This window comes from Rothia sp. P6271 (genome assembly GCF_048512995.1).
Taxonomy (GTDB): Bacteria; Actinomycetota; Actinomycetes; order Actinomycetales; family Micrococcaceae; genus Rothia.
The window spans coordinates 229834-287504 of record NZ_JBLXXV010000001.1; the positions used below are offsets into that span (position 1 = coordinate 229834).

Genomic DNA, 57671 nt, shown 5'->3' on the forward strand with positions numbered 1-57671 from the left:
GCTCAAAGATTATTACTTGAGAATCTTGGTAACACGACCGGAACCAACGGTACGTCCACCTTCACGGATAGCGAAGCCGAGGCCTTCTTCCATCGCGATTTCCTGGATGAGCTCAACGGTCATCTCGGTGTTGTCGCCAGGCATAACCATTTCGGTACCCTCAGGAAGAGTGATAACGCCGGTTACGTCAGTGGTACGGAAGTAGAACTGAGGACGGTAGTTGGAGTAGAACGGGTTGTGACGTCCACCCTCATCCTTGGAAAGGATGTAGACGTTTGCCTCGAACTGAGTGTGAGGGGTGATGGAGCCGGGAGCTACAACAACCTGACCACGCTCTACGTCGTCGCGCTTGAGACCGCGAAGAAGTAGACCACAGTTCTCGCCTGCCCATGCTTCGTCGAGCTGCTTGTGGAACATCTCGATACCGGTAACGGTGGTCTTCTGGATGGGGCGGATACCAACGATCTCAACCTCAGAGTTGATGTTGAGGGTACCACGCTCTGCACGGCCGGTTACAACGGTACCGCGACCGGTAATGGTGAAGACGTCCTCAATAGGCATGAGGAAGGGCTTGTCGGTTTCACGAACGGGGTCCGGAATGTAGTTGTCAACTGCATCCATGAGTTCTTCGATCTTCGCAACCCATTCAGCGTCGCCTTCAAGAGCCTTGAGAGCAGAAACGCGGATAACAGGAGCGTCGTCGCCGTCGAATTCCTGGGAAGAAAGCAAATCGCGAACTTCCATTTCGACGAGGTCAAGAAGCTCTTCGTCTTCAACCATGTCGGACTTGTTCAATGCAACAAGAAGGGTAGGTACGCCAACCTGGCGAGCAAGAAGAACGTGCTCGCGGGTCTGAGCCATAGGACCATCGGTAGCAGCAACCACGAGGATTGCGCCGTCCATCTGAGCAGCACCGGTAATCATGTTCTTGACATAGTCAGCGTGGCCGGGAGCGTCAACGTGTGCGTAGTGACGCTTCTCGGTCTGGTACTCGATGTGAGCAATGTTAATGGTAATACCGCGCTGACGCTCTTCAGGAGCGGAGTCGATCATACCGAAGTCGCGCTGCTCGTTAATGTCCGGGTACTTGTCTGCAAGAACCTTGGAGATAGCAGCGGTAAGAGTGGTCTTACCGTGGTCAACGTGACCAATGGTACCAACGTTTACGTGAGGCTTGGAGCGCTCGAACTTAGCCTTAGCCAAGGGTGTTCCTCCTAGAACGATTTTGAAAACATGCACTCGGATATCTCACCGGCGCAATCCGTTAAGAAACGGTCTAGCGTCTACATTAGCGGATTACACCGGTCAGATGAAACCCAGAAGCTGTTTTCAGGGGTATTTTTAGTGAATTTTTCGACTCAATAGTTTAAAGAGCCGGAACTGAGGCAAAAATTATTCGCCGCGGCTCTTCTGAATGATTTCGTCGGCAACAGCCTTCGGAACCTCAGAATAGCTATCGAATGCCATAGAGAATACAGCGCGTCCCTGAGTCTTGGAACGTAGGTCGCCGATGTAACCAAACATTTCGGATAGCGGAACCAATGCATTGACGAGTTTAACGCCAGCTGCATCTTCCATGGACTGAATCTGTCCACGGCGAGAGTTCAAGTCGCCGATAACATCGCCCATGTATTCCTCTGGGGTACGAACTTCAACTGCCATAAGCGGTTCAAGAAGAACAGGGTTAGCGCGCTTAGCGCCTTCCTTGAACACCATAGAACCGGCAATCTTGAAGGCCATTTCAGAGGAGTCAACATCGTGGTATGCACCGTCGATGAGGGTTGCTTTAACACCAACAACAGGGTAACCAGCAAGGATACCAAGCTGCATAGCGTCCTGGATACCAGCGTCAACAGATGGAATGTATTCGCGAGGAACACGACCACCGGTGACGACGTTATCAAACTCGTAAAGCTCTTCAGCGTCAAGAGGAATAGGTTCGAAGGAAACCTGAACCTTAGCGAACTGACCAGAACCACCAGTCTGCTTCTTGTGGGTGTAGTCGACCTTCTCCACAGCTTTCTTGATGGTTTCGCGGTAAGCAACCTGAGGCTTACCGATGTTTGCCTCAACCTTGAATTCACGCTTCATGCGGTCAACCAAGATGTCGAGGTGCAATTCGCCCATACCGCCGATTTCAGTCTGACCGGTTTCATCGTTGAGATTAACGCTGAAGGTGGGGTCTTCTGCTGAAAGCTTCTGAATAGCGGTGGAGAGTTTCTCCTGGTCGCCCTTAGTCTTTGGCTCAATAGCAACAAAGATCACAGGATCAGGGAAGCTCATTGATTCAAGAACGATGGGGTTAGCAGCATCGCAAAGGGTGTCACCAGTGGTGGTGTCCTTCAAACCGATAGCAGCGTAAATGTGTCCTGCCTGAATCTGCTCAACAGGGTTTTCCTTGTTGGAGTGCATCTGGAAGAGCTTACCAATACGCTCTTTACGGCCCTTAGTGGAGTTAAGAACCTGTTCACCCTGAGACGCAGTACCGGAGTACACACGAATATAGGTGAGCTGACCGTAGAACGGGTGTGCTGCAACCTTGAACGCCAATGCAGAGAAAGGCTCAGAAGAAGATGCTTCACGAGTCATTTCAACTTCTTCATCGTTGAGCTTGTGACCGCGAACAGCAGGCACGTCAAGCGGTGAAGGCAAGTAATCAATGACAGCGTCAAGCATAGGCTGAACGCCACGGTTCTTGAATGCAGAACCACAAAGAACAGGGTATGCTTCATTATTCACGGTGAGCTGACGGATACCAGCTTTGAGTTCTTCAAGGGAAAGTTCGCCTTCTTCAAGGTACTTTTCCATCAGTTCTTCGCTGGACTCTGCAACAGCTTCGATGAGCTCTGCACGGTACTGCTCAGCCTTTTCTTGCAAGTCTGCAGGAATTTCCTGAGTTTCGTAAGAAGCGCCCATGGTCACATCGCCCTTAGCGTCACCAGGCCAGACATATGCCTTCATGGTGAGGAGGTCGATAACACCGAGGAAGTCGTTCTCAGCGCCGATAGGTAGCTGAAGAACCAAAGGACGAGCACCCAAACGCTTGATGATGGTATCTACGGTGAAGTAGAAGTCAGCGCCGAGCTTATCCATCTTGTTCACGAAGCAGATACGGGGAACTTCGTATTTGTCAGCCTGACGCCAAACGGTTTCAGACTGAGGCTCAACACCCTCTTTACCGTCGAACACTGCAACTGCGCCGTCGAGGACGCGCAATGAACGCTCAACCTCAACGGTGAAGTCAACGTGGCCGGGGGTATCGATGATGTTTACCTGATTGTTCTTCCAGAAGCAGGTAGTAGCTGCGGAAGTAATGGTAATACCGCGCTCTTGTTCCTGAGCCATCCAGTCCATGGTGGATGCACCATCGTGGGTTTCACCAATTTTGTGGTTAATACCGGTGTAGAACAAGATACGTTCGGTTGTGGTGGTCTTACCGGCGTCAATATGCGCCATAATACCAATGTTGCGGACCTTCTTGAGGTCTGTAAGCACGTCTAGTGCCACTTGAGTCTCCTCTTATGAGATACTCCGAAAGCCTGCCGGAATACACGAAGTATTCTCGACAGGCATTTCAAAGAATTACCAGCGGTAGTGTGCGAAGGCCTTGTTGGATTCGGCCATCTTGTGAGTGTCTTCGCGACGCTTCACAGCGGCACCGAGACCGTTGGATGCGTCCAAGATCTCATTCATTAGACGCTCAGTCATAGTCTTTTCGCGGCGTAGCTTGGAGAAGCCAACCAACCAGCGAAGAGCAAGAGCAGTTGCGCGTCCGGAGCGAACCTCAACAGGAACCTGGTAGGTTGCGCCACCAACACGGCGGGAGCGAACTTCCAAGGAGGGCTTGACGTTGTCCATAGCCTTTTTCAAGGTTGCTACGGGGTCTGCGCCGGTCTTCTGACCTACGCCTTCGAGTGCACCGTAAACGATACGCTCTGCAACAGACTTTTTGCCGTCCTGAAGAACTTTGTTAATAAGCTGGGTAACCAGCGGGGAACCGTAAACAGGATCGTTTACGAGGGGACGCTTTGGAGCGGGACCCTTACGAGGCATTACTTCTTCTCCTTCTTAGCGCCGTAGCGGGAGCGAGCCTGGCCGCGACCCTTAACACCCTGAGTATCCAGAGCACCACGAACGATCTTGTAACGAACACCGGGGAGGTCCTTCACACGACCACCGCGAACAAGCACGATGGAGTGTTCCTGAAGGTTGTGACCTTCACCGGGAATGTAAGCGGTAACTTCAACGCCACCGTTGAGCTTCACACGAGCTACCTTACGGAGTGCAGAGTTAGGCTTCTTCGGGGTGGTGGTGTACACACGAGTGCACACGCCACGCTTCATAGGGTTGCCCTTCAGTGCGGGCGCCTTGGTCTTTACGACCTTGGGAGTCCGGCCCTTACGGACCAGCTGCTGAATTGTAGGCACAATATCTCCTGATTATCGGGTTGGTCTTTCACAACCCTTTCGTCTTTTCACCTCAGTGCAGAGTTCTGCATGATGCATGAGTTATTGAAGCAGATGTATTGGGTATCCTGCGATACGCAATAACGGTAACTTAGTTCAGCGCGTGCAACAAAATTTTATCTGGGCATGCGTAAAAATGGCATTTAGGTATCAGATTAAAAAAACTTAAATCAATACCAAAGGACTGTATCCATACTGCCATTAATTCGAAGCCCACATTAGCTCTGCCGTTCAACGCTGGAATGCGCCGATATAAATGCTTCAAAGGAGCATTAGAGGCACTGAGGCTAAGTACTTCGTATCAAACTATATCGGCTCTAGAGCCCTTAATCTACCTAGATTCAGCTTAATTCCCTATTGTTTATCTCAAACCTCAGAGATTTATCTCACTTAACCCTCGATTAACTTAAAACGAAGAGTGCCACTGCACAAAAGCAGTGGCACTCCCCTGCATCAATCATTTATCGAAAGATTAATACACTCTAAATTCAGAGCTAGTTCCCGTAAAGGGTGAAATCTGCCCCCAACCATTCTTCGAATGACCGTAATACACAATCCGATAGTGTCCAGAAGGAGCCGTTGATGGAACCTCCCAACTAATCGTCACGCGTGACTGAGCAGCCCACTGGCGTTTCCACTCAAAACGAGTGTTCGGATCATTATCGTTTGTAACGTATTCCCAATCATGCCCGTTCCATCGTTGTATCTCAAGATAGCTCCCCTGCTTACGAACACTGTTATTGGGGTGTGCGCCAACAAAATCTGCCGAAACAGTGCCGCCACGCCAAGTATTACGAGGCGCGCGTATTTGCTGACCATAGTATTTTCCAGCACCAGCGGTATCATAAAGAACCTTGCCTTTAGAGCTCTTTGCAGCATAAGGAGTCTGAGGCTTATCCCCCAAGTCTAAGGATACTCCACGCTGCAAAGCAGAACCTACCTCATGCAAACTCTGACGGAAAGCTGGCGCCTCGTAACGACCAAAAATTGTTGCTCCACCCTCATACTGTTGCAGATCATATTCATCGGGAGTTGTCACATAATGGTTATAAGCATTGGTGTAACCTTGCAAAATAATATGAGACTCATCAACGCCAAAGAGTTTTGCCATGTCCTGACGATACTGCACGCCAACAGCACCCGTATATTCACCTGGCAAGCCTAAGATATAGTAGTCGCCAAAACGCATCACCTGGACAGGAAGCTTCTCCTGAACAGCTCCTACCACGCCCACCGCAAGAAGGTGATCTTTAGGATACTGACAAGACTTCAAATCTGGAGAAACAGCATAAACAGCGCGACTCATTGTGTAAAAGAACTTGTTAGCGCCAACGCCTTCACCAAAAATGGGGAGACCTCCGCCACCATCTTCTTCAGAGCCAGAGCCAAAGGACTCCCCCAAAGAAGCACGACACGTACGCTCCGCCTGCCCCGTTCCGGTATATTGAGCGTCCACCGTCATATTACTAAAGTCAAAATACTTCACCGCTGAGCTAAGTCCCTGACCAACAGGTTGCCCTTGACTACGAAGCTGATCACGAACGGCATCGGCCTGTTTTGTTCCTTGAATCTTCATATTCTCAAAAGGAATATCCGTAGGGCCTTTACCTGGCTCAAGCCAAGTATTCGGAGTAACATCACCAGCGTTACTATTAGCAAAAGCAGCGATAAATCCATCGCCTGCACCAGAGTAATGATCTACACCATGATCTTGGTGTTCTAAAAGCCACTCAGCATACCCTTTATTGTCAGAAGAAATCAGTGTATTGGTTGTAGGTAATGAGGTAGCGTGCACAGCAAACCAGTTAATGACCGCACGTGTTTTGCCACCACGTTCTAGACGCAAAGTTACTGTTGTCGGGTCTACTCCATTCACCAACTTGTTCTTAAGCTCTTGAGGGTCACGTTCAAAAGCAACAGCAGAACGATTAGCGCCAACACCGGTCAGCTGCGAATGAGACACAGTAAGCTGCCCCGGCGCTAAATCTCGGTGAGCAGCATCAATAGCATCCATGATGCCCTCGACAGTCGCATTAAAAGTATCTTCGTGCCATCCGCTTGTCGTGACGTTGTACAGACTATATTTGGTGATACCGCCAGGGGTAGAGTGAGTATGGCTAGCGGTAATCATAATATTTGATTCTCCATACGCATTGCCATACTGCTGTTGCACACGACGAATCACCTCATCACGGACACTCTGAAAAGCAGACAACTGATCCAACACAACAATGAGGTTACGTTCTCCAGTATTCCTATCTTGAATTTCAAACGCACGCGCGTAGGAACGGCTCATTACGCCAGACCCAAGCTGTTTCCCATCTCCATACCCCATGAAACCAACCTCAGCTGGTTCACCGGTGACATCTCCGATACCAGCACCCACAAGATACGGGCTAGAAGAAACATTCTGAGAATGCGAAGACGAAGAATACCAATAATTAGGATGAGCCTGAGCAGGCTCTAGAACAGATAAGGATGCACAAGCTAAAGCCGCACCTACAACCAGCGAACCCGTACGACGAAGCCGTGAAACGGCAGGCGAAGATAACACAATAACCCCTAAAAGAAAATTAACGTTAGCGATGTGAGTGATGAATGCTGACCTACACCTAGAGGTAGCAAGCAATAGTTTAGAGCATCCCTTAGAAAAATACCCTGAGCAATCTTCAAAAAATTAATACGTGATACACGAGAACCAGCTATCAGCGCATATCAAACCTATAAACGCCCTACTTATGATTTATCTCTCGAAGAGCATTAAAAACCGGAGGGGTTTCTTCTCTCACTAATGAAAGAAGAAACCCCTCCGGCTGTATCAGGCTAACAAGCCCCCTTTGAAAGGATTATTTACCGAAGTCGTAATCATCCAAAGGAATAGCCTGGAACTCTGCAGAAATAGAACCCTCGTTCTCAGCTGCATAGCTGAAATCGTTGAATCCGCTTGCAGAGACCTGGAAAAGCTGTTCACGTGCTTCGTCAGTAGGCTCAACTTCAATATCGTTGTAGCGAGCCAAACCTGTACCAGCAGGAATGAGCTTACCAATGATGACGTTCTCTTTAAGACCGACCAATGGATCTTCTTTACGTTCCATAGCAGCCTGAGTAAGAACTCGAGTCGTCTCCTGGAAGGACGCAGCAGAAAGCCACGACTCAGTCGCCAAGGACGCCTTCGTAATACCCATCATCTCAGGACGAGCAGAAGCAGGACGCTTACCCTCAGCTACGGCCTTACGGTTCGCAGCTTGGAAGGCAAGGTTCTCTACGAGCTCACCGGGGAGAAGATCAGTTTCACCAGAGTCAATAACGGTCACACGACGAAGCATCTGGCGAACAATCACCTCAACGTGCTTATCGTGAATACCTACACCCTGAGAACGGTATACGTCCTGAACCTCATCGACAAGATGCTTACGAGCATGACGAGGACCACGAATACGTAGTACTTCCTTAGGATCAACGGCACCTGCAACCAGCTGATCACCAATCTCGACGTGTTCACCCTCAGTTACGAGCAGACGGGAACGACGAAGAACGGGATAAGCTACAGGTTCGTCACCGTTATCAGGAGTAATCACAACCTTCAAAGCCTTATCAGTATCTTCCATAGAGACACGACCGCTGACCTCAGAAATAGGTGCAACGCCCTTAGGAGTACGTGCTTCAAAGAGCTCCTGAATACGAGGTAGACCCTGAGTAATATCGTCTGCGGTTGCGACACCACCGGTGTGGAAGGTACGCATGGTGAGCTGAGTACCAGGTTCACCAATAGACTGTGCCGCAATAATACCAACAGCTTCACCGATATCTACCAAGTTACCAGAAGCCATAGAACGGCCGTAGCACAAGGCACAGACACCAACAGCAGAGTGGCAGGTCAATACAGAACGAACCTTAACTTGTTCAACGCCAGCCTTGAAAAGCTTGTTGATGACAATATCAGATACGTCAGTACCAGCAGCAGCAAGAATCTCTCCCGAAGCATCTTTGACATCTACTGCCAAAGAACGTCCGTGGATAGCAGTCTCGACCTGTGGGTGCAATTCGTCCCCTGCAGGGGTAACAAGCGGTAGGTCTAGACCTTGGCGTGTACCACAGTCATCTTCACGAACGATAACGTCCTGAGAAACGTCCACCAAACGACGAGTCAAGTAACCAGAGTTTGCAGTACGCAACGCAGTATCAGCAAGGCCCTTACGAGCACCGTGAGTCGCGATGAAGTATTCCAAAACGGACAGGCCTTCACGATATGAAGACTTAATCGGGCGAGGCATAATCTCACCCTTTGGGTTCGACACGAGACCACGGATACCCGCAATCTGACGAACCTGCATCCAGTTACCACGAGCACCAGAAGTCACCATACGGTTAATGGTAGTGTTCAGGTTTGCAAGGTTCTGTTTCATGACTTTAGCAACTTCATCTGTTGCCTGAGTCCAGATCTTAATCAGCTCGGTACGACGCTCGTTATCGCCGATAAGACCCAGATCGAAGTCCTGCTGAATCTTTTCAGCTTTCTGCTCGTAGCCTTCCATAATGGCAGGTTTATCTTTAGGCGCCGCGATATCAGAGATAGCAACGGTCACGCCAGAGCGAGAAGCATAGTAGAAACCAGTGTTCTTGAGCTGATCAAGAGTCTGAGCTACCACGTTCATCGGGTATTTCTCGGCAAGGTCATTAATCAAAGAACCAAGCTGCTTCTTATCTGCGACTTCCCCATACCAAGGGTAATCAGCAGGAAGAGTCTGGTTGAAGATTACTTGACCGACGGTGCATTCAAGAAGAATGCTTCCACCTTGTTCAAAGCCTTCAGGAGTTTCAAAACCTTCTGGAGCAATGAAAGAGTCAAAGTGGATTTTGACCTTAGCGTTGATAGCAATCTGACCCAAATCCATCGCCATAATAGCTTCTGCCAAGGAAGAGAAGATACGACCTTCGCCAGTTGCGTCTTCTTGAGGTGTGGTCAAATGGAATAGACCAATCACCATATCCTGGTCAGGAACAGCTACTGGACGACCGTCTGAAGGCTTCAAAATGTTATTGGATGAAAGCATCAAAATACGTGCTTCAGCCTGAGCCTCAGGAGATAGTGGCAGGTGAACTGCCATCTGGTCGCCGTCGAAGTCAGCGTTGAACGCGGAGCATACAAGAGGGTGAAGCTGAATAGCTTTACCTTCAACAAGCTGAGGTTCGAACGCCTGAATACCCAAACGGTGCAGGGTAGGTGCACGGTTCAAAAGCACAGGATGCTCAGCAATAACTTCTTCAAGAACGTCCCAGACCTGAGAACGAGAACGCTCAACCATACGCTTAGCAGACTTGATGTTCTGCGCATGGTTGAGGTCTACCAGACGCTTCATCACGAAAGGCTTGAACAGCTCCAACGCCATCTGCTTTGGAAGACCACACTGATGCATTGAAAGCTGGGGGCCACCGACAATAACAGAACGACCAGAGTAATCAACACGCTTACCCAAGAGGTTCTGGCGGAAACGACCCTGCTTACCCTTAAGCATGTCAGAAAGGGACTTCAGAGGACGGTTACCAGGACCAGTAACCGGGCGACCACGACGACCGTTATCGAAGAGCGAATCAACTGCTTCTTGAAGCATGCGCTTTTCGTTATTAACGATAATTTCGGGTGCGCCCAACTCAAGTAGACGCTTGAGACGGTTGTTACGGTTAATCACACGACGGTAGAGGTCGTTGAGGTCAGAGGTTGCAAAACGTCCACCGTCAAGCTGCACCATCGGACGCAATTCTGGAGGAATCACAGGAACAACTTCAAGAACCATACCCAAAGGTGAGTTTGTGGTGCTCAAGAAGGAGTTAACAACCTTCAAACGCTTCAGCGCACGAGTCTTACGCTGACCCTTACCAGTCTGAATAATCTCTTTGAGAGCTTCAGCTTCTGCTTCAAGGTCGAAAGATTCTAGGCGGGAACGAATAGCCTCAGCACCCATGGAACCTTCAAAGTACATGCCGTACTTATCAACCATGGCACGGTAGAGAGCTTCATCGCCTTCAAGGTCAGCAACCTTCAAAGACTTGAAACGATCCCAAACTTTTTGCTCAAACTCGATTTCGCGATCAGCATTTTTACGAACAGATGCCATCTGACGTTCTGCTTGGTCACGGAGTTTACGCTTCTCTGCTGCTTTTCCGCCTTCAGCTTCAATGCGTGCAAGTTCTTCTTCCGTCTCACGAGCAATGAGATTAATATCTGCATCACGTTGAGCTTCCAAAGCTTTCTTGTCACGTTCGAAAGCTGCCTCAAGGTTTGGAAGATCGTCGTGACGGCCTTCCTCATCCACAGAGGTAATCATGTACGCGGCAAAGTAGATAATCTTTTCAAGATCTTTAGGAGCAAGATCAAGCAGGTAACCAAGGCGTGAAGGAACACCCTTGAAGTACCAGATGTGAGTCACAGGAGCAGCAAGCTGAATGTGCCCCATACGTTCACGGCGAACTTTAGCGCGGGTTACCTCAACGCCACAGCGTTCACAGATAATTCCCTTAAAGCGTACGCGCTTGTATTTGCCACAGTAGCATTCCCAGTCCCTGGTAGGACCGAAAATACGCTCGTCGAAAAGACCCTCTTTTTCGGGCTTTAGGGTTCGGTAGTTAATGGTTTCGGGCTTCTTGACCTCACCATAAGACCAGCTGCGGATATCATCAGCGGTGGCCAGGCCAATACGCATCAAACCGAGTGAAGATTCGTTGGACATTTGGTCCTTATCTCTTTTCAGTAGTTGTGAAGACTAATTTTCGTAGAAATGATGAACAGGTATATCTACCTCGTAAAAGGGCTAGACCTCTTCCACAGAGTTAGGCTCTGCGTGAGATAGGTCGATACCTAGATCATCTGCTGCACGGAAGCCTTCGTCTTCAGCATCGCGCATTTCAATGGTCTTACCGTCAGTTGAAAGGACTTCAACGTTCAGGCAGAGGGACTGCATTTCTTTGATGAGCACCTTGAAGGATTCAGGAACACCAGGTTCTGGAATGTTCTCGCCCTTGACGATTGCCTCATAGACCTTCACACGACCGTGAACATCGTCAGACTTGATGGTCAAGATTTCCTGAAGGGTGTATGCGGCGCCGTATGCTTCAAGCGCCCACACTTCCATCTCACCAAAACGCTGACCACCGAACTGTGCTTTACCACCGAGCGGCTGCTGAGTAATCATGGAGTACGGACCAGTCGAACGTGCGTGAATCTTGTCATCCACTAGGTGGTGAAGTTTCAAGATGTACTGGTAACCCACCGAAACGGGTTCGGGGAAGCGTTCACCAGAACGACCATCATAGAGGTTTGCTTTACCACTACGGTTGATTAGACGTTCACCGTCACGGTTCGGGTTGGAGTGATCCAACAAGTCAAAGAGCTCAACTTCGTCTGCACCATCGAATACGGGGGTGGAGACCTTAGTGGGGCCACTTTCCTTCGGGAAGTTCGGAAGGTTCTTCAACCATGATGGGTTGCCTTCAATCTTCCAACCTTGTTTCGCCAACCAACCGGTGTGAACCTCAAGAACCTGACCGATGTTCATACGACCAGGAACACCCAAGGGGTTCAAGATGACGTCGATAGGGGTACCGTCTTCCATGAAGGGCATATCTTCAACGGGAAGAATCTTTGTAATAACACCCTTGTTACCGTGACGACCTGCAAGCTTATCGCCCACAGTAATCTTGCGCTTTTGAGCCACGTAAACGCGTACCAGCTGGTTAACACCTGAAGGTAGTGCGTCGTCGTCATCGGTGTTGCTGTCTCGGTCAAAGGTACGAACAGCGATAACGGTACCTGACTCGCCGTGAGGAACCTTCAAAGAGGTGTCACGAACTTCACGAGATTTCTCGCCGAAGATTGCACGAAGGAGTCGCTCTTCGGGGGTTAGTTCAGTTTCGCCCTTAGGGGTCACTTTACCAACGAGAATATCGCCGGATTCAACTTCAGCACCGATATGGATGATACCGCGCTCGTCGAGAGCAGAGAGAACTTCTTCAGAGACGTTGGGGATGTCTCGAGTAATTTCTTCTGCACCGAGCTTGGTGTCGCGTGCGTCAATTTCGTGTTCTTCGATGTGAATTGACGTCAGCACGTCATCAGAAATCATGCGCTGGGACAGGATGATACCGTCCTCAAAGTTGAAGCCTTCCCAAGACATGTATGCCACGAGGAGGTTCTTACCCAATGCCAATTCGCCGTTGTCGGTTGAAGGACCGTCAGCGATAAGTCCCTGAGCTTCAACGCGGTCTCCGGCACGAACGATAACACGGTGGTTATAGCAGTTACCGGGGTTTGAACGCTTGAACTTAGAAATGGGGTATGAGGAGGTTGTACCATCGTCGTTGCGAACGATGACGAGGTCTGCAGAGACCTCAGATACGACACCGGCTTTACGCGCTAGAACAGAATCTCCAGAGTCGATTGCTGCATAGCGTTCCATACCGGTACCAACGACGGGCGCTTCGGAGACGAGCAACGGAACAGCCTGACGCTGCATGTTTGCACCCATCAACGCACGGTTTGCGTCGTCGTGTTCGAGGTAAGGAATCAATGCGGTTGCAACAGAAACCATCTGGCGTGGTGAAACGTCCATGTATTCAACGTCTGTTGCATCTACCAGCACAGCTTCACCGGAGCCATCGCCAGCACGGCACAGGACGGTAGGTTCAGCAAAGTGTAGGTCTTCGGTCAAAGGCGCATTTGCCTGAGCAATAGTAGTGCCTTTTTCGTCATCTGCAGTGAGGTATTCAACCTCATTGGTGACCTGACCGTTGACGACTCGACGGTAAGGAGTTTCGATGAACCCGAAGGGGTTGATACGTCCATATGTTGCCAAAGAACCAATCAGACCAATGTTGGGGCCTTCAGGGGTTTCGATGGGGCACATACGTCCGTAGTGTGAGGGGTGAACGTCTCGAACTTCCATACCTGCACGGTCACGTGAAAGACCGCCAGGGCCTAGCGCAGAAAGACGACGCTTATGGGTCAAACCGGCTAGAGGGTTGTTCTGGTCCATGAACTGTGACAGCTGAGAAGTACCGAAGAACTCTTTAATGGAAGCTACCACGGGACGGATGTTGATAAGGGTCTGAGGAGTGATTGCTTCAACGTCCTGAGTTGTCATGCGTTCACGCACAACTCGTTCCATACGAGAAAGACCAGTACGAATCTGGTTTTCAATCAATTCTCCAACAGCGCGGATACGACGGTTACCAAAGTGGTCGATGTCGTCGGTATCAACACGGATTTCTACGGGCTTTCCGTCACGTACGCCAGAGATGGTCTTACCGCCAGCATGCAAAGTGACGAGGTAGCGAATCATCGCTGCAATGTCGTCTTGGCTGAGCACCATAGCTGATGGGTCAGTAAGAGGAGTTTCAACACCAAGTTTGCGATTTACCTTGTAACGACCAACCTTTGCAAGGTCATAACGTTTAGGCGTGAAGTACATGTTGTCCAGAAGGTTCTGGGCAGCGTCAACCGTTGGAGGTTCGCCGGGACGAAGTTTACGGTAGATATCGAGTAGAGCTTCGTCGCGAGTCTGTACGGTGTCTTTTTCTAGGGTTGCGCGAATGGCGTCAAATTCACCAAATTCTTCAAGAATTTTTGCTTCGCTCCAGCCTAGAGCTTTAAGGAGCACCGTAACGGACTGTTTACGTTTGCGGTCAAGACGTACGCCAACCTGGTCACGCTTATCAATTTCTAGCTCGAACCATGCACCGCGGGAGGGAATGATTTTTGCTGTGTAGATATCTTTATCAGAAGTACGGTCTACGGACTTCTCAAAGTATGCGCCAGGAGAGCGAACCAGCTGAGATACAACGACACGTTCGGTGCCGTTGATGACGAACGTACCAGAGTCGGTCATGAGCGGGAAATCACCCATGAACACGGTCTGCTGTTTAATCTCACCGGTGTTGTTGTTCATGAATTCTGCTTTAACGTACAACGGCGCAGAGTAGGTCGCATCGCGATCTTTGCACTGCTCCATGGTGTACTTTGGTTCAGCAAATTCAGGTTCGGAGAACGATAGGGACATCGTTCCTTGGAAATCTTCAATCGGAGAAATTTCGTCAAAGATTTCAGCAAGCCCCGAAACGGGTTGTACTGAGGTGTCTCCTGTTTCTGCTGCTTCTGCTACGCGTTGCGCCCAGCGTTCGTTACCGATGAGGGCGTCAAAGCTGTTGGTTTGCAGAGCAAGCAAATCAGGAACCTGCAGCGGCTCAGAAATCTTTGCAAATGAAATTCGGCTTGGTGTACCTAAACGGTTCACTGCGCCGTTAGCGGCTTCGTTATTAGAGGTGCTCGAGGCGACCAAGTTGGATCCTTCCACAGACCTGTCTGTTTCATATTCGCTGTCCCAGAAAACATAGTAAAACCGTGGAAAAGAACCGCAACGCACGAGGCGCATGAGACTTCGGGTGTTGGGAACTTTTAGGAACGAAATACTTGTTTTTGCTCTGTTTCACCCATGCCCACCGCTATATGAAGGCAGAAAGGTTATGGATAGCGTAAGTATTCACAATACAGCAAGAAAAAACTAAAGTCCATACAACCATCACGGAAAATATGCAACTTTTCTTTTTGATGGTGTACCTAACATTCCACAACGTTCACAGCTAGCCCACCCATAGATGTCTCTTTATACCGATGACTCATATCCTCACCAGTTTGACGCATTGTTTCAATGACTTGATCCAAAGACACTCGATGCTCACCATCGCCACGAAGCGCCATACGAGCAGCATTAATCGCTTTAGCAGCAGCCATCGCATTACGCTCAATACACGGTATCTGCACCAAACCACCTACAGGATCACACGTCAGACCAAGATTATGTTCCATGGCAATCTCTGCAGCGTTCTCAATCTGTTCATTACTACCGCCCATCACCTGAGCCAACCCCGCAGCAGCCATTGAAGATGCCGTACCGACTTCTCCCTGGCACCCCACCTCAGCACCAGAAATTGAAGCTCGTTTCTTATATAAAGCGCCGATAGCAGAAGCACATAAGAAAAAGTCAACAATGAGTTGTTCGCGCTTAGCGACACCGCATGTACGAACACCCGGAAGATAGTTCAACGCATAGTGCAAAACAGCAGGAATAATACCCGAAGCTCCATTCGTTGGAGCTGTCACCACCCTGCCACCAAAAGCATTCTCTTCGTTAACAGCCAAAGCCATCAAGTTCACCCAGTCAATAGCAAACTCAGGGCTCTTTTGAGGGTCTTCCGCCAATAAATCACGATGCCAAGCTGCGGCACGGCAACGAACCTTTAACTCTCCTGGCAAATACCCCATACGAGACAGTGAAGAACCAATACATTCTTTCATCACTCGATGAATGGCTAAAATGCCCTGACGAATCTCATCTTCAGAACGAGCCGAAAGCTCATTACACATCTTCAGCTGAGCGATAGATAGCCCTGCCTTATTTGCCAAACGCACCAGCTCTTCACCAGAGCCGAAAGGATAAGGCGCATTCTCGAGCCCAGAAGAATCATCGAGGGTTTCGTTTTCTTCAACGATGAACCCTCCACCAATAGAAAAATAGGTACGTTCAAGGAGAAGACCGGAAGTATCATAAGCTGCAATTTTAACGCCGTTTGTATGCCTCGCTAAAACAGTCAACGGACGTAGCGTCATATCAGATTCACGATATTTCACAACCGGACCATAACATAATGGCTCGTGGGGCTGAGGAGCACCATCGTGATAAGAACGAGAGGGAAAACCCGCTAACGGCAAAATACCATCACGTTGGTTATCTGCCATCATCCGTTCGGCTTGAGCAATGTTAATAGTCTCTGGAACAAAACCTGCACAACCTTTGAGAACGGCACTCATCGTACCGTGACCGGCACCAGTTGCGGCTAACGAACCATAAAGATCCACGTGTATACGCGAAACGCTCTGAAATTTTCCCGTATCAATGAGCTCTGCGATAAAACGGTTTGCTGCTCTCATCGGCCCTACCGTGTGGGAAGAGGAAGGCCCGATACCAATAGAAAATAATTCAAAAACAGAAATATCGTAGTTTAATGATTCAGCTTGTATCTGTTCATCGCTAATGTTCATCCTGTGAGATTTCCTTTTTCTGTGCACTTTTAGCAGCGTTCAACGCGCTAAAACATCAACCTCTTACGGGGGATAATAAGAGGAAACTGTAAAAGCTTGATGAACGTTCCATCACACAGGATGGAGTGGGAATACGCAGATCAAGCTTCTACAGTTCTACAAGATAAGAGTCTCTACCAAGAAACTTTTATCCGGTTATGAAGGTGAACCCACATATTATCGGCGATAAAACGGAACAGCAACCACATCAAATGGTGCTCGTTTACCGCGAATATCAACCTCTACAGTGGTTCCTTCATGTGCGTAGGAGCTCTCCACTAATGCCATCGCAATCGGATCCCCCAATGTTGGTGAGGGAATACCTGAGGTAACATATCCGATGTTCTTCTCGCCATCCATCAGTTGAGAGTCAGCGCGTGCAGGACGTTTTTGCTGCGCTTTAAGCCCCACGAGAGAACGTTGAGGCGGTGTTTGAGATAGCACACTCAACGCCTGACGGCCTACAAAGTCACTGCTCTTTTTCTCTAATGCGATATCGACTAAACGTCCTAGACCAGACTCATAAGGAGTGATGTCTAGGCCTAGTTCATGACCGTATAAAGGCATACCAGCTTCTAGACGCAACGAGTCGCGCGCTGCTAAACCAGCAGGAATCATCTCGAAAGATTTGCCGGCGCTCATAGCAGCCGACCATAATGCGCTAGCTTGGTCTGCTGGCACATAAATTTCAAAGCCGTCTTCTCCGGTATATCCGGTGCGAGCTAACAACACAGAAATTCCGGATAAGCTCAACGGTGTTGCAGCATAATATTTCAGTTCACGTACCGATTGAGGGTCGCTTGGCTCCATGGCCAGAATAATCTCTTCAGCTTGTGGTCCTTGCACCGCAACCAAAGCGGTATCTTCAGATTCGTTGACTAGTTCCACCTCAAACCCTGCAGTACGTTCGAGTAACGTCTGATAATCTACCTCTACGTTCGAGGCATTAGGAACAACAAGGAACTCATCCTCAGCTAGCCGGTAAGTGATGAGGTCATCGATAATGCCGCCGTCTTCGTTGACCAGAATCGAATATTTGGCTTTACCAACTTTGAGAATGCTCATATTCGAGACCAGAGCATAATCTAAAAATGCTGCAGCGTCTGGCCCGCTCACACGGAATTCACCCATATGTGAAAGATCGAATAGGCCTGCATGCTGGCGTACAGCGTGATGTTCTTGGACATCATTAGTGTATTTTACGGGCATATCCCAGCCACCAAAATCGGTAAAGGTAGCGCCTAATGCGAGGTGTTCTTCGTGTAGTGGTGTTTTCTTGGTCATGTTTGATACATCTTTCTTAACAGATATGGTTCAGGGGTGGGGCAAACACCGTTATCTGCCCCACCTCATCGATATTTTTGAGCCGATTCGCCCCGCTAATGTCATTCAGAAGCAGATGATTCCATCTCAAAGGCTTCCATCGGCGGGCACTGGCAAACAAGGTTACGGTCGCCACCGGCACCATCGATACGTCCTACCGAAGGGAAGTATTTTTGATGGTGCAAAGAAGGCACAGGATACGCAGCCTCCGAACGAGAGTAGGCCCTATCCCAGATATCTGCCGTGACAACCTCAACGGTATGTGGAGCATTGCGCAAAAGTGATTCTTCAACACTCACTTTTCCGCTGATGACATGCTGAATCTCATCATAAATACAGCTCATTGCTTCAATGAAACGGTCGAGCTCTTGAAGATCCTCAGATTCTGTTGGCTCAACCATCAAAGTTCCAGGAACAGGGAACGCCAAGGTCGGTGCATGGAATCCGTAATCCATGAGACGTTTACAGATGTCTTCGGCAGTGACGCCGCTAGCCGCGGTTAGCTCACGCACGTCAAGAATACATTCATGTGCCACTAGGCCATGATCGCCGGTATAGAGTACCGGATATTTGTCGCCCAGCTTTTTAGCAATGTAGTTCGCATTAACAATGGCAGTTTCGGAGCTAGAACGAAGCCCTTGAGCACCACTCATAGCAATATACATCCACGAGATGGGCAGTACCCCCGCAGAACCGTACATCGCTTGAGAAATCGGTAAGGGCGAAGACTCTTTATCGTTGTGGTAGGCGTTAGTCGGCAAGTAGGGTGCGAGGTGTTCTCTCACACCGATAGGGCCGACACCAGGGCCTCCTCCGCCGTGAGGAATAGCGAAAGTTTTGTGAAGGTTCAGATGTGATACGTCTCCCCCGAATCGGCCGGGTTGGGATAGGCCCATCTGCGCGTTAAGGTTTGCACCGTCCACGTATACTTGTCCGCCGGCTTCGTGAACAAGCTGGCAGACTTCAACAACTTGTTCTTCAAATACACCATGAGTTGACGGGTAGGTAATCATCATTGCGGCGATAGTGTCACCGTATTTTTCAATTTTGGCGCGGAGGTCCGCCACATCGATAGAGCCATCTTCTGCCGTAGCTACACCAGCAACAGAAAGTCCAGCCAGAGCGGCAGAAGCAGCATTAGTGCCATGAGCAGATAACGGGATCAGGACGACGTTGCGTTGTTCTTCTCCACGCGTTTGGTGGTAAGAACGAATAGCGCGTAGCCCTGCATATTCTCCAGATGCACCAGAGTTTGGTTGCATGGACAGAGCATCGTATCCGGTAATTTCGACGAGCCATGCAGAGAGCTCCTCGATGAGCTCTAACCAGCCTTGAGCTTGTTCGATGGGCACGAGCGGGTGGATACCAGCAAATTCTGGCCAAGAGATAGGCTCCATCTCGGCGGCAGAGTTGAGTTTCATCGTGCAAGAGCCAAGAGGAATCATGGTGCGGTCGAGAGCAAGGTCTTTATCGGAGAGCTTGCGCAGGTAACGCATCATGGCAGTTTCTGAACGGTAACTATGGAACACCGGATGCTGCATGTAGTCTTCATCGCGTAGCAGTTCAGCAGGCATGGGGTATTGTTCTTCTGCGCTCTCTTCTACGAGAGTTCCGCCGAGTGCTTCCACAAGGCTCCGTAGAGTGTCTTCATCATGAGATTCACCGACGGAGATGCTGATACGGTCACTGTTGATTTTACGAATGTTGATGCCGGTTTCAAGCGCAGCAGCAACGAGTTCGTCAGCACGTGATGGTGCGTCAAAGGCGACGGTATCAAAGAAATCTTCGTGAACAAGTGTGAGTCCAGTGGAGCGTAGAGAGTCAGCGATACGTGATGCGTTGCGGTGCAGACGACGAGCAATCTCGCGGAGTCCCTCTGGCCCGTGATAGAGAGCGTAGGCTCCAGCGACAATGGCGAGTAGAGCCTGTGCAGTACAAATGTTGCTGGTTGCTTTTTCACGGCGGATGTGCTGTTCACGAGTTTGTAGCGCAAGACGATAGGCGGGTTTTCCGGCGGTGTCTTGTGATACTCCGACCAGACGCCCCGGTAAAGTTCGTTCCATGCCTTTACGTGTTGCCATGAAGGCTGCGTGAGGTCCACCAAAAAAGAATGGTAGGCCGAAGCGTTGCGTGTTACCGACACAAATATCTGCACCCAGTTCGCCGGGTGATTGTAGCAGTGTCAAGGCAAGTAGGTCTGCGGTGATAGTGACGAGCGCTTGTCGTTGATGGGCTTGGTCGATGAGTTCTTTAACGTTTCGGATTTGTCCATCATGGCTGGGGTATGCGAGAACGATACCGTAAAGGTCGCCTTCTGGAAGTCCTTGAGAGAAGTCGGTTACGACCATGGGGATGTTGAGGGCTTCTACGCGTCCTCGAACGACAGAAAGAGTTTGGGGTAGGCAGCGGGAGTCGATAGCGAAGAAACCGTTTTTGACTTTACGGTTAGCTCGGTGCATCATCACAACTGCTTCTGCTGTAGCAGTTGCTTCGTCCAAGAGTGATGCGTTGGCAATGTCTAGTCCGGTCAGTTCCATGACCGTGTTTTGGAAGTTTAGTAATGCTTCTAGACGCCCTTGCGATATTTCAGGCTGATAAGGGGTGTAGCTGGTGTACCAGCCGGGGTTTTCGAGGATATTTCGACGTAGTACCGCAGGGGTGACACTGTCGTAGTAACCGGCACCAATCATCTGGGTTTTGAGAATGTTATGGGATGCGTATTCTCGGAGTTTTTTGTGGGCTTGTTCTTCGCTGAGAGGTTCAGGGAGGTTGAGGTCCTGTTCCATACGAATATTTGCTGGTACGACGTCTGCGATAAGTGCTGAGAGCGAATCGTAGCCGATGGTATTCAGCATGGTGTGCAGGTCTTCAGATCGTGGCCCGAGGTGACGGTCGATAAATGGCATGGGATATTCTCCTGGTCTGATTGCACCTCAAATGTGAGAGTGCGCTAAGACCTCCCCGCTCTGTTTCTGACCTGAGAGTTTTCGTCTGTGTTGATGTGTCGGTGCATTAACACAGTTTTGCCCCTTCGGTGGAGAATAGTGTTTTCTCCTCTTCAGAGTTGCCTGGCTCAGCGGTACTTTGTGCCTGAGAGTTTCCCGGGGAGGATTTGCTCCTTCGGCGCCACCTCATTTGGTGTTATTGGTGGTCTCTCCCGCTGCGCATAACAGCAATACTTTTATTAAAAGTCTGCCACATCACACCTAAAAAATATATGCTTTTTTGGTCGTGTTTTTGTATTCGACACCTTATGTCGCTATTAGCGGGAGTAGAACTCGTTATCCTCTCACCAAAATTAGTGTGTAGATGGTGCTACGGAAGGAAGATTCTCGTCGATGAGACTCACGGGAGCCGGATGCCACATACCGAGAGCAGGTTTTCCGCCTTTGAAAGCACCGAGTTCTGTAAACCCGTGACGTCGATAGAGAGAAGCGCTACGGTAAGTCGACGCTTCTAGATAAGAGCCGTATTGACCGGTACGTGCTAAGCGATAGTCAAGCAGTGCACTACCTGCCCCGCAAGAGCGGGCAGATTCGTGAACGCCGATGGTGTATAGGTACCAGTGTTCGAAAGCTGGTCGAGCACGTAAAAGCTTTATTTCTGTTACGACGGCGCTAAAGAGTGAACGCCCTAAGAGCTTCGCATATTGAGGTAGGGCACGCAGGTCTGCCAGTAGGTTACCTTTTTGCCCTTCAGGGCTGAGCCAGAGTGCGGCCCCAAGGATTGTGTCATTTTCGTCGACGGCGATGTCTATTTTGCCTTTAGAAGCGTAGGTGTTACGAATTTGGAACTCGAAGAGCTCACGTATTTTATCTGCTTGATGAGTTCCGCCCATGGCGTGGCTCATGACGGGGTCGTGTTCAAAAGCGTTTGTCAGTGCTTCGATAGCGCCTGCGTAGTCGGCTTCTGTTGCTTCACGGACGGTAAAATGACGATTTTTTTCTGACATATCCGATTTTCCCCTCAGGTATCTTTACCGACATTCTATATACCAAAGGGGGTGAGTTGCTTGTAGTGTAGCCGTCTTTAGTTCGTGTTGTGATAGGTATCTTAAAACGCCACTGGGCAGCACCGCCAAAGCGATACTGCCCAGTGTTACAAAGACTCTTGTCAAGAACCGATTACTTAAGGGTAACGGTTGCGCCTGCGCCTTCGAGCTGTTCCTTAGCCTTTTCAGCGTCTTCCTTGGAAGCGCCTTCGAGAACAGCCTTAGGAGCGGAATCAACGAGGTCCTTAGCTTCCTTCAAACCGAGGGAGGTAAGGGCACGAACTTCCTTAATAACTGCGATCTTCTTGTCGCCAGCGGATTCGAGAACTACGTCGAATTCGTCTTTTTCGTCAGCTGCAGCTTCGCCGCCAGCTACACCAGCTACTGCAACAGGAGCTGCTGCGGTAACGTCGAATTCTTCCTCGAATGCCTTAACGAATTCGGAAACCTCTACGAGGGAGAGTTCCTTGAAAGCTTCAATGAGTTCTTCAATGGAAAGCTTAGCCATGATTTTGGCTCCTTCTTATGATCAGGTGTAGAGCTTTTGTCTACATATGAAATCTGTGGGGTTGCTCATCGCTAGATGAGCGAACTAGTTGAACGGATGCTAAAACATAATCGTTGAAGATTATGCTTCTGCTCCTTCTTGCTCTTCTAGCTTGATGCGTAGTGCGTCTACAGTGCGTGCAATCTTTGCGAGAGCACCCTTTGCGCCACCTGCAACCTTTGCAAGGAGAACCTCGCGAGATTCAAGGCTTGCGAATTTGTCAACGCCAGCAGCGTCGAGAGCTTCACCTTCGTAGTAGCCGCTCTTGACCACAAGCTGGGGGTTTTCTTTGGCGAAGTCACGCAGTGCCTTTGCAGCGTCAATGATTTCACCGTCGATGAAAGCAATTGCGCTAGGACCTGCAAGCTGGCCTTCGAATGCGTCGATTCCAGCTTCCTTAGCTGCAATAGCAGCAAGGGTATTCTTCACCACAGCATATTCAGTCTCAGCACCGAGTGCACGACGAAGCTGCTTGAGCTGTGCAACGGTGAGACCGCGGTACTCAGTGAGGATGACTGCGTTTGAGCGTTCGAAGCGTGCCTTCAGCTCGGAAACAGCAGAAACCTTTTCCTGTGTCGCCATGGTATTCCTTCCGATTCTTGGTCACCGGTAAAGCGTCTAAGATGCCTTGAGGCAAAAAAATAACCTCGACGCGTAAGCGACGAGGTATATCTCTAAAGTTTTGACATACTCACTTTCAGTGAGCACATGAAAACTATAGAAAGTATTCGTTCACCTACGCTGGCGGTTCTTAGAGAACTCTTATCATTTCGACGAGCTTTAAGCACGTCAAAAATCAGACCGGCGGTCTTTGGTTCTTCTATCAAACCACATACACCCCATACTTTGCAACCTTTAACACCTCGATGGGATAGGTATCACTTAATGTGGGGTTTTAACGACGTTGGCTCGTACCGATATCGGTACGAGCCAACGAAGAATACTTTCTTTGTTATAGAAAATATTTATGAAGTCCTTAGATAGCGACCACGGAAGGGTCGATCTGTACACCAGGGCCCCATGTAGGAGCAACGGTTACCTTGGAGATGTAACGACCCTTTGCAGAGGAAGGCTTCAAACGGTGAATTTCTTCAAGAGCTGCTTCAAAGTTCTGGGTGAGCTGTTCAGCAGTGAAAGAAGCTTTACCGATAATGAAGTGCAAGTTTGCGTTACGGTCAACACGGAAATCAATCTTTCCGCCCTTGATGTCGTTAACAGCCTTTGCAACGTCCATGGTTACGGTGCCGGTCTTAGGGTTAGGCATGAGGTTGCGAGGGCCAAGAATCTTACCCAAGCGACCAACTTTGCCCATCATGTCGGGGGTAGCAACTGCTGCGTCGAAGTCAGTCCATCCGCCAGCAATCTTTGCGATGAGTTCGTCAGAACCAACGAAGTCCGCTCCTGCTGCTTCTGCAGCTGCTGCTTTATCGCCAGCGGCGATAACAACAACGCGAGCGGTCTTACCGGTGCCGTTTGGCAAGTTGACGGTACCGCGTACCATCTGGTCTGCCTTACGAGGATCTACGGAAAGACGCATTGCAACCTCAACGGTTGAATGTGCTTTTTCAGAAGAGATGTCTTTAACAAGCTCAATCGCCTCAGCGGCGGTGTAAAGCTTGCCCTCTTCAATTTTGGCTACAGCTGCCTGATACGCTTTGCTGCGCTTTGCCATCTGCTTTTCTCCTTATGCAGTTGTGGTCTTTTTGAGTCGCGCTCGACTCTGCCACATACCCTTACGGGTGATAAATACTTTCAAAAACCAAAAATTATTTTGGGTTATTTAGGTGGTGAAGTTATTTAACTTCAATACCCATGGAGCGTGCAGTGCCCGCGATAATCTTTGCTGCTGCATCGATATCGTTTGCGTTGAGGTCAACCATTTTGGTTTCCGCAATTTCGCGAACCTGAGCTTCGGTGATAGAACCAACTTTGTTGGTGTGAGGAACGCCGGAGCCTTTAGCAACGCCAGCAGCTTTCTTGATCAAGCCAGAAGCTGGAGGGGTCTTCGTTACGAAGGTGAATGAACGATCTTCGTATACGGTAATTTCTACAGGAACGATGTTTCCACGCATGGATTCAGTTGCAGCGTTGTATGCCTTGCAGAATTCCATGATGTTAACACCGTGCTGACCCAATGCAGGGCCAACGGGAGGAGCCGGGTTAGCGGCACCAGCCTGAATTTGCAGCTTAATGAGGCCTGCGACCTTCTTCTTGGGAGCCAATGTTAGGTCCTTTTCTTAGCTGTTGAACCAACGCACAGGAGCGTGACGCTGGCGGGTGACAGTCGTGGCGCGACCGTCGATATGCGTAGGCGCAAGCGTAAACGCGCGCATACAAACCACAATTCTAACGGGTTATGAGATATTTACCAAGAAAAAGCCTCAAAATATAGTGTCTCATTCAACACAAAGAATAAGGCCTATTCCTTGCGCCCAAAGCTCTTGTTAAAAAGATGGGGTGTTCCATACAGATGTACAGAACACCCCATCGTGAGAGCTTTATCAAAAAATCAATATGGTTTTAGACTTTCTCAACCTGCGAGAAAGATACCGTTACAGGAGTCTCGCGCTCGAAGACAGAAATGAGAAGAACCAAGGAAGAAGATTCTGGCTTAATCTCAGAGATGGTTGCTGGGTATCCCACGAACGGGCCGTCTTTAACGTTGACGGTTTCTCCCACTTCGTAATCGACCTCGATTTGAGGTTGAGGAGGCTCAATATTGCCAGCCTTCGCCTGTTCTTCAACAAATACGGGAGCCAACATATCGATGACTTCGTTAAGGCGTAGAGGAACAGGGTTGTAGGCGTCAGAACCAACGAATCCGGTAACACCGGGGGTGTGGCGAACAAGACCCCATGATTCATCGGTTAGTTCCATGCGCACAAGAACATAACCGGGGATACGAACACGGCGAACAATTTTTTCGACAGTGTTTTTGTATTCTTTGACTTCTTCCATAGGAACTTGTACTTCAAAGATGTACTCTTCCATGTTCAAAGTCTGCGCACGAGATTCGAGGTTGCCTTTAACCTTGTTCTCGAAACCAGCATAAGTATGAACGACGAACCAGTCGCCCTCTTGGCGGCGCAATTGAGATTTAAAAGCCTCTAGAGGGTCAACAGCTGGCTCAGAGTCAACAGCAGATTCCTCCTCAGAAGAGTTTTCTTCTGATATTTCGAGGGTCTCTTCTGACGTGTTAACGTCTAGAGCGTCTTCTACCTCGACCTGCGCGTCATCAGCGGTAGCCTGCTCAGAAACCTCAACAGCTTCCTGCGCTTCGTGTGCAAGTTCCTGCTCGGACACGGTTCTCCTACTTTCTCTTGAACTTATCTGGCTCTATTAGTTGCAGATTCTTAAAAGTTTACTTAATTGTTCCGTTTCCGAAAATCCAGAACGCAGCCTGACCAAATAGATAATCAAGACCGAAGATGAGAAGAATCATGAAAGTAACGAAGCCCAAAACAATAATGACGTAATTGACGAGCTCTTTGCGAGTGGGGGTCGTAACCTTTTTGAGTTCACTGATTACTTCACGAATAAATTGGAAGATACGCGCGAAGATTCCGCGACGTTTTGTTACGCCGTCCTCTTGAGTGGCGGCGGTTCCGTTAGTGGCAGTTTCAGCCATGGCAGGCCCGCCCCTTTCTGCTTAGGTCCATCTCAAAAAACGTCTAGATTAACGTCTTTTTATTGAATTCTTTACGGAGCTATTGCAGGGCGGACAGGACTCGAACCTGCAACCTGCGGTTTTGGAGACCGCTGCTCTACCAATTGAGCCACCACCCTTTGAACTTTCGTTCATGTGTTGTCGTATAAGCGATAACTTGCAGACAGCACAGTATTGTTCGGTTGCGAACAACAAAGACTACTGTAAGGGATTATTTTGCCTTTGGCAATTCCAGCAACACTTTTTATTGCATATTTCACGTTCAAACAAGCACTTCTTTGAGTAAGAAAACTGTTATTTCACCGTGAAACATCTATTTTTCTCGGAAGTTTATCTCGGCAGAGTCTCGTCATGATGCCTTGAGATTGTTTAGCATGGTGATACGAGCATATTTTTTGAGCAAAGTATCGCTAAAACTTACGGTACAGAAAGCGGGTCTCGAGAATGACTACCCAACGTATTTCCCCTCGCATTGGAGCTATTGCACCTTCTGCAACTTTGGCTGTTGATTCCAAAGCAAAAGCTCTTATCGCACAGGGTAGACCAGTCATTGGATTTGCTGCAGGAGAGCCAGACTTTCCCACCCCCGATTACATCGTTGAGGCAGCAGCTCAAGCGCTAAAAAATCCACAGAATTTTCGGTATAGCCCAACGCCCGGCTTGCCAGCTCTCAAGGAAGCAATCGTCAAAAAAACACGACGTGATTCAGGCGTTGATATTGAGGCCTCTCAAGTTGTTGTCACCAACGGCGGCAAGCAAGCAGTTTACGAGGCTTTTGCAACCGTTATCGGAGACGGGGATGACGCCCTCTTACCAGCCCCCTATTGGACGACGTATCCAGAAGCTATTCGTCTTGCCGGAGGAAATCCCATCGAAGTTTTTGCAGACTCGCATCAAGACTACAAAGTAAATGTAGAGATGCTCGAAGCAGCTTATACTCCTACCACGAAAGCCCTCATTTTTGTTTCTCCGTCAAACCCCACCGGCTCGGTATATACCCCCGAAGAAACAAAAGCTATTGGGGAATGGGCATTGTCGAAAAAGATTTTTGTCATTTCAGATGAGATTTATGAGCACCTCACCTATGACGGCGTTCAAGCAACTTCTATCCTCAAAGCTGTTCCAGAATTAGCCGACTATGCCATTATTCTCAACGGTGTTGCAAAGACCTATGCAATGACTGGCTGGCGTGTTGGTTGGCTTTATGGCCCAGCAGACGTTGTTAAAGCGGCAACAAACTTGCAATCCCATTTGAGCTCTAACGTCAACAATATTGCGCAACAGGCTGCACTTTGCGCTGTCTCGGGCCCTCTTGATGCAGTGCATTCTATGCACGAAGCCTTCGATCGCAGACGAAAAACTATGGTAGAAGGACTCAATTCCATTGATGGTGTTTTCTGCCCAACTCCTCAAGGTGCTTTTTATGCTTATGCAGATGTTCGCGGGCTCTTCGGCAAGAGCATCGGAGGTGTCACTATTGACAGTTCAGCAACTCTTGCAGAAGTGATTTTGGATCAGGCAGAGGTAGCGGTTGTGCCCGGTGAGGCTTTTGGTCCTTCCGGTTATCTGCGTTTATCGTATGCGTTAGGAGATGCCGATTTAGCCGAAGGTTTAGGGCGCATTCAGAAACTTTTAGCGACTGCAGTGTAGGTGTTCCGTGGTGGTAGTGGCTTATCCCTGTTGATTTATGAGTTATGTCACCTGATTCAGACACACCAACAACTCCCACAACTACCCACACAACACCAAATTCATTACAATAGATTGAAGGATAGGTTTCCGTAGAAACTCTTGATTTTTCAGGTTTTACTTCAGGTAAAACACACACAAATTCAAGGTGACGCAGAAGCAAAAAACATAAAAACCCAACTTTACGTTGTGGGACTTTAGGAGACGCACGTTATGAAAATTGGTCTACTCACCTCCGGTGGCGACTGCCCAGGACTCAACGCCGTCATTCGCGGCGCTGTACTTAACGGAATCAAAACCTACGGACATGAGTTCGTCGGATTCCGTGACGGCTGGCGTGGCGTTGTCGAAGGAGATTATATGGATCTCCCCCGTACCAAGGTACGCGGTCTAGCACGTCAAGGCGGAACAATTCTCGGAACCTCCCGCACCAACCCATTTGACGGACCACACGGTGGCCCCGAAAACATCGAAATCATGATGGAACGCAACCACATCGACGCTATCGTCGCAATTGGTGGCGAAGGAACCCTAGCCGGCGCTAAACGCCTAGCAGATGCAGGACTACCTGTTGTTGGTGTTCCCAAAACAATTGATAATGACCTCCAAGCAACCGATTACACCTTCGGATTTGACACCGCAGTATCCATCGCAACCGACGCAATGGATCGTCTACGCACCACCGGTGAATCTCACCACCGTTGCATGGTTGCAGAAGTGATGGGACGCCACGTCGGCTGGATTGCACTACATTCTGGCATGTCTGCAGGCGCTCACGCCGTACTCATTCCCGAACAAAAAGTTTCGATGGAACAAGTGGCAAAATGGGTCAGCGAAGTCTACGAACGTGGACGCTCCCCCTTGGTTGTTGTTGCAGAAGGATTCATCCCCGAAGGATTCGACGAAGTCCTCCACAATAAAGGCCTCGAAAAAGACGGCCGTCCCCGTCTCGGAGGTATCGGAGAATACGTCACCCAAGAACTCGAACGAATTACCGGAATTGAAACGCGCAACACCATTCTTGGTCACATCCAAAGAGGTGGAGCACCTACCGGATTTGACCGTGTTCTAGCTACCCGTCTTGGTATGGCAGTTATCGACATGGTTCATGATAAAGACTGGGGCAAGATGGTAGCTCTTCAAGGCACCGACATTAACCGTGTAGACCTCTCAGTAGCACTTGACGGACTCAAGAGCGTCCCTCAAGAACGCTGGGATGAAGCTAAAGTTCTTTTTGGGCGCTAAAGAATAGAGCCACCTCATAAAAGCTGAGGGCTTTGGGTGTACTACCACAAGTAGTACACCCAAAGCCCTCAGTCGTATCACCAAGGATTATTCTTCACGACGTAAGAATTGGCGACGTTCTTGGCGCCCAACAGCTTGCCCTGCATCAGCAGAGACGATAACGGTCTGAGCCGCTGCATAATGAACTTCGCCAGCACCCTCCAACTCATCAACAACACGCAACGGAGCTTGAGGATCCACAGAGCGTTTAATAACAGCTAGTGCAATAGGCCCCGCTTCCCAGTGCTGAGCGACAGAAGTGATAACCCCTACTTTCCGAGTATTGAAATACACGCCAGCGCCAACAGTTGGCAAAGTATGTTCAGAACCATCTAAGTCAAGAAACACTAGACGACGAGGAGGATGCCCCAAATTATGCACCCGAGCAACAGTTTCTTGCCCTTTGTAGCAGCCTTTAGAAAGATGCACTGCACTTCGCAGATAATCTAGCTCATGGGGAATGCTCTTATGATCGACTTCCGTTGCATATCGAGGTCTCCACGCTTCAATACGCAACGCTTCAGCAGCCCACATGCCTACAAGCTCGCAAGCACTAGCAATATCTAGGAGTTCTTCGCGAGGGATAATAGACATGAAACGTTGGTAGTCACAGGCAGGATGTTCTTGTGCGTCTATTTCGGTGTAGCTGACTCCCCCAACACAAACGCTATGCCAGGGGTCTTCCCAACACGGAGCTTTCGAGAGGGCCTCCGGCGCCTGAGTATTCGTACGAGGGTCATCCCAAGAACACAGCACTGCATAGTCTTCGCTGACATCAGAAACCGTCACATCGAGCATAAATTTCATGGAGTTGAGGTACTCGGTCAATGGCTGATTCTGTTTTGGTTCGCATATTAGCCAGAGTTTCTCCCCGTCTTCAAGAACATACGGGGCATACTCAATACGCCCTTGTGGGCTAAGTAATAGCAACTCAGTACTATGGTGAGCAGACAGCCCCGAAAGTTCTTGTGAAGAGAGAGAACTAAGCCAACGATGCCGATCCGACCCACCAACGGTAACTACCCCAAGATGAGAATAATCAGCAATGACATGGCGTTCAGCACCTAAGCTGATACGTCGTTGCTCTCTGATGGGGTCACCATAATGTGCCGCTACAGGTGCGTCTACGCCAGAACCAGCAAATACGCCGTATGCCTGATGAAGAGGGCTAAGGTACTCTGCCATCTTCTAGTTCTCAGTATCTTTCGAAGAGTCTTCGGAAGTTTCAGCTTCGGTGTTAAAGACATGTCCGCCAAGGTCCAGACCGCTCATGGAACCTGTTTTGCGTAGTTCTGCTGAAGCATGTTTATGGAGTTTTCCCTCTTGATCAGCAATTTCCCAATCCCACATGAGGTTCCCATTGACCAAACCCCAAAGACGCACTGAACCAGCGTATTCTTTAGAGATTTCATCGCGCATGAGGTTTCCGGTTTGCATACGAATAACAGGGCCTTTAATGAGCCCTACATAGTTTTCGCTAATACCGCCGGGGTGAGTAATAGCAGCAAGAATGTTGAACCCGTCATCACCGTTACGTAGTTTTTCAACTGATTCGGCGTCAGGGTACGCAGGTACGATGTCAGCAGGTTTGAGTCCTGGCCCAACATCTGCATCGCATTGGGTTCTGTCAACCTGCCAGAAACCAGTCTCTACTGTGAGCGGGCGCAGTTTGTTTCCGTCATCGTCAAGGAGGAAGGACTCTGCACGGTATTCGACAAATGGTAAACCATCTTGTGTAAATGTCATGATTTGACCAAATGGTGTTCCGTTTTCTTCGTCGTACCATAGGGTTCCGGTACCTTCCCACGTGCCAAGAAGCCATGAGAGTGGAACAAGTTCGGGGGTTAAGTTACTGGGAATTTCAATAGGCATGGTTCTAGTCTATAAGCCATCATAATTTTGCGCGATACTACAGCTACACCAACAAAAAACTTATATTTTCTGGTGCACAGAAGAACTCAATAAAAAAGAGGTGTTAACGCTCTACAGTGAGCGTCAACACCTCTCATAGAGTCGACGATTGGAAAATATTATTTTTGCCCTTTAAAAAGCCCTCGAACAACAGCAAACATGCTTCCGAAGATGCATGCCCCCGAGAAAGCTAGTAGGCAAAGAAAGAAAATTTCTAGTGCAACGTTCATGGGCTTCACCCTATCATAGATGTGAGCATAATCGCGATAACATAGCTGATGACTCCCACAAAGGCTACCGGCGTAACACCCAATGTTACGGCCCCTCGTCGAGGCCCTTCTTGAGGCCCAGCAGAGACAAGACGTGCACCAACTAACGCTGTTAATACGCAGACGACAGTCCCCGCCACCATCATCGGAAACGGAGAATGAGTGCTCTGATACACATTAGCCAGCCCTACCCATCCAGCAACGGAAACAGAAGCTAAAACGCCAGTAGAGCACGCTATCACCGACTCTAATCTACCGCGAGCGCCTTCTCCTCGAGAAAGCTCAATCAGGAAGCTTGCAACGACGCCTAACGCTGCAATAGCAGGTAGGAGGTAGAGTCGCTGTTGTTGAGTGTGGATAGTGAGAGTCATAGCGACCGCACACAACCCGCTGAGCAGAATAATTACGGAGTGAGAGTAGATTCTTCTGACTCGACGTAGTTCAGCCACGCCGGTTGCCGCAGGCCATCCTCCCGCAATAAGAGCCACCACCAAAAAACCGAATCCAGCAGTCAAGGTGGGGCTAAAAAAAGAAGTGACGATAAAGCATAGAAGAGAGAAAAATGCGCAGAGAGCTACAAGACGATACCGTGAAGATGTTGTTCTTCCGATAGCGCCGATGCGCCCTGAATACATCACCTGATCACGGTGTTTTCTAAGTTGTGGGATGAAGTTTCGGTAGATGTAATTGTTTGCCCGGTGGGGTGTTTTAGCCATATATGCCTATTTTCTCGCTGAGCGTCGATATCTTCTCAAGAACTTTCTGCAATGTCTTCTTAGGAACTACTCTACCTAGTGTTTTTCTTAAGAGGCGTATCCATATTCGGTTCACGTCGTGTTCAGTTCAACATAAGTTTTATATGATGGTCTACATATTGTTTTTGTAGAGTACGAACTCAACACCGTCCGATGTATCAAGGAGAGATAACGAAAGATGCTTCATATTCTTTTACTTTCGGATCTCTCTCCTTCTCCTGTTCAGGTGTTACCAGCTTTAGATTTGTTGAGTCATCGATGTGAACAGGCACCGTTAAATCTCTCTGTAGCGCAGATTGATACCGAAAATACTGATGTGGTGTTTATTGATGCCAGAGAGGCGCTTGTAACAGCTCGCAATACGGCTCAGCTTCTCAAGGCTGCCGGTTTAAGCGTTCCTGTTGTCATGGTGCTGACCGAAGGCGGTATGGCGGCAGTGTCTAACACGTGGATGGTCGATGATATCATTCTTGATTCTGCAGGGCCTGCAGAGTTAGAAGCACGTTTGCGTCTTGTCACCGCTCATATAGAGCAAGAAGTCGAAGACTCAACCGTAATACGAAGCGGTTCTGTCACTATCGATGAGGCATCGTATACTGCCCGTTTGCACGGGACTCCTTTGAACCTTACCTATAAAGAGTTTGAGCTGCTCAAGTTCTTGGCACAACATACGGGAAGAGTCTTTACTCGTAGTCAGTTGCTATCAGAAGTGTGGGGATACGATTATTTTGGTGGCACTCGTACAGTAGATGTGCATATCCGTCGTTTACGCTCAAAATTAGGGATTGAGCATGAGCACCTCATTTCGACTGTGCGCAATGTTGGATATAGTTTTAACGCTCCACGTTCCTAAACCGTTGAGAATCGTAGGTTATGCCCTGTTCACTGGTTGTTTAACGAGATTTTAGGGGATCTTCTCATCTCATTGTGGCGTCTTGTTCGCTTCATAAACCATCACTCACGGTAGAGTTAAGAGGATAGTTATTTGTCCTCTATATCTATACGTAAAGAATCCGGTGACGTTGTCATGTCTTATCGCGAAGTGCAAGAGTTTAACACCTGCACTGTTGCTCTCTCACGGTCAATACACGATTTTGCCCAATCTTTACTCAGCTTAGAAGGGACGTGCCCGTTCTCAGAGCAGTCTCTTCTTCTGGTCGATAGAATCTGCCATAGCTCAGGGCAAGAACCATCGCCCATGGTGGGGGTCAGCATGTATGAGGGCACGACCCTCATAGGGGTGTTTCTTGCATTAAACGTTGAAGGTACACAACTTCTTATAGAGGGGGGTGTGCACCCACAATATCGAGGGCAAGGTCTTGGTTCGGTGCTCACACAAAAGCTCTTTGAGCGTATCGACACAGATTACCCGCACTATACTCGCGTAGCGTGGGCGCATCAGGTTCGTGCAGAACAGGGCCAACAGCTCATTGAACGTTCTACGCATTTAGCGCAACGTCATGGCCTCGAGCCGGTACGACGTCTACACCAGCTTGAATTTGAGCTCACACCAAGCTCTCGTCAGCAACTATCAGAATTAGTTCGACACAACCCTATTTCAGCAGAGTACACGGTGCGTCCGTTTATTCCAGGTACTGATAACCAGCAGTGGCTAGAGCTTAACGCTCAGGCCTTCGCACAACACCCAGAGCAAGGATCACTTACCGCAGAAGACTTAGCTCAAAGACTCCACGCCGATTGGTTTAACGCTGAGGGTTTCTTACTTCTTGAAACCATACAGCCCCTAGAAGATGGCCAAAAACAGACACCACAACTTGCAGGTTTTCATTGGACCAAAATACCGGCAGGACAAGAACATCAAAAGCTTCGAGAAGGCGAAGTCTATGTTCTTGCGATATCCCCTGAACATCAAGGAAAAAATCTTGGTAAGGCACTCTTATTTGAGGGGATGAACTATCTGGCACAAGCACGACTCAAAGACGGCTCGTCTTTGAACCGAATTATTTTATATGTCGATGAAGAAAACCATGCCGCGTGGAATCTTTACCGTCAGATAGGTTTTGAGTCTCTTTCTACCGACATTATGTATGCCATAACAGCACACTAAACACCTGAGCTCATTTTTATAAAACTTACATATACCCGTTGTTCTACCGTTGAAAGGAACATCATGGCCGAAAAAGTTCAGCGTCAGCGTCCGATAGCTGCTGAGGAGAATTCTCAGCATATCGTCACAGATATTAGCAAAATCGAACGTGCAAAAACTCAAGGAGACCGCATTGAGGCGGTAGAGAAACTTGTGCTTCCAGATATTCAAGGAGACTTCGGCCCAGAACGTTTCTTAGATCGAGAAACAAGCTGGCTAGATTTTAATACTCGTGTTTTAGAGTTAGCAGAAGACCCCGATTTATATTTGCTTGAGCGTCTCAACTTCTTATCCATCGTTGGGTCAAACCTCGATGAATTCTTTATGGTGCGCGTAGCAGGCTTACGTCGACGTATTGCAACAGGTATTGCTGTTCCCACCCCCGCTGGCCTATCGGCAGATGCGCAAATGGAACAGATTGCAGACTCTGCCCATCAGCTGATGGAACGTCAGCACCGTTGTTTCCATCAAGAAATTCTCCCTGCGCTGGCACAAGAGAATATTTATCTTGTTCGCTGGTCAGACATCACCAAAGAAGAGCAAAAACGCCTCACCCAATACTTCTTATCTGAGGTATTTCCTATTCTTACTCCGTTGGCTGTAGACCCAGCACACCCCTTCCCCTATATTTCGGGGCTATCGTTGAATCTTGCGGTTGTCATACGTAGTCCGCAAAGCGGCAAATCCCTCTTTGCGCGTCTGAAAGTTCCCGATCAAATTGATCGTATGATTTCTTTAGATGGGTCTCGTGCGCTGAACTCTCCTTCACGTGAAGCACGTTTTATCTCCCTTGAAGAAGTTATCTCTCATAACTTGCATTATCTCTTCCCCGGCATGGAAATTGTTGAACAGCATGCGTTCCGTGTAACCCGTAACGAAGATTTAGAGGTTGAAGAAGATGATGCAGAAAACCTGCTCAAAGCTCTCGAAAAAGAGTTGCTCCGCCGTCGTTTCGGCCCTCCGGTACGTCTAGAGGTTGAAGACACTATCACCCCCTATACGCTATCTTTGCTCATCTCTGAGCTACGCATCGAAGAATCTGAAGTGTATAAGCTACCAGCGCCTTTAGATTTGCGTGGTATGAGCCCCATTGTTAAAGCTAATCGTCCAGCCTTGCATTATCCTAAGCATGTTGCTCACACTTCACGATGGCTCAATGAGAACGAAACATCAAAAGCTGCAAAAGTTTTTGCGGCAACACGTTCACATGATGTGCTGCTCCACCATCCTTATGATTCTTTTGCAACGAGTGTTCAAGCATTTTTGGAACAGGCAGCTGCAGACCCGAATGTTATGGCCATTAAGCAGACGTTGTACCGCACTTCTGGAGATTCTCCGATTGTGGATGCGCTGATTGAAGCTGCTGAAGCCGGTAAACAGGTACTTGCTCTTGTCGAAATCAAGGCACGTTTTGATGAAGAAGCCAATATTAAATGGGCGCGTAAGCTAGAACGTGCTGGTGTCCATGTGGTTTATGGCATTGTGGGGCTTAAAACGCACTGTAAACTTTCGCTGGTTGTTCGTAAGGAAGGCGACAAGCTCCGTCGTTACTGCCATATCGGTACGGGTAATTATCATCCCTCTACTGCACGGTTCTATGAGGATTTGGGTCTGCTCACCTGTGATGAACAAATTACAGAAGATGTCTCACGTCTGTTCAATCAGCTCTCAGGATATGCTCCCAAAACAAGTTATACGTCGTTGCTTGTGGCGCCACATTCTATTCGTTCTGGGCTGATTGAGCATATTAACCGTGAGATTGAACATCAGCTTGCTGGTCGAGAAGCAAAGATTCAGATTAAATGTAATTCCATGGTGGATGAAGCAATTATTGACTCTCTCTATCGCGCCTCTCAAGCCGGTGTTAAGGTCAATGTTGTTGTCCGTGGCATTTGTTCTTTACGTCCTGGAGTTCTGGGCTTATCAGAGAACATTCAGGTGCGTTCCATTTTGGGGCGTTTCTTAGAACATTCTCGTGTGTTTACCTTTGCTAATGGTTCAGAACCGAAAATTTTTATCGGTTCTGCAGATATGATGCACCGCAACCTTGATCGTCGTGTAGAAGCGTTAGTCCCTATCAAGAATGAGGCCCACCAACAATATCTGTTGGATATGTTTGACCTCTATGTTTCAGATAGCACCTCAAGCTGGCACCTTGATAGTCAAGGTACGTGGAAACGTCATTATCTGGATCAGGACGGCAATCCGCTAACAGATGTTCAATCCTATTATTTGGAATCTCGAGAGCGTCGACAAGGAAAATAATAACTTTTTAGAGTTTGAGTCGTAAGCGGATTATCATTTGTACGCTTTGGTTCTTTAGAATGTCTTGTGGAAGGTTTTCTTCCACAAGACATTCTTTGTTCACACACAGGTAAGGCCCCTCCGCTATGGCAAAAGAGTCGGTGTATTCTGCTCATCGTTGTGATGACGATTATTCGGTGACACGTGTTAGCGATAACGAAGTACCTGTTACGGCAGCAGGATGTATCGTCTGGCGTTATAAGCATGAGCGTTTAGAGACTCTCATCATCCACCGTCCTCGCTATGATGATTGGTCGTGGCCTAAAGGCAAACAAGATAGTGGCGAAACAATTGCTGAAACTGCTATCCGTGAAGTCCGTGAAGAGGTGGGGTTAGACGTTACTCTTGGGGTGCCTCTGGCCCGCACCGAATACCCTGTTAAACGTAAAACAAAACATGTTTACTATTGGGCTGCGGAAGTATCTGCTACCACAAAACCTCACGCCGATATGGGTGAGGTAGATGAATTGCGCTGGGTCACGCCAGAACAGGCGTTTACCATGCTAACCAACGAAACAGATCAAGAACCTCTTGAAGCGTTAGTTCGTCTTTGGGAACAAAAAGATCTTGCAACTCGTTCTCTTGTGGTGATTCGTCATGCAAAAGCTAAACCACGTTCAACGTGGACAGCTGCCGAGGGGGAACGCCCGTTAGCGGCAACGGGAAAACGTCAAGCATTATCGGTATGCCGACTTTTACAGGCTTGGGCTCCTCAAAAAATTTATTCTTCACCGTGGAAACGCTGTATGCAAACAGTGGCTGCATACACTAAAAATACGGGTATCACTATCAAAGAGAAATCTACTTTGACAGAAGATTCTCATCATCGTCATCCTAAACGTGTTGTACGTTTTGTGGAATCACTTTTCGATAAGGAATATCCGGTGGCTTTGTGTACTCATCGTCCTGTTTTGCCGACGGTTGTTGAGGTTTTTGCAAAGAGTGTTCCTCAGTCTGTAGCCAAAAATTTTCCTTCTCGTGACCCACGTTTAGAGTTGGGTGAGTTGTTGGTGCTTCATATCAGTAAGTTACGTCCTACGCGTATTGTCTCGTGGGAGCGTATTCGTTCTTTTGACGACTAATCAGCTCACCATATTAGGTGTGTTGTTAACCTCTCTCTTTTTCTAGGAGAGAGGTTATTCTTATTTTACGTAGGATAAGATAACTGGTATCTAATTTTATTGTTGTCTACCAGATTTTCCTATGTTCTCTTCTGCTCCAGCGTCTAACTCATCCATTCCTACATCCTGTGAAGATATGTCATCTGCACAGCCTGTTCCTACCCCTTATGAAGATTTATTAGCCGAGATTATGGAGCAGGGACAAGATAAAGCAGACCGTACCGGTACAGGCACCCGCTCAGTTTTTGGTCGGCAGATGCGTTTTGATTTGAGGGAGTCTTTTCCCCTCATCACCACAAAACGTGTTCATTTTAAGTCAGTCGTTTTAGAGCTTCTATGGTTTTTGCGCGGAGACTCTAACGTCCGTTGGTTACAAGAGCGCGGTGTCACCATCTGGGATGAATGGGCAGATGAAAACGGTGATTTAGGCCCCGTATATGGTGTGCAATGGCGTAGCTGGCCAACTCCTGACGGGCATAGTGTAGATCAGATTGCGCAAGTTATTGAGTCATTAAAAAATTTTCCGGATTCTCGCCGTCATATTGTTTCGGCGTGGAACCCTGCAGAAGTAGACCAGATGGCGTTGCCTCCTTGTCACGCTCTCTTTCAGTTTTATGTTACTCACCGTCCAGATGGTGTTGATGAGTTAAGCTGCCAGTTGTATCAGCGTTCTGCTGATATGTTCCTTGGCGTACCGTTCAATATTGCCTCCTATGCACTTTTGACGCATATTATTGCTAAAGAAGTGGGAATGGTTCCTGGTGAGTTTATTTGGAGTGGTGGAGATTGCCATATTTATTCCAACCACTTTGAACAGGTGAGAGAGCAACTTTCGCGAGAGGCTCGCCCCTACCCCACTTTAGAGATTCGTGATGCTACGTTAGAAACCTACGAGTACGAAGATTTTGAGCTTGTAGGTTATGACCCGCATCCAACCATTAAAGCGCCTATCGCCGTTTAGGCGTCAGGTTATTCTGGCTAAGGAATACCCCCGTTATGAGTAGTTTTGTTCTTCACGCTATTTGGGCTCAGGCAGCAAACCGAGCGATGGGACGTGAGGGCACTATGCCGTGGCATGTGTCCGAAGATTTGCGTTTCTTCCGGCAACGTACAACAGGGTCAGCTGTGGTGATGGGTCGTAAGACGTGGGAGTCTTTCCCCGAGGCGTTCCGTCCGCTGCCGAACCGTTTTAATATTGTTATTTCTCGTTCTATTAGTGCGCCGGTTGAGCGTGATGGTGCGTTGTGGGTAGGTTCTTTAGAGCAGGCTCTTGAAGGTGCTGCTACTCCAGAAAAGTTTGACGTCGGTGCCCCCTGTCAGGCTATTTCAGAAGACGATGATACAGCGCAGAATATTTGGCTTATCGGCGGTGCACAATTATTTGAGCAGGCACTTCACCGTACCGATTTACCGGTAGTACGTTCCGGTGCTGTTGAGCAGATTCTTCGCACCACCTTTGATGTTGCAGTAGAAGACGCTGACGTGTTCGCTCCCATCATTGATGAACAATCTTTTGCTGCTGTTGAGACAATCCGTTCTTTCGTCAGTGAGCAGGGGTGGATTAGCCCTCGCGCCGGTGAGAAGAACAGCCCTGTTCGTTGTGTCATTGAGCGTCTTATTCGTTCATAATGCGGGGTGTTCTGACCAATATATGAACCGTAGGTTCGGTTCTGTTCCTTCAGGCGCGGTAGACTGTCCCTATGAATTTTACGACCGGTGACTCAGTAGCTTTTGTTGGATATCGTGGCATGGTTGGGTCTGTGCTGATGAAACGTATGGAAGAAGAAGACGATTTTTCAGGTATTACTCCCGTCTTCTATTCCACCTCTCAGGCAGGTCAACCAGCTCCTTCGTTTAAAGGGGCAGAATCCAACGACGTTCTTCATGATGCGTATGATATTGAGGATTTAGCGCGTCATCGTGTCATTCTCACCACTCAAGGTGGCGACTATACTTCACGAGTACATCCCCAGTTGCGCGAACGCGGTTGGGACGGTATCTGGATTGATGCAGCGTCCACTTTACGTATGAACGATGATTCAGTGATTGTTCTTGATCCGGTGAACCGTCATGTGATTGACCGTGCCCTTGAATCGGGTGTTAAAGATTTTGTGGGCGGTAACTGCACTGTTTCCTGTTTGCTGATGGGTCTTGGTGGTTTATTCAAGAACGGTCTTGTCCAGTGGGCTAGTTCGATGACTTATCAGGCAGCTTCTGGTGGCGGTGCCCGCCATATGCGTGAGGTTCTCAAGCAATTCCGTGATGTGTCTGCTGAGGTCAGTGCGGATCTTGACGACCCTGCCGCAGCCATTTTGGATATTGACCGTCAGGTTCTTGCAAAGCAGCGTTCTGGTCAGCTAGATACTGAACAATTTGGTGTGCCATTGGCAGGTTCGTTGATTCCGTGGATTGATAGCGATTTGGGTCAGGGGCAGTCTCGTGAAGAGTGGAAAGCTGAAGTTGAGGCGCAGAAGATTCTGGGGCTTTCCGATGATGAGCGGATTTTGATGGATGGTTTGTGTGTGCGTATTGCGACGATGCGTTCTCATTCTCAGGCTTTGACGCTCAAACTTACGGAGGATATCCCGTTGGCTGAGATTGAGCGTTTGATTGATGAGGATAATCCGTGGGCTAAGGTTGTTCCGAATACTCGTGAGGATTCTATGCGTGATTTGACTCCGGTTGCTGCTTCTGGTTCTTTGGAGATTCCGGTTGGGCGTTTGCGGAAGATGTCGATGGGACCAGAGTATTTGAGTGCTTTTACGGTAGGTGACCAATTATTGTGGGGTGCTGCTGAGCCGGTACGTCGTATGCTCAATATTGTGACGGGAAAGCTATAAGAGGGTTTTTTGTTCGCCTTGCTCATGTTGTTGTGGCGGGTGTAGCTTCTTGATAAAAATACGCGGTATTTGACTGCTCTGAGAGAGTTCGTCACATACCGCGTATTTTTATGGTGTGTAGGTTTTATATTTGGTTTTTTCGTTGGCGACGTTCTTCAGATCGTGCTTTAAAACGGCGCCAGATACCGATAACTTTTGCTTTAGCCCAGAGGTTGAGGCGGTGTGCCCACGCAAATTCGGTGCCCCATAACCCCATGCCGAGGAAGATGAAGAGCCATCCTGGACCGGGTGTTACGAGCATGACGATTCCGGCGAGAATGCAGAGGAGTCCTAGCGTAATAACGATGAAACGGTGTATGACCAAAAGTAGCGGGTGTTTACTCATAAAGTTTCGTAGCTTCGCTAGTTTTTGGTGGATTTTGCTATCTTGGCTCTCATTAATTTCTTGGTCTAAAGACATTGTTTTTAGGCCTTCCCACTTTTATCAAGCGCTCATCGTTAGGAGTGTAAAAACTATTTATATCCTAAAAAGCTGGTGAGTTTCCGATAAATGCTGGTGAGTTAGTCTAGCGTTATGCCGACCATGACGGGTTCTGGTACTAAATGGACACCAAATTTTTGGGTTACGCCCTCACGTACGGTACGAGCAATGGCTAGGATGTCTTGGCATTGCGCGTTTCCGCGGTTGGTGATGGCCAGAGTGTGTTTTGTTGACAGTGATGCTCTAGCACCGCAGATGTCGTTGTGCTCGCGGTCTAGCCCGAAACCTTTGGAGAATCCGGCGTGTTCTATCAACCATGCCGCGCTGAGTTTAGTTTTGCCGTCGATGAGGTTTCCTTGTACATCGTAGACGGGGTATTGTGGCGCGTTTTGTGGAAGATTTTTGAGCTGGGTGTTGTCGATAATGGGGTTGGTGAAGAAGGAGCCGGTGGAATAGGTGTCTCGGTCTTGTGGGTTTAGCACCATTCCTTTTGATGCGCGTAGCATCAGCACTTTTTCTCGTACGTCTTGTAGTTCTGCTCGGTCTCCTGCATTAACTCCGAGTTGTCGGGCTAGTTCTGCATATCGGATAGGGGCAGATTCTGCTCGTTTTTCGAGGGTGAAGACGACGCTGAGCACAACATAGCGGGAGAGCCCGTTAGACATGTGTTGTTTCAGGAGTGAGTCTCGGTAGGAGAAGTGGAGTTCTTCGTTGCTGAAAGTGATGATTTCGTTGGTGTTTCTATCCCATACGCGTACCTGTGTGATGGTGTGCGCTACTTCAGAGCCGTAGGCGCCGACGTTTTGTACGGGGGTTGCGCCAACGGTTCCGGGGATACCAGAGAGCGCTTCTACCCCAGACCAGCCTTCGTTCACTGCGTGTTCTACGAATCCGTCCCAGGAGTGTCCAGCTTGTACACGGACGGTGACGGTTGTTTCGTTGCTATCAGCGTCAAGGATTTCTATGCCTTCGGAGACAATATGGAGTACTGTTCCGTTGAAGCCTTCGTCTGAGACAAGGATATTTGAGCCTCCACCGATAATTAGAAGAGCATCTGAGCGTTGCTGTACATCTTTGAGCGCGTTAATGATATCTGCTTCGGAGGATGCTCGAATATAGGTTTTTGCGGGTCCGCCAACTTCTGCGGTGGTTATTTCTTTCAACAACATTTCATTCACGTTCTCTAGTCTAGCGTGCGTGGCGGTTGTTCATTCTGTTCTGAATGAACCTGTATCGAAGTTATTATGGGCAAAGATTCGGTGTATATGGGGCGGTGTTGTGTGGTTTTTTCTGGTGGTCTGAGGTGTTTGGTGAGGAACATGGAGAGGAGGATGAAGCCGAGGACGATAGAGAGTCCTTGGCGGATACCGAAGTGTTCTCCGAGTAGTCCAAGTAGTGGTGGTCCGCCGAGGAAGGCTGCATATCCAATGGTTGATACGACTGAGACGCGCACCGCTGATTTGTGAGAATCGTCTGAAGCTGCTGACATGCCGGTGGGGAATCCAAGCGAAACACCGATACCCCAGATGAGTAGACCAAGGAATCCGATGAGTACGTTTGGGGCGAAGATGAAGATACTCAGCCCGCATAGGGCTAAGGTGCAAGTGGCACGTATGACGGGCACTCTACCGTAGCGGTTGAGGAACCATGTGCCGCTGAGGCGTCCGAAAGTCATGGCTCCTACGAATACGGCGTAGCCAATGGAACCGGTGGTAGCGTCTGCTCCATATTCTTGAGTGAGTGCTAGTGCTGCCCAGTCGTTGGCGGAACCTTCGGCGAGCGCCATTCCGAGGACGAATAATCCGATGAAGATGGTGTGTTTGTCGCGCCATGCGTCGCGTACTTTGTAGGAGGATACTTGTTGCATGGTGTGGGTATCTTCTGCCCCGTAGTGTTCGCTGTGGCATTGTGAGATGGAGTATGCAACGATGATGGCAATAAGGCAAGCGAAGTAGATGCTGTGCCAGAGGAATGGTATCCCAAGTTGAGTGTCGAGGGCGCTCAGTAGTGCCCCAATGACGGTTCCAATAGAGAAGAAGCCGTGCATGGTGGAGGTGACGAATCGCCCTAAGGCTCTTTCGACAGCGACGCCTTGGACATTAGCTGAGACGTTTGAGACGGCACTACCTAGGCCTATGGTACTGAGGCAGATGACGGCGAGGGGGATGTTGCTGTAGTGTACGGCGATGCCGACTCCTGCTAAACCGCAGGTGGAAATTGAGTAACAGAATTTTAAGCAACGTCTAGCGCCAAAGCGTGAGACGAGTATTCCTGAAGCGGTAACAGCGAGGAAGGAGCCGAGTGTTTGGGCGAGAAGGAGTAGCCCCATGGGTCCGGCAGAGAGTTCTAGCCCGTGAGCGATATCGGGTAGGCGTGCTAGCAGCCCCGATAATGCTAGTCCGCTGGCAAAGAATATTGCCAGAATAGCTCGGTACCAGGTGTTGATGTCTTTTCTGCTCAGAGGGGTTGAAACCAACCGGATGCCCTTTCGACCAGTAGTGTGAAGTTGTTTGTTTTTAGAGTTGTACGATGGCTTGTGCTTTGAGGAGAACTTTTTGTTCTTTGCCGTTTTCGTCTGTGGTGGTGACGGTGAGGTCTACTCGTGTTTGTTGTGTGTCGGGGTAGAGTTCTGCAATTTTTCCTGAAACGTGCACGGTTGCGGTGGGTTCTTGGGGGTTTTGTTGTGCTGGTGCGTCGGGAACGATGACGGGTTTGCTGAAACGGCATTGGTAGTCGATGATGGCGCCGGGGTCGGTTGCCCATTCGCTGACGAGGTTGATGGCTAGCCCCATGGTGTACATTCCGTGGGCGATGACTCCTGGTAGTCCTACGGATTGTGCGAACCGTTCGTTCCAGTGGATGGGGTTGTAGTCTCCTGATGCTCCGGCGTATTTGATGAGGTCGGCTCGGCTAATAGAAAAGCTTGTGTTGCCGATGTTCTCGCCTTTTTCGAGGGTGTTGAAGGTTGGTTTCATGGTTATTCTCCTCGAATGAGTAGTGAGGTGGTGCAGGTGCTCAGTAGTTCGCCATCGGTGGTGTGTAGTTCTTCACGTGTGGTGAGCATTGCGCTAGTGCCGATCATGCGGAGGTTTTCTACGTGCACGGAGGTGATGATGTTATCTCCGGCGGTGATGGGTTGGTGGTGGGTGAATCGTTGGTCGGCGTGGACGACTCTGCTGAAGTCAATGCCTGATTCTGGGTCTTGAATGAGTAGGCTATCTGCTTGTTGTGCCAAGATGATGGCGTAGGTTGGTGGTGCAATGATGTCACGATAGCCGGCTTTTTGTGCGGTTTTGGTGTCGTGGTGTAGGGGTGATTGTGCTTGTGTTGCGTGCGCAAATTCTCGGATGTGTTCTTTTCCAACGGTGTAGGGGGTGTTGTTGGTGTATGTTTTTCCGAGGATTTCGGGGTTAATTTTTTGGGTGTTGGGCATGGTCTTAGTCTATAGCTTTGAGGTGAAGATGACCTATTCTTGCTTTGTTTTTGTGATGTGCTGTCGGTGTGAAGGTGCTGGTTATTCCCTTATTGATATTGTTTTGGAAATCTCAAGTTTTATTGAGAGTCTGCTTGTAGCAGATAAACAGTGGGGGTAATCTGGAGCACAGAATAGATAAAGGTTATAGTGCTTTACCTGTGAGGTAATTCCGTTGAGTGTTATTTCAGGGCTGAGACAATAAAGATATAAAGGAATATTCCATGTCCGTGCAGCGTACTTTTTTCATGCGAGTTTTATCTTCTACTGTGGTTATTCCGCTTCTTGCTTTAGCAGGCTGTTCTGGTGAAGCCCAAGAGCAGTCTCATTCTTCGCAGGTTGTACCGGCAAATATTAAACCGGCGCAAAATCCTGACCCGCAGGCGATGGAGAAAATTAATCAGTTGTTCTCTGTGACCGAAACGATGCATAAGGCGCAGCAAAAGGCGTTGATTCAGTGTGTTGCTCAGCATGGGGCACATATCGTAGAGGTTCCACTCTCCACCTATAGCGTTCAAAAAGAAACTTTTTCGCCGCTTTCTCTCGAACATGCACGCCAATACGGTTACGGTAATGGAGACGCCGTCATTGAAAAATCTATCGTCCAGCAAGACGATCCTCAAGCCCAAGAATTTATCATGGGAAACCCCATGAACGGTAGCGTTAGCGTAGAAGGCATAGGTGGTGCTATCGCTAAAGACGGTTGTCTTGCCCAAAGCTATCAAGAAGTTTTTGGCACACCTGAAGCCGGTGTTATTTTTGTGGGAGGTCCGCAAGCCATCGTAGAGCCGTACCGCCAAGCAATCTGGAAAGACCCTCAAGTAAAAACAATTGAACAAGAGTGGTCACAGTGCATGAAAGAAGATTTTCATCAAGACGTCCCTAATACGATTGAAGCCAGAAAACATGATTCATCCGTTGAATCAGCCGTACAAGATGCACAATGCCGTGAAAAAACCGGCTACGATCAAAAAATGGCAACACTATCTAACGCCTATTACACGACTTTGCTCAACGATAAACCAGCTTTGATTGAAAATATCGCCCAAGCAAAGAAAACTGCTGAAGAAAATGCACCCAAAATCATTCAGCAAACACCATAAACAATAGATATTCAGGTTGGGGTTTCACTACGACAAGTGAAACCCCAACTCATATCGTGTTGTGCCCCTTCCCTACACGTTGCGCCCCTGAGCAGAAAGACATCTCATGACGGCTACCAAAACATCCAAGCTTTGGGTCATTCTCCTCGTAGTGATTCTCTGCGCTATCACCATCGGTTCGCTCATTCTTGCTATGAGCTTTAAAACAACCGCCCAAAAAGCAGCAGAAGCAGCTGCACCACCCCCATCAACCGTTACAGCAGAAGTCACTAAAGAACGCCTACGCACCGTTACTGACGTCATCTGCACACCTGGGTACAGTGGCACAACAAATCTACAGCCCCGTAATATCGCTCCCAACGGACAATACACCAATATTGATATCGTCCAAGATGAGGTACTCCGTCAAGGATCACACCTAGCAGATATCAACGGCTCCCCTGTAATTGCACTCATTGGAGGATTCTCCCTCTACCGAGACCTACATCTTGAAGACTCTGGTCCCGATGCCGAACTACTCAACAACAACCTTCAAGAGCTCGGCTTGATGGGAAATCAAGGTGCCACTATCACCGCCGAAACGTACCGTGCTCTCAACGCCCTCTACGCGGGTTTTGGGTACCCACCGCTAAAGAACGAAGACACTATCCCTGTCTCAGGTTTTATTGTCCTGAGCGAACCATCCACCGTCATTAGCGCACCACGAAGCACCGGAGACGCTCAAACTGAGCCACTAGCACGTATTGCTGCTGGCACCAAAGAACTCCTGTGCACCGGCCCATCAGGAGAACTCACCCCCGAAGCACAAGACGGGCAGAAAATTCTTTTCCCCGCATTCTCTAACACCGAATACACAGCCCGACTCACCACCCCCACCCAACAGCAAAATACTGATAACGCACCAGAACAAGCACTCCCACACAATGAAGGTACGCCACCAGTCATCAACGCACCTCAAGAGAAGAAAAAGCTTGTTCTCAATATCCCCGAAGAACTCTCCGCCAACGAAGGAACCGTTCGAGGAGTGCTCGTCCTACAAGAAGCGCCAGAAGACCAGCTCGTTGTACCAACCTCAGCAATCTTCAACCGAAATGGAACCGATAAAATCACTCTCGTCAAAGGGGATTCTGAAGAGGAAATCCCTATTCAGGTGATTTTCTCGGCAGAAGGTAAAAGCGCAATTACTGCCCAAGGACACGAGCTCGCCCCCGGAGAACACGTCAAAATACCGGTAGGTGCATAGATTCTATGACGACTCAAGAACATAGCGTCATCGCTGAGAATCTCTCCAAAGGATTCGTTCAAGGCGAAGAGCACATCACCGTCCTTGAACAGCTCAATCTCACCCTCAATTATGGTGAGGTAATCGCCATCCTTGGGCCTTCTGGCTCTGGTAAAAGCACCCTATTGAACATCCTCGGGTTACTATCAACTCCCGATGAAGGAACTTATGTTCTAGACGAGGAAGATACCTCAGCCCTTAACGCCAAAGAGCGAGCGCTCCTTAGACTGCATAAAATTGCGTTTGTCTTTCAGGCATTTCACCTCATTGACCATAAAAATGTCTTTAAAAATGTTGAACTACCACTGATATACCAAGGTGTACCACCGCAAGAACGTGCAGAACGAGTGAAAGCCATTATTGAACGGCTTGGGTTATCGCACCGTCTTTACGCAAAAATTAATACCCTCTCTGGCGGCGAAAAACAACGTGTTGCCATTGCTAGAGCACTGGTGACAGAACCAAAGGTTCTTTTATGTGATGAGCCCACAGGCTCTTTAGACGCAGAACGAACCCAAGAAGTTATCGCATTACTACGAGAGGTCACAGGCGAAGAGCAAACGACCATTGTGGTCACACACGATAGCGATGTTGCGCGAGAATGTGACCACTGTTTACGTGTTGAATCAGGCAGGCTGGTCGAGGATACTCGTTATCGTCCTTCTGCCAATACTGCTCAACGAGTCAAAGATTCTTCTGTTGTACCGGTGCACGCAATAGAAATGAACCGTCCACGGTGGTTTGTTGCAAGTATCAAAGAAGCTTTTGACGCGTCGATACATCGCATGAGACGTAACCTTTTTACGATGTTTGCAGTAGCTTTAGGTATTGCTTCATTAGTTTTGACGGTGGGGCTTACAGCAACTATCTCGGGGCAGCTTTCGGACGCATTCGATGTGTTTCTTGCTCAGCGCGTCACGTTAGAGGAGACTTCAAAAACTCCGATGACTCAAGAGCAAATTCTTGAGTTAGAGCAATCTGCACCCTATAAGAACCTCAAAAATCTTCACGGAGTTAAAAACGTTGCGTTAATGAAGCAAGTAGTATCGGGGGCTATCGTGACGTCTGCCCCTGTGTTGGGACAGGCGAACTATTTTCAGGGAACAACGCCTGTCGACGCCTCTGTATATCGTGCAACAAGCAGCGTCTTTGTTGCACAAGGACAAAACCTTATTGCAGGTCGACTTTTCGACCAAGGCCATAGCCAAAGAGCCGATCAGGTTGCTGTTGTCGGGGAAGGTTTATTACAAAGGCTCAACATCACGTGGTCAGAAGGTTTATATCTTTACGTTAAGGGTGTTCCTATCAGCATTATTGGCGTCGTTTCAGAGAATCCTTCATTATCTGAAACCTATGCTTCCATCTATGTTCCATTAGGTTCAAAGCTCACGTTAAAAGATGCTGGCAGTATCAGTACAGAACCACTGAAAATTATTCTCGCGACAGACCCGGGTGCAACAAATCAGGTAGGGCAAGAAGCCGTATATACGATTTCTCCAGACCGCCCAGGAAAATTTACCGCGGTCTTACCACCTGAGCCGAAGACCCTTCGAAATGCGGTAGATACGCAGCAGAAGAACCTCCTTATCGCGATGTCGTTAGTGACGCTTAGTATTGGTGCTATTGGCATTATGAATACTTTTCTTGTAGCTGTCATTGAACGCCGTAAAGAAATCGGGTTACGGCTTGCTATTGGTACAGACCCTCGCGGTATTCTTCTTCAGATAGCCGCCGAAAGCATCATGGTCAGTGTCATTGGAACAATTGCGGGCATTGTTTTAGCCGTCAATGTCATTGCCGTTGTGTGCCTCATCAACCAGTGGACACCTATTATCGGTGCAGAAACTATAGGTATCGGGTTGCTCAGCGGTTTGCTTGTTGGTGTTTTAGCAGGGTTATACCCCGCGTTTAAGGCATCTCGTGTTGAACCGGTACAAACCCTCTCTGAAGGGTAAAACTTCTATCCCATCCCCCCATACATGTTAAGAGGTGCTTGTGATACTAGCTGTATCACAAGCACCTCTTAATATTTTACGTAGCTAAAATGGTGAAACCGTTACTGTTTTACGCGTTATATACCGTAGCTTTCTTCAGGGCACGAGGCGAACGAGCATCAAGAACAAAGCCAATGACTGCGGCAATGAGAGTCGGCACAGCCCAACCTAGCTCTTGAGAGAAACCAGGAGACCAGCTAATGAGCGGCGCAATTATTGCAGAACCCCACCCTAAGGTGTTCAACGCCGATAAGCTGGCAAAAGCTACTGCTACGCCCAACGCACCACGGAACGTCCAATAAAGATTCTTACCGGTGAAGGGTTCGATAAGAGTCAAGAAAATCAAAGTGATAGCGGCAGGATACAGAACCCCAATAATCGGAGCAGCAACCATCAGTACTGCGCTCAGTCCCAAGGTTGATAGGGCAAAAGCAATCAGAGAGAAAATTACTAGCCATACACGGTAAGAAATAGCGGGTACTAATTTAGCGAAGAATTCGCTTGTTGCACCTAAAAGACCAACAGCAGTAGTCAAACATGCCAAAAGGACGATGAGCCCAAATATGCTAGCACCCCAGCTTCCCATGGTCTGCTCTGCAGCATACGAGAGAAGTTGTGCGCCGTCTTCAAAAGAACGCCCTTGAGGAATATGCGCACCAATAATCGCTAGACCAGCATAAACGATTGCGAGAAGAACACCAGCAATGATGCCAGCGATACTCACACCACGGGTGAGCGCTCGCCCTTGAGGGATGCCTTTATGTTGCAAGGACGATACCACGATAATGCCAAATGCTAAGGCCGCCAGAGAGTCCATGGTGAGATACCCAGAAATAAAGCCAATGCTCAAGGGGTGTTCACCGTATTTTTCGGTAGGAGCTGGTGCGTCGCCACTAAAGGTTGAAATACCTAAGATTACGAGTACAGCAAGCAATAGTAGAAGTAGCGGGGTTAGCACTTTACCAAGAGCATCAACGATAGTTCCAGTGTGTAAGCACAGAGCAAAAGTTATCCCAAAGAAAAGTGCGCTAAAAAGTACTGCAGCAGGTAAAGAGTCAATACCAAAGATTGGTACGACGGCAGTGGAAAAGCTGACGACTGCAGTACGTGGTAATGCGTAGAATGCACCGATAGAAAGATATACCAGTACGGGGAAAAGAACACCGAAAATTACGCCACCGCGGTTGGCGAGGTCGTGTATATCGCGTCCAGAGATAGCGATAGCGAGGATACCTAGTACGGGTAGAGCGACTCCTGTCAGAAGAAAACCAATGAGTGCGGGAATAAAGTTTTCTCCGGCTTCGGCGCCAAGGGCTGGCGGGAAGATGAGGTTTCCTGCACCGAAGAACATAGAAAAGAGCATCAGTGCAGCGATAAAGATTGTTGATAAGTTTCGTACGGGGTGAGAGGTATGCACGGTTATAACCCATCATAATGAAATGTTGTATGGAACGATAGCAAAGAAAGCTCCTACGGCGAGAGCATTGTGTGCTACACCGTAGGAGCTACTAAAAAAGCTCATCCAGATATTATCTGAATGAGCTTTTTGCTGAGCCCCGACCGGGAATCGATCCCGGGACCTCCATCTTACCAAGATGGCGCTCTACCACTGAGCTATCGGGGCGAAGTAGCGGTGGACGGGCTCGATCCGTCGACCTCACGATTATGAGTCGTGCGCTCTAACCAGCTGAGCTACACCGCCAAGTATGTGCCTCATGTCAAGACTCATACAGAGCCCCGACCGGGAATCGATCCCGGGACCTCCATCTTACCAAGATGGCGCTCTACCACTGAGCTATCGGGGCAACAGGGAATACATTACCGTACTCACCAAGAAAGGCGCAAATATTTTCACACTATATTGAGGTGTTCTGCGCCACTACTCTTAATATTTTTTACCTTGACCACGGTTTTTTCTAAAACCACGGTCATCGCCAAAGCGCTTAGAACCAGAATCACGGTCACGGCGGTTGTATCCGCCACGGTCTGAACGGTTACGGTCACCATAACCGCCGCGGTCGCCACCGCGGTCACGGCGGTTGTATCCGCCACCTTCACGGTTTCCTCCGCCAAAGCGTCCACCGCCACTACGTGGTCCGCGGTCTTTAGAGATATTAACGTATTCACCGTTAATTTGGGTGTCTTTGAGACGGTCGAAGAAATCGCGAGGAAGGTCTTCGGGCAACCCTACAACAGTGAAGTTCTTACGGATGTCGATAGAACCGATCTGTGAGCCTTTGATGCCGCCTTCGTTGGTCAAAGCGCCAACAATCATACCGGGGTTCACACGGTTGTTATGGCCAACCTGAAGCTTATAGTCAACCATTCCAGCTTCTGGTCCGCGGGGGCGACGTTCACGGCGGTCAGAACGCTCAGAACGCTCGTCGTCGAAACGGTCACGACGGCGGTTCTTCATCTCTGGGATTTCTTCCACAAAGAAGGGGCGACCTTCTTGCGCAATAACGGCTAAAGCAGCTGCAATTTCTAGAGCGTCAACGTCGTTTTCATTCTCGTATTTCGTGATGATTTCACGGAATAGTGAGAGGTCTTCAGTTTCGATGGTGTCAGTAATTTGTTGAGCGAAACGAGTCTTACGATTCTCGTTCACGTCATCAACTGATGGCATGTGCATCTGCTCAACTTTTTGACGAGTTGCCTTTTCAATCTGGCGCAACATGTATTTTTCACGAGGAGTCATGAACAAGATTGCTTCACCGTCACGACCGGCACGGCCAGTACGTCCAATACGGTGTACGTATGATTCAGTATCGTGAGGGATGTCGAAGTTGACGACCAAGGAGATACGTTCTACGTCAAGACCACGAGCAGCAACGTCGGTTGCCACAAGAATATCTACACGCCCGTCACGCAAAGAATCAACGGTACGTTCACGGAGTTGTTGAGGGATGTCGCCGTTGATAGCAGCAGCTTGGTATCCGCGAGCCTTAAGTTTTTCGGCGAGTTCTTCGGTCTCTTTTTTGGTACGAACGAACACGATGACGCCGTCATAGTTGCCCACTTCAAGAACTCGGGTCATTGCTTCAAGCTTGTGCGAGTGCATGACCTGAATGAAACGCTGGCGAATATTAGAAGCGGTAGAAGTTTTAGACTTTACGCGAATTTCGGCAGGATCGTTGAGGTATTGATCAGCAATTTTGCGAATGGTCTTCGGCATGGTTGCAGAAAATAGTGCAACTTGCTTGGAGCTAGGAGTCTGGGCAAGGATTTCTTCGACGTCTTCAGCGAATCCCATGCGGAGCATTTCATCGGCTTCATCCAATACGAGGTATTGAAGGTCAGAGAGATCTAGTGAGCCTTTTTTCAAGTGGTCGATAACGCGACCGGGTGTGCCAACGACGACCTGTGCGCCACGGCGTAGACCGTTAAGCTGGGGACCGTAAGGAGAACCGCCGTAGATGGGGAGGACGGTGAAATCGTCCATGTGGGTGGCGTAGGAGGTGAAGGATTCAGCAACCTGTAGGGCGAGTTCACGGGTGGGGGCAAGAACAAGCACCTGGGTTGCTTTAGAAACACCGTTGATGTCAGAAAGTTCTGCAAGGCGGGACAACGCTGGAACAGCGAAAGCCGCAGTTTTACCGGTACCGGTCTGTGCTAGACCAACAACGTCGCGTCCTTCAAGGAGCAAAGGAATGGTTTGTTCTTGGATGGGGGAAGGCTTTTCGTAGCCAACTTTTTCTAGAGCTGCCAAGACACGTGCGTCAAGACCGAGGTCAGTAAATTTGATGCCTTCGTCTTCTGCGGTGTTTTTCTCGGTAGTTTCTTCAACGAGGTTTTCGGTGGTGTGTGTGGGCTCGATGAACTCTAGTTCTGCTTTAACAGCAGAGTTATTTTCTGTCAATTTTTCCTACTTCAAAGTGGGGTCGGTTGCACCCAATTTTTAGGGTGCAGGTAACCGGGACTCCCTGCTCGCGTAGTTGGGTGCGCCATCTACTATTCGGCGCTACCTTATATCCTCCGCGGTGAAAATAATTCCAGCGGAAACGTGAACTCCATGAAAACTCATAATGAGATAACGGACGGAGTGTTTTAAAAGGTTTGCGCGTATAAAAGCGAGCTGTTTCTCTCAGGCTGACAACATGATAGTTGTTAGCCAGTTTCTGATTAAGCGCCTGTTTTCAGTCGGTCGGCGCGCGCATCTGTGTTTATGGGAAACCGGTAATGTACGTTGTTTACCTTACCGTATAAAACGAAGTTTTAGGGAATCGGGTGACAGAACCGACACTAAAAGCAGTTTATGCCCCGACTCTCTCGAGTACATAAATTGTGCCAAACCGCTGATATTCGCGATAGTTTCCACCAAAATATTTTCGTGCATAATGTGCAGGATCTTTGGGGGCAGATTTTCCCCATCCTCCCCCAGCACGGTCAATGACAACGTATTGAGGATGGGCGTTATGTGTCTTATCTCCAATCCAGAAAACTTGGTGTTCGGGCACGAGATATGTCAAAAGAGATAAATCAGAAGCTACGGAGCTATGGGCCGGAATAGATTCTAATGCTTGTTGTTTTTCATACTCTTCAACGCTCAACGAAGATGATAGGAAGCCGGTGTGGGTGATTTTCCATAATGGTTGGTAAGGGAAAGAAACAATAACGATAAGAAACGCCAACCATAAAAAGCTTGTACGAGTTAGCTCTTGAGCACGTTGAGTCGATAGAGCAAAAAGGTGTTGAGCTTTAGCGCTGAGATAACGTAACGGTGCAAAACGGTGCATCGACAAAAGTCCGTCCAGCAGGGCCATAAACACAATGGGCATAAGGACCAAAGAATAATGCCAGGTTGGCGCCCAATACGATTCATGCGGTGATAGAAAACGCCAGAGTATTGTCGGTAACGCGATAAGCGCCAAGGGGGAAAGGACCCATAGAAAAACTCCAGAGAAGAGTAACAACACCAGAGTCAGAGTTTTTTGCCAGGGGTAGAACAGCAGTCCGAAAGATTGTAAAGGATCCGAGAGTATTTCAGAGAGGTTGAGTTTATCTGAGTAGTCGAATACTCCTCCACTGTTGTAGGCGGGCAGGATGACGAGGACAGAAAGTAGCGACCACATAATTCCCCAGAACAGTAGCAGTACAGCATGCAACGAACCATCGTGACGATTAATGGTACGTGTTGCATGAAGCATACGTTGTGGTACCGGCGGGGCCGAGGATGCAGAGGGAAATAGTCTTTGGTGGATGGAAGTTATGGTTCCAGCACGAATAGCAATAACGAGGGCAATCGTAGCAACTGTGATACCGAGGTCTTCTTTGACGAAAGCTATCGGCATCGCCCAGTAGCAGGCTCGTTTGAGGTTTTTTACTGATTCTGAGGTCTTTTGGCTTAGGACGATGTTCCCTAAAGAGGCACAGAGAAAAGGCAGGGCAAAAGCCACTTCGTGGAATTGTACTGATACCGCATTTTGCACGCCGAAGCTTAGCCCGTAGGCGATAGTTAGCGTGATGGCTCCGATAGGAGGAATCACCTGTTGGGCGTAACGGCAGAGGAGATAAGCAGAATACGCTACTAAAGCGTTCTGCACGTAAAGGAGTGTTGCTGGAGATGGAAAGAGCGCGTAGAGGGGTCCAAGAATTATCAAGATGGGGTGAAAGTGGTCTCCCCAGAGGTTAAACCCTGATCCTTTGATGTCTACGATAGGTGGAAAATGTAGTTGCGAATATTCTTGCGCTAGTTGAGAGAAGATTCCTAAGTCCCATGAGGGGGTGTGGTAGTGCACATATTGAAAATAGGAGTACAGGCTATAGAACGCGAAAAGGGCGAACGCAAGAGTCCATGCAGTGAGTCGAGACGTAGATATGAATGACAGCAAAGATTGATGAGGCTGTTCTTGAGCAGATTGTGAGTCTGAGGTCTTTGCCGTGGCTGTCATGGGGTGTTGTTCTCTCCAAGGTGTTGCGTGCTCTTATGCGGTAAAGGATCTTGAGCAAACATGTACAGAATGTAGGATAACTTTTTCGCCGAAGTTTTCGTGCGCTTTAGAGGGTAGTAGATATAAAAATTAGGGGTGGGTTAATCCGCTAGAAGAGCAGTGGATTAACTCACCCCTATAGTGTCTTAGGTTAGACACCGAGTATGGTGGTGTACCTCCGTTTAGGAGTTTTCTTCTGCTTCTTGTTGCTGGGCAACTTGTTGGTGAACTTCTTCCATATCTAGTTCGCGTACGGCTTGAATAACTTGTTCAAGTTGTTTTGCGTTAAGTGCGCCAGGCTGAGAGAAGACGAGTACACCTTCACGGAATGCCATGAGTGTGGGGATGGACGAGATACTCGCTGCTGCTGCTAGTTCTTGTTGTTCTTCGGTGTTGATTTTTCCGAAGGTAATATCGGGGTGTTTTTCGGAGGCTTCCTCAAACACGGGAGAAAATTGTTGGCAAGGACCGCACCATTCTGCCCAAAAGTCCAGAAGCATGATGTCGCTTGACTGTACTTTTTCGGTGAGGTTTTCTTGATTTATTTCTATAGTAGCCATAGTTGTCACCCTACCTGCAGATGTTTATCTAGCACAATACGGTTTCACTCTCAAAGAATATCTGAGTGAGCGTAGTGCAGAAAATAGAGGCATAAGCAGCTCTTTATTATCTCAAGAGATGAGATATCGGCTTATAGACACAAGAAAACCCACCTCCTAGGAGGTGGGTTTTAGCTTGTGGCAGATGAGGGATTCGAACCCCCGTAGGCAGTGCCAGCTGATTTACAGTCAGCCCCCTTTGGCCGCTCGGGTAATCTGCCAGAATCATTATTTCTAATGACTGGTATTCGCATGAGCGAACGTGACTACACTACCGGATATTTGGTGAAAACAAAAACTGAAACAGCATTTTGTGACAAAAGTTACTAAATTCCAGTGTGGAGCTAGACAGTCTGAGCCATCAGCTCTTGTTCTTGCAACAACCTCATCTCAAAGTTTTCTAGATACGCATAGGCTTGTTCCTCAGTGCACATTTGCCCCCGAATCTCCCGAATAAGGTTCTGTTTCACACCCTCAAAACGTTCCACAAGATACTCGCTTTCGAGAGTTTCTCCTAAGGTCTCAAGAGACTCATAGAAACAAGGTTCTACAGCCGAAAGGCTCTTAACTGATTCATCAGATGATGGGTCGACACCATGGTGCTCTGAGATATCTGAGCTCACGTCCTTGTGAGTATTCAAAACATCACATTGAGCAAGAGTGTCACCACGACGATTTTTTGTCATAGCTCTATCATCGCTGTTTAAGGTGAACACTAGCTGACAGTTAGGTCACATATTCATAACAATTTTTTTGGTATACCACCAGCAGAAACAGAGCAAAACATGTACCGTTATCTATAACAGCCGATGCAATATTTCTCGTTGCTTTTATCTAGAGCAGGAGAATCGCATCTTCATACATCTAAAGGAGTATTTCTTATGGCAAGCGAATCATCGTTTGACGTTGTTTCTAAAGTCGACAAGCAAGAAGTATCTAACGCATTGAATCAAGCTCAAAAAGAAGTCTCACAGCGTTATGATTTCCGAGGAGTAGGCGCCGATATTAACTTCTCTGGAGAAAAAATCCTCATCAAAGCAAACTCCGAAGAACGTGCCCTAGCTGTACTCGACGTTTTCCAGTCAAAACTTGTCAAACGCGGCATTTCTTTGAAGTCTCTTGACGCCGGTGACCCATACGCTTCTGGCAAAGAGTTCCGTATTGAGTGTTCTATTAAAGAGGGCATTGCCCAAGACCAAGCTAAAAAGATTTCTAAGCTCATTCGCGAAGAAGGTGCTAAGGGAGTTAAGGCAACCATCCAAGGCGATGAACTACGAGTTTCGTCTAAATCACGCGATGATCTTCAAGATGTTATTGCGTTGCTCAAAGGTGCAGATTTGGAGGTTGACCTTCAATTCGTTAACTACCGATAACAGATTAAAGGTTCGAACCATTTAATATGGTTTTGTTTGATACACCAAAATAGTGGTGGCACAGCAATTTTGCTGTGCCACCACTATTTTCATGAGGTTTTATACCAAATATTTTATAGCTGCCCCATACTACGAGCCTGCGCTTCAAGGCGAGCAATACGATCTTTCATCGGAGGATGTGTTGCCATAAGTCGCTGTAAATCAGCTCCTCGGAACGGCTGAGCAATCATCATTGACGCGGTGTTGACCACTTTAGGGTTTTCGGCAGACATAGGGTATCGGCTTACCCCATGTTCTAATTTATGCAAAGCAGAAGCTAACGCAAGAGGGTCTCCAGTAAGTCGAGCGCCGTCTTCGTCGGCATCGTATTCGCGGGTACGGCTAATGGACATCTGAATCACACCAGTAGCGATAGGAGCTAAGAACGATAACAATAATGCGACGAGCATATTTTGCCCGCGACCTTCGCGATCTCCTCCCCCAAACATTCCGGCAAAGCCAAGATATTGAGCAATAGACGTAATAACAGAGGCAATAGCAGCAGCGACAGAGCTTGTCAGAATGTCACGGTTATACACGTGCATTAGCTCGTGTCCGAGGACACCACGCATTTCTCGCTCGTCCAGAAGCTGCAAAATACCTTCAGTGCAGCAAACCGCCGCGTTCTGGGGGTTGCGTCCTGTCGCAAAAGCGTTAGGAGTCATCGTCGGGGCAACGTATAGAACGGGCATAGGCTGACCTGCTCGTGTAGAGAGCTCTTCAACAATTTTGTAAAGCCCTGGAACTTGTTCACGGGTTACGGGGTAGGCATTCATTGAGCGGATAGCGACAGAGGCAGAGTTCCAATAGGTGTACATCACACTACCGACGCTCATCAGTGCAAATATCCAGATAAACGCACTATTATTCATCATCGATGAGAGAAGATAACCGACAAAGAGTAGGAACCCTACCATTGACCCCATAAGGACAGAGGTTTTGAGTCCATTGTGATGACTATGCATGTTCTTCAATTCCTTGTAGTCTTCTTTTC

General features: G+C 48.5%; 43 protein-coding genes, 5 tRNA genes, 1 pseudogene and 2 riboswitches. Of the genes and pseudogenes, 13 read left to right on the top strand and 36 right to left on the bottom strand.

The features are described from left to right. Positions 1-12: 12 nt before the first annotated feature. The 18 genes from tuf to ACN08X_RS01145 form a co-directional block, all read right to left on the bottom strand. Entirely contained in the window at positions 13-1203 is a 1191-nt protein-coding gene (tuf, locus tag ACN08X_RS01060) for an elongation factor Tu (RefSeq protein ID WP_419100883.1), read from the bottom strand. Between the two features lie 189 nt (positions 1204-1392). Beyond that, complete coding sequence (gene fusA / locus ACN08X_RS01065; protein ID WP_419100884.1) at positions 1393-3507, bottom strand: elongation factor G; 2115 nt, start codon at positions 3505-3507, stop codon at positions 1393-1395. Positions 3508-3582: 75 nt separating this feature from the next. After that, positions 3583-4053, bottom strand: coding sequence for a 30S ribosomal protein S7 (gene rpsG / locus ACN08X_RS01070; RefSeq protein ID WP_419100885.1), 471 nt, complete (start codon positions 4051-4053; stop codon positions 3583-3585). Beyond that, complete coding sequence (gene rpsL, locus ACN08X_RS01075; RefSeq protein ID WP_005504939.1) at positions 4053-4427, bottom strand: 30S ribosomal protein S12; 375 nt, start codon at positions 4425-4427, stop codon at positions 4053-4055. The genes rpsG and rpsL overlap by 1 nt, the downstream gene beginning before the upstream one ends. Before the next feature lie 511 nt (positions 4428-4938). Beyond that, positions 4939-7020: a neutral/alkaline non-lysosomal ceramidase N-terminal domain-containing protein gene (locus tag ACN08X_RS01080; RefSeq protein WP_419107662.1), complete on the bottom strand. Its 2082-nt coding sequence runs from the start codon at positions 7018-7020 to the stop codon at positions 4939-4941. Between the two features lie 292 nt (positions 7021-7312). Next, positions 7313-11194, bottom strand: coding sequence for a DNA-directed RNA polymerase subunit beta' (locus ACN08X_RS01085; RefSeq protein ID WP_419100887.1), 3882 nt, complete (start codon positions 11192-11194; stop codon positions 7313-7315). An 81-nt stretch (positions 11195-11275) separates the two neighbouring features. After that, on the bottom strand, positions 11276-14797 hold the full coding sequence (gene rpoB / locus ACN08X_RS01090) for a DNA-directed RNA polymerase subunit beta (protein WP_419107663.1): 3522 nt from the start codon (positions 14795-14797) through the stop codon (positions 11276-11278). Between the two features lie 278 nt (positions 14798-15075). Then, entirely contained in the window at positions 15076-16557 is a 1482-nt protein-coding gene (locus ACN08X_RS01095) for an L-serine ammonia-lyase (RefSeq protein WP_419100889.1), read from the bottom strand. A 216-nt stretch (positions 16558-16773) separates the two neighbouring features. Beyond that, complete coding sequence (gene gcvT, locus ACN08X_RS01100) at positions 16774-17880, bottom strand: glycine cleavage system aminomethyltransferase GcvT (RefSeq protein ID WP_419107664.1); 1107 nt, start codon at positions 17878-17880, stop codon at positions 16774-16776. Between the two features lie 101 nt (positions 17881-17981). After that, positions 17982-20825 (bottom strand): aminomethyl-transferring glycine dehydrogenase, encoded by a 2844-nt coding sequence (gcvP, locus tag ACN08X_RS01105; protein WP_419107665.1) that lies wholly within the window; start codon positions 20823-20825, stop codon positions 17982-17984. Between the two features lie 50 nt (positions 20826-20875). Then, a riboswitch (glycine riboswitch) is annotated at positions 20876-20986 on the bottom strand. Continuing rightward, a riboswitch (glycine riboswitch) is annotated at positions 20987-21089 on the bottom strand. Between the two features lie 128 nt (positions 21090-21217). Continuing rightward, positions 21218-21871, bottom strand: a complete 654-nt coding sequence (locus ACN08X_RS01110) for an N-acetyltransferase family protein (protein WP_419100892.1) — start codon at positions 21869-21871, stop codon at positions 21218-21220. 172 nt (positions 21872-22043) lie between these two features. Beyond that, positions 22044-22418 carry a 50S ribosomal protein L7/L12 gene (rplL, locus tag ACN08X_RS01115; RefSeq protein WP_419100893.1) on the bottom strand — a complete coding sequence of 125 codons (375 nt, stop codon included), beginning with the start codon at positions 22416-22418 and terminating at the stop codon, positions 22044-22046. Between the two features lie 120 nt (positions 22419-22538). Then, positions 22539-23039, bottom strand: a complete 501-nt coding sequence (rplJ, locus tag ACN08X_RS01120; RefSeq protein WP_419100894.1) for a 50S ribosomal protein L10 — start codon at positions 23037-23039, stop codon at positions 22539-22541. A 394-nt stretch (positions 23040-23433) separates the two neighbouring features. After that, complete coding sequence (rplA, locus tag ACN08X_RS01125) at positions 23434-24129, bottom strand: 50S ribosomal protein L1 (protein WP_419100895.1); 696 nt, start codon at positions 24127-24129, stop codon at positions 23434-23436. Positions 24130-24250: 121 nt separating this feature from the next. Beyond that, complete coding sequence (gene rplK / locus ACN08X_RS01130) at positions 24251-24679, bottom strand: 50S ribosomal protein L11 (protein WP_419100896.1); 429 nt, start codon at positions 24677-24679, stop codon at positions 24251-24253. Between the two features lie 298 nt (positions 24680-24977). Beyond that, the gene (nusG, locus tag ACN08X_RS01135) at positions 24978-25760 is read right to left on the bottom strand and encodes a transcription termination/antitermination protein NusG (protein ID WP_419107666.1); all 783 of its coding nucleotides are present in this window, start codon (positions 25758-25760) and stop codon (positions 24978-24980) included. A 58-nt stretch (positions 25761-25818) separates the two neighbouring features. Further along, positions 25819-26085 carry a preprotein translocase subunit SecE gene (gene secE / locus ACN08X_RS01140; protein ID WP_419100898.1) on the bottom strand — a complete coding sequence of 89 codons (267 nt, stop codon included), beginning with the start codon at positions 26083-26085 and terminating at the stop codon, positions 25819-25821. Positions 26086-26170: 85 nt separating this feature from the next. Continuing rightward, positions 26171-26243 (bottom strand) — tRNA-Trp (locus ACN08X_RS01145). A gap of 325 nt (positions 26244-26568) precedes the next feature. On the opposite strand from ACN08X_RS01145, the gene ACN08X_RS01150 reads away from it, so the two are divergent. Together ACN08X_RS01150 and ACN08X_RS01155 are read left to right on the top strand one after the other, a co-directional pair. Beyond that, positions 26569-27774, top strand: a complete 1206-nt coding sequence (locus ACN08X_RS01150; RefSeq protein WP_419107667.1) for a pyridoxal phosphate-dependent aminotransferase — start codon at positions 26569-26571, stop codon at positions 27772-27774. A 252-nt stretch (positions 27775-28026) separates the two neighbouring features. Then, positions 28027-29058 (top strand): 6-phosphofructokinase, encoded by a 1032-nt coding sequence (locus ACN08X_RS01155; RefSeq protein WP_419100900.1) that lies wholly within the window; start codon positions 28027-28029, stop codon positions 29056-29058. 87 nt (positions 29059-29145) lie between these two features. Here the strand turns inward: ACN08X_RS01155 and ACN08X_RS01160 are convergent, their stop codons facing one another. From ACN08X_RS01160 to ACN08X_RS01170, 3 genes are all read right to left on the bottom strand, one after another. Then, on the bottom strand, positions 29146-30282 hold the full coding sequence (locus ACN08X_RS01160; RefSeq protein WP_419107668.1) for a YgfZ/GcvT domain-containing protein: 1137 nt from the start codon (positions 30280-30282) through the stop codon (positions 29146-29148). Between the two features lie 3 nt (positions 30283-30285). Then, on the bottom strand, positions 30286-30969 hold the full coding sequence (locus ACN08X_RS01165) for an FABP family protein (protein WP_419100902.1): 684 nt from the start codon (positions 30967-30969) through the stop codon (positions 30286-30288). A 274-nt stretch (positions 30970-31243) separates the two neighbouring features. Further along, on the bottom strand, positions 31244-31993 hold the full coding sequence (locus tag ACN08X_RS01170) for a hypothetical protein (protein ID WP_419100903.1): 750 nt from the start codon (positions 31991-31993) through the stop codon (positions 31244-31246). Positions 31994-32210: 217 nt separating this feature from the next. Here ACN08X_RS01170 and ACN08X_RS01175 point away from each other — a divergent pair, with 217 nt between their 5' ends. From ACN08X_RS01175 to asd, 7 genes are all read left to right on the top strand, one after another. After that, positions 32211-32885: a winged helix-turn-helix transcriptional regulator gene (locus tag ACN08X_RS01175; protein WP_419100904.1), complete on the top strand. Its 675-nt coding sequence runs from the start codon at positions 32211-32213 to the stop codon at positions 32883-32885. 132 nt (positions 32886-33017) lie between these two features. Then, on the top strand, positions 33018-34100 hold the full coding sequence (gene mshD, locus ACN08X_RS01180) for a mycothiol synthase (protein WP_419100905.1): 1083 nt from the start codon (positions 33018-33020) through the stop codon (positions 34098-34100). 63 nt (positions 34101-34163) lie between these two features. Then, positions 34164-36404 carry an RNA degradosome polyphosphate kinase gene (locus ACN08X_RS01185; RefSeq protein WP_419100906.1) on the top strand — a complete coding sequence of 747 codons (2241 nt, stop codon included), beginning with the start codon at positions 34164-34166 and terminating at the stop codon, positions 36402-36404. Positions 36405-36529: 125 nt separating this feature from the next. Then, positions 36530-37525, top strand: a complete 996-nt coding sequence (locus ACN08X_RS01190; protein WP_419100907.1) for an NUDIX hydrolase — start codon at positions 36530-36532, stop codon at positions 37523-37525. Between the two features lie 175 nt (positions 37526-37700). After that, positions 37701-38525 carry a thymidylate synthase gene (locus tag ACN08X_RS01195; RefSeq protein ID WP_419107669.1) on the top strand — a complete coding sequence of 275 codons (825 nt, stop codon included), beginning with the start codon at positions 37701-37703 and terminating at the stop codon, positions 38523-38525. 35 nt (positions 38526-38560) lie between these two features. Beyond that, complete coding sequence (locus ACN08X_RS01200; protein WP_419107670.1) at positions 38561-39193, top strand: dihydrofolate reductase; 633 nt, start codon at positions 38561-38563, stop codon at positions 39191-39193. A gap of 71 nt (positions 39194-39264) precedes the next feature. Next, positions 39265-40404, top strand: coding sequence for an aspartate-semialdehyde dehydrogenase (asd, locus tag ACN08X_RS01205; RefSeq protein ID WP_419107671.1), 1140 nt, complete (start codon positions 39265-39267; stop codon positions 40402-40404). A 124-nt stretch (positions 40405-40528) separates the two neighbouring features. On the opposite strand, the gene ACN08X_RS01210 is transcribed toward asd, so the two are convergent. The 5 genes and pseudogenes from ACN08X_RS01210 to ACN08X_RS01230 form a co-directional block, all read right to left on the bottom strand. Next, on the bottom strand, positions 40529-40864 hold the full coding sequence (locus tag ACN08X_RS01210) for a TIGR02611 family protein (protein ID WP_419105638.1): 336 nt from the start codon (positions 40862-40864) through the stop codon (positions 40529-40531). Positions 40865-40965: 101 nt separating this feature from the next. Then, a complete protein-coding gene (locus ACN08X_RS01215; RefSeq protein WP_419107672.1) occupies positions 40966-42063 on the bottom strand; it encodes a UDP-N-acetylmuramate dehydrogenase in 1098 nt (365 codons plus the stop codon). Positions 42064-42068: 5 nt separating this feature from the next. After that, positions 42069-43382: pseudogene (locus ACN08X_RS01220) on the bottom strand (MFS transporter); the annotation flags it as partial. 19 nt (positions 43383-43401) lie between these two features. Further along, the gene (locus ACN08X_RS01225) at positions 43402-43860 is read right to left on the bottom strand and encodes a MaoC family dehydratase (protein ID WP_419100914.1); all 459 of its coding nucleotides are present in this window, start codon (positions 43858-43860) and stop codon (positions 43402-43404) included. 2 nt (positions 43861-43862) lie between these two features. Next, a complete protein-coding gene (locus tag ACN08X_RS01230; protein WP_419100915.1) occupies positions 43863-44318 on the bottom strand; it encodes an FAS1-like dehydratase domain-containing protein in 456 nt (151 codons plus the stop codon). Positions 44319-44581: 263 nt separating this feature from the next. Here ACN08X_RS01230 and ACN08X_RS01235 point away from each other — a divergent pair, with 263 nt between their 5' ends. From ACN08X_RS01235 to ACN08X_RS01245, 3 genes are all read left to right on the top strand, one after another. Continuing rightward, positions 44582-45460 carry a hypothetical protein gene (locus ACN08X_RS01235; protein WP_419107673.1) on the top strand — a complete coding sequence of 293 codons (879 nt, stop codon included), beginning with the start codon at positions 44582-44584 and terminating at the stop codon, positions 45458-45460. Positions 45461-45566: 106 nt separating this feature from the next. After that, positions 45567-46703 carry a secretion protein HlyD gene (locus ACN08X_RS01240; RefSeq protein ID WP_419107674.1) on the top strand — a complete coding sequence of 379 codons (1137 nt, stop codon included), beginning with the start codon at positions 45567-45569 and terminating at the stop codon, positions 46701-46703. A 5-nt stretch (positions 46704-46708) separates the two neighbouring features. After that, a complete protein-coding gene (locus ACN08X_RS01245) occupies positions 46709-48697 on the top strand; it encodes an ATP-binding cassette domain-containing protein (RefSeq protein WP_419107675.1) in 1989 nt (662 codons plus the stop codon). 109 nt (positions 48698-48806) lie between these two features. Here the strand turns inward: ACN08X_RS01245 and brnQ are convergent, their stop codons facing one another. From brnQ to ACN08X_RS01290, 9 genes are all read right to left on the bottom strand, one after another. Beyond that, positions 48807-50153, bottom strand: coding sequence for a branched-chain amino acid transport system II carrier protein (brnQ, locus tag ACN08X_RS01250; protein ID WP_419107676.1), 1347 nt, complete (start codon positions 50151-50153; stop codon positions 48807-48809). Positions 50154-50288: 135 nt separating this feature from the next. Continuing rightward, positions 50289-50360: transfer RNA gene (locus ACN08X_RS01255), tRNA-Thr, on the bottom strand. 4 nt (positions 50361-50364) lie between these two features. Continuing rightward, positions 50365-50438, bottom strand: a tRNA-Met gene (locus tag ACN08X_RS01260). A 31-nt stretch (positions 50439-50469) separates the two neighbouring features. Next, positions 50470-50541, bottom strand: a tRNA-Thr gene (locus tag ACN08X_RS01265). Positions 50542-50621: 80 nt separating this feature from the next. Beyond that, positions 50622-52553 carry a DEAD/DEAH box helicase gene (locus tag ACN08X_RS01270; protein ID WP_419107775.1) on the bottom strand — a complete coding sequence of 644 codons (1932 nt, stop codon included), beginning with the start codon at positions 52551-52553 and terminating at the stop codon, positions 50622-50624. 436 nt (positions 52554-52989) lie between these two features. Further along, a complete protein-coding gene (locus ACN08X_RS01275; protein WP_419107677.1) occupies positions 52990-54627 on the bottom strand; it encodes a DUF2079 domain-containing protein in 1638 nt (545 codons plus the stop codon). A 221-nt stretch (positions 54628-54848) separates the two neighbouring features. After that, positions 54849-55226, bottom strand: coding sequence for a thioredoxin (gene trxA / locus ACN08X_RS01280; protein WP_419100922.1), 378 nt, complete (start codon positions 55224-55226; stop codon positions 54849-54851). Between the two features lie 178 nt (positions 55227-55404). Beyond that, a tRNA-Tyr gene (locus tag ACN08X_RS01285) sits at positions 55405-55486 on the bottom strand. Positions 55487-55609: 123 nt separating this feature from the next. After that, complete coding sequence (locus tag ACN08X_RS01290) at positions 55610-55951, bottom strand: hypothetical protein (protein ID WP_419107678.1); 342 nt, start codon at positions 55949-55951, stop codon at positions 55610-55612. A gap of 195 nt (positions 55952-56146) precedes the next feature. On the opposite strand from ACN08X_RS01290, the gene ACN08X_RS01295 reads away from it, so the two are divergent. After that, positions 56147-56638, top strand: a complete 492-nt coding sequence (locus ACN08X_RS01295; RefSeq protein WP_419100924.1) for a YajQ family cyclic di-GMP-binding protein — start codon at positions 56147-56149, stop codon at positions 56636-56638. A 113-nt stretch (positions 56639-56751) separates the two neighbouring features. On the opposite strand, the gene htpX is transcribed toward ACN08X_RS01295, so the two are convergent. After that, positions 56752-57642, bottom strand: coding sequence for a zinc metalloprotease HtpX (htpX, locus tag ACN08X_RS01300; protein ID WP_419107679.1), 891 nt, complete (start codon positions 57640-57642; stop codon positions 56752-56754). Between the last annotated feature and the right edge of the window lie 29 nt (positions 57643-57671).

Coding starts and splice junctions, on each gene's coding strand:
- ACN08X_RS01165 (WP_419100902.1), bottom strand. CDS start 30,969: ATGCCTATTGAAATTCCCAGTAACTTAACCCCCGAACTTGTTCCACTC.
- ACN08X_RS01195 (WP_419107669.1), top strand. CDS start 37,701: ATGTCATCTGCACAGCCTGTTCCTACCCCTTATGAAGATTTATTAGCC.
- ACN08X_RS01230 (WP_419100915.1), bottom strand. CDS start 44,318: ATGCCCAACACCCAAAAAATTAACCCCGAAATCCTCGGAAAAACATAC.
- ACN08X_RS01210 (WP_419105638.1), bottom strand. CDS start 40,864: ATGTCTTTAGACCAAGAAATTAATGAGAGCCAAGATAGCAAAATCCAC.
- gcvT (WP_419107664.1), bottom strand. CDS start 17,880: ATGACCAAGAAAACACCACTACACGAAGAACACCTCGCATTAGGCGCT.
- rplA (WP_419100895.1), bottom strand. CDS start 24,129: ATGGCAAAGCGCAGCAAAGCGTATCAGGCAGCTGTAGCCAAAATTGAA.
- gcvP (WP_419107665.1), bottom strand. CDS start 20,825: ATGCCATTTATCGACCGTCACCTCGGGCCACGATCTGAAGACCTGCAC.
- ACN08X_RS01095 (WP_419100889.1), bottom strand. CDS start 16,557: ATGAACATTAGCGATGAACAGATACAAGCTGAATCATTAAACTACGAT.
- ACN08X_RS01160 (WP_419107668.1), bottom strand. CDS start 30,282: ATGGCAGAGTACCTTAGCCCTCTTCATCAGGCATACGGCGTATTTGCT.
- ACN08X_RS01200 (WP_419107670.1), top strand. CDS start 38,561: ATGAGTAGTTTTGTTCTTCACGCTATTTGGGCTCAGGCAGCAAACCGA.
- rplJ (WP_419100894.1), bottom strand. CDS start 23,039: ATGGCGACACAGGAAAAGGTTTCTGCTGTTTCCGAGCTGAAGGCACGC.
- ACN08X_RS01175 (WP_419100904.1), top strand. CDS start 32,211: ATGCTTCATATTCTTTTACTTTCGGATCTCTCTCCTTCTCCTGTTCAG.
- ACN08X_RS01190 (WP_419100907.1), top strand. CDS start 36,530: ATGGCAAAAGAGTCGGTGTATTCTGCTCATCGTTGTGATGACGATTAT.
- ACN08X_RS01290 (WP_419107678.1), bottom strand. CDS start 55,951: ATGACAAAAAATCGTCGTGGTGACACTCTTGCTCAATGTGATGTTTTG.
- ACN08X_RS01085 (WP_419100887.1), bottom strand. CDS start 11,194: ATGTCCAACGAATCTTCACTCGGTTTGATGCGTATTGGCCTGGCCACC.
- ACN08X_RS01245 (WP_419107675.1), top strand. CDS start 46,709: ATGACGACTCAAGAACATAGCGTCATCGCTGAGAATCTCTCCAAAGGA.
- asd (WP_419107671.1), top strand. CDS start 39,265: ATGAATTTTACGACCGGTGACTCAGTAGCTTTTGTTGGATATCGTGGC.
- ACN08X_RS01170 (WP_419100903.1), bottom strand. CDS start 31,993: ATGGCTAAAACACCCCACCGGGCAAACAATTACATCTACCGAAACTTC.
- ACN08X_RS01185 (WP_419100906.1), top strand. CDS start 34,164: ATGGCCGAAAAAGTTCAGCGTCAGCGTCCGATAGCTGCTGAGGAGAAT.
- rplL (WP_419100893.1), bottom strand. CDS start 22,418: ATGGCTAAGCTTTCCATTGAAGAACTCATTGAAGCTTTCAAGGAACTC.
- trxA (WP_419100922.1), bottom strand. CDS start 55,226: ATGGCTACTATAGAAATAAATCAAGAAAACCTCACCGAAAAAGTACAG.
- ACN08X_RS01240 (WP_419107674.1), top strand. CDS start 45,567: ATGACGGCTACCAAAACATCCAAGCTTTGGGTCATTCTCCTCGTAGTG.
- ACN08X_RS01155 (WP_419100900.1), top strand. CDS start 28,027: ATGAAAATTGGTCTACTCACCTCCGGTGGCGACTGCCCAGGACTCAAC.
- ACN08X_RS01295 (WP_419100924.1), top strand. CDS start 56,147: ATGGCAAGCGAATCATCGTTTGACGTTGTTTCTAAAGTCGACAAGCAA.
- ACN08X_RS01225 (WP_419100914.1), bottom strand. CDS start 43,860: ATGAAACCAACCTTCAACACCCTCGAAAAAGGCGAGAACATCGGCAAC.
- ACN08X_RS01110 (WP_419100892.1), bottom strand. CDS start 21,871: ATGTCAGAAAAAAATCGTCATTTTACCGTCCGTGAAGCAACAGAAGCC.
- ACN08X_RS01150 (WP_419107667.1), top strand. CDS start 26,569: ATGACTACCCAACGTATTTCCCCTCGCATTGGAGCTATTGCACCTTCT.
- ACN08X_RS01275 (WP_419107677.1), bottom strand. CDS start 54,627: ATGACAGCCACGGCAAAGACCTCAGACTCACAATCTGCTCAAGAACAG.
- htpX (WP_419107679.1), bottom strand. CDS start 57,642: ATGCATAGTCATCACAATGGACTCAAAACCTCTGTCCTTATGGGGTCA.
- secE (WP_419100898.1), bottom strand. CDS start 26,085: ATGGCTGAAACTGCCACTAACGGAACCGCCGCCACTCAAGAGGACGGC.
- rpsG (WP_419100885.1), bottom strand. CDS start 4,053: ATGCCTCGTAAGGGTCCCGCTCCAAAGCGTCCCCTCGTAAACGATCCT.
- ACN08X_RS01235 (WP_419107673.1), top strand. CDS start 44,582: ATGTCCGTGCAGCGTACTTTTTTCATGCGAGTTTTATCTTCTACTGTG.